The 57671-nt window shown below is 67.6% G+C and carries 58 protein-coding genes (2 of these 58 only partly in view); 6 read left to right on the forward strand and 52 right to left on the reverse strand.

Annotation, left to right across the window (positions count from 1 at the left end; genetic code table 11):
- The 4 genes in view from MSB02_RS03560 to MSB02_RS03575 are tightly spaced (at most 9 nt apart) and all read right to left on the reverse strand, a layout consistent with a single transcriptional unit that may run on beyond the window.
- Positions 1–357, reverse strand: the start of a protein-coding gene (locus tag MSB02_RS03560) for a glycosyltransferase (protein WP_267193826.1). The gene continues 894 nt to the left of window position 1, outside the view; 357 of the gene's 1251 nt are visible here — the first part of the coding sequence; the start codon lies at positions 355–357; its stop codon lies off the left edge, out of view.
- Positions 358–366: 9 nt separating this feature from the next.
- Positions 367–1107: a hypothetical protein gene (locus tag MSB02_RS03565; RefSeq protein WP_267193827.1), complete on the reverse strand. Its 741-nt coding sequence runs from the start codon at positions 1105–1107 to the stop codon at positions 367–369.
- Entirely contained in the window at positions 1100–2554 is a 1455-nt protein-coding gene (locus MSB02_RS03570) for an O-antigen ligase family protein (protein WP_267193828.1), read from the reverse strand. The genes MSB02_RS03565 and MSB02_RS03570 overlap by 8 nt, the downstream gene beginning before the upstream one ends.
- On the reverse strand, positions 2551–3876 hold the full coding sequence (locus MSB02_RS03575) for a glycosyltransferase (RefSeq protein WP_267193829.1): 1326 nt from the start codon (positions 3874–3876) through the stop codon (positions 2551–2553). The genes MSB02_RS03570 and MSB02_RS03575 overlap by 4 nt, the downstream gene beginning before the upstream one ends.
- A 97-nt stretch (positions 3877–3973) precedes the next feature.
- On the opposite strand from MSB02_RS03575, the gene MSB02_RS03580 reads away from it, so the two are divergent.
- Positions 3974–5143, forward strand: a complete 1170-nt coding sequence (locus tag MSB02_RS03580; RefSeq protein ID WP_267193830.1) for a glycosyltransferase family 4 protein — start codon at positions 3974–3976, stop codon at positions 5141–5143.
- 6 nt (positions 5144–5149) lie between these two features.
- Here the strand turns inward: MSB02_RS03580 and MSB02_RS03585 are convergent, their stop codons facing one another.
- Positions 5150–7495 carry a cell wall-binding repeat-containing protein gene (locus MSB02_RS03585; protein WP_267193831.1) on the reverse strand — a complete coding sequence of 782 codons (2346 nt, stop codon included), beginning with the start codon at positions 7493–7495 and terminating at the stop codon, positions 5150–5152.
- 158 nt (positions 7496–7653) lie between these two features.
- Here MSB02_RS03585 and MSB02_RS03590 point away from each other — a divergent pair, with 158 nt between their 5' ends.
- From MSB02_RS03590 to MSB02_RS03605, 4 genes are all read left to right on the forward strand, one after another.
- Positions 7654–9153 carry an oligosaccharide flippase family protein gene (locus MSB02_RS03590; protein WP_267193832.1) on the forward strand — a complete coding sequence of 500 codons (1500 nt, stop codon included), beginning with the start codon at positions 7654–7656 and terminating at the stop codon, positions 9151–9153.
- Positions 9150–10367, forward strand: coding sequence for a glycosyltransferase family 4 protein (locus MSB02_RS03595; protein ID WP_267193833.1), 1218 nt, complete (start codon positions 9150–9152; stop codon positions 10365–10367). The genes MSB02_RS03590 and MSB02_RS03595 overlap by 4 nt, the downstream gene beginning before the upstream one ends.
- A gap of 153 nt (positions 10368–10520) precedes the next feature.
- Complete coding sequence (locus MSB02_RS03600) at positions 10521–11834, forward strand: UDP-glucose dehydrogenase family protein (protein ID WP_267193834.1); 1314 nt, start codon at positions 10521–10523, stop codon at positions 11832–11834.
- A 4-nt stretch (positions 11835–11838) separates the two neighbouring features.
- Complete coding sequence (locus MSB02_RS03605; protein WP_267193835.1) at positions 11839–13056, forward strand: glycosyltransferase family 4 protein; 1218 nt, start codon at positions 11839–11841, stop codon at positions 13054–13056.
- A 5-nt stretch (positions 13057–13061) separates the two neighbouring features.
- Here the strand turns inward: MSB02_RS03605 and MSB02_RS03610 are convergent, their stop codons facing one another.
- From MSB02_RS03610 to argS, 37 genes are all read right to left on the reverse strand, one after another.
- The gene (locus tag MSB02_RS03610) at positions 13062–14456 is read right to left on the reverse strand and encodes an LCP family protein (RefSeq protein WP_267193836.1); all 1395 of its coding nucleotides are present in this window, start codon (positions 14454–14456) and stop codon (positions 13062–13064) included.
- A 272-nt stretch (positions 14457–14728) separates the two neighbouring features.
- The gene (locus MSB02_RS03615) at positions 14729–15850 is read right to left on the reverse strand and encodes a DegT/DnrJ/EryC1/StrS family aminotransferase (protein WP_267193837.1); all 1122 of its coding nucleotides are present in this window, start codon (positions 15848–15850) and stop codon (positions 14729–14731) included.
- A gap of 99 nt (positions 15851–15949) precedes the next feature.
- Positions 15950–16690, reverse strand: coding sequence for an acyltransferase (locus MSB02_RS03620; protein WP_267193838.1), 741 nt, complete (start codon positions 16688–16690; stop codon positions 15950–15952).
- The gene (locus tag MSB02_RS03625; protein WP_267193839.1) at positions 16687–17721 is read right to left on the reverse strand and encodes a Gfo/Idh/MocA family protein; all 1035 of its coding nucleotides are present in this window, start codon (positions 17719–17721) and stop codon (positions 16687–16689) included. The genes MSB02_RS03620 and MSB02_RS03625 overlap by 4 nt, the downstream gene beginning before the upstream one ends.
- Positions 17718–19013 (reverse strand): nucleotide sugar dehydrogenase, encoded by a 1296-nt coding sequence (locus tag MSB02_RS03630; protein ID WP_267193840.1) that lies wholly within the window; start codon positions 19011–19013, stop codon positions 17718–17720. Before MSB02_RS03630 ends, MSB02_RS03625 begins: the two co-directional genes overlap by 4 nt.
- 51 nt (positions 19014–19064) lie before the next feature.
- Positions 19065–19490: a 3-hydroxyacyl-ACP dehydratase FabZ gene (gene fabZ, locus MSB02_RS03635; protein WP_267193841.1), complete on the reverse strand. Its 426-nt coding sequence runs from the start codon at positions 19488–19490 to the stop codon at positions 19065–19067.
- Between the two features lie 9 nt (positions 19491–19499).
- Positions 19500–20756 carry a UDP-N-acetylglucosamine 1-carboxyvinyltransferase gene (murA, locus tag MSB02_RS03640; protein WP_267193842.1) on the reverse strand — a complete coding sequence of 419 codons (1257 nt, stop codon included), beginning with the start codon at positions 20754–20756 and terminating at the stop codon, positions 19500–19502.
- A gap of 154 nt (positions 20757–20910) precedes the next feature.
- Positions 20911–21345 carry an ATP synthase F1 subunit epsilon gene (gene atpC / locus MSB02_RS03645; protein ID WP_267193843.1) on the reverse strand — a complete coding sequence of 145 codons (435 nt, stop codon included), beginning with the start codon at positions 21343–21345 and terminating at the stop codon, positions 20911–20913.
- A gap of 2 nt (positions 21346–21347) precedes the next feature.
- Positions 21348–22781: a F0F1 ATP synthase subunit beta gene (gene atpD, locus MSB02_RS03650; protein WP_407653139.1), complete on the reverse strand. Its 1434-nt coding sequence runs from the start codon at positions 22779–22781 to the stop codon at positions 21348–21350.
- A 4-nt stretch (positions 22782–22785) separates the two neighbouring features.
- Entirely contained in the window at positions 22786–23685 is a 900-nt protein-coding gene (atpG, locus tag MSB02_RS03655) for an ATP synthase F1 subunit gamma (protein WP_267193845.1), read from the reverse strand.
- Position 23686: 1 nt separating this feature from the next.
- The gene (atpA, locus tag MSB02_RS03660; RefSeq protein ID WP_267193846.1) at positions 23687–25258 is read right to left on the reverse strand and encodes a F0F1 ATP synthase subunit alpha; all 1572 of its coding nucleotides are present in this window, start codon (positions 25256–25258) and stop codon (positions 23687–23689) included.
- Complete coding sequence (atpH, locus tag MSB02_RS03665) at positions 25259–25816, reverse strand: ATP synthase F1 subunit delta (RefSeq protein ID WP_267193847.1); 558 nt, start codon at positions 25814–25816, stop codon at positions 25259–25261.
- Positions 25806–26306, reverse strand: coding sequence for a F0F1 ATP synthase subunit B (gene atpF, locus MSB02_RS03670; protein WP_267193848.1), 501 nt, complete (start codon positions 26304–26306; stop codon positions 25806–25808). Before atpF ends, atpH begins: the two co-directional genes overlap by 11 nt.
- A 31-nt stretch (positions 26307–26337) precedes the next feature.
- Entirely contained in the window at positions 26338–26550 is a 213-nt protein-coding gene (atpE, locus tag MSB02_RS03675; RefSeq protein WP_267193849.1) for a F0F1 ATP synthase subunit C, read from the reverse strand.
- A 154-nt stretch (positions 26551–26704) separates the two neighbouring features.
- Entirely contained in the window at positions 26705–27490 is a 786-nt protein-coding gene (atpB, locus tag MSB02_RS03680) for a F0F1 ATP synthase subunit A (RefSeq protein WP_267193850.1), read from the reverse strand.
- A gap of 17 nt (positions 27491–27507) precedes the next feature.
- On the reverse strand, positions 27508–27786 hold the full coding sequence (locus tag MSB02_RS03685; RefSeq protein ID WP_267193851.1) for a hypothetical protein: 279 nt from the start codon (positions 27784–27786) through the stop codon (positions 27508–27510).
- A gap of 292 nt (positions 27787–28078) precedes the next feature.
- Complete coding sequence (locus tag MSB02_RS03690) at positions 28079–29158, reverse strand: MraY family glycosyltransferase (protein ID WP_267193852.1); 1080 nt, start codon at positions 29156–29158, stop codon at positions 28079–28081.
- Entirely contained in the window at positions 29155–29613 is a 459-nt protein-coding gene (locus tag MSB02_RS03695; protein WP_267193853.1) for a deoxycytidylate deaminase, read from the reverse strand. The genes MSB02_RS03690 and MSB02_RS03695 overlap by 4 nt, the downstream gene beginning before the upstream one ends.
- 12 nt (positions 29614–29625) lie before the next feature.
- Positions 29626–30273: a uracil phosphoribosyltransferase gene (upp, locus tag MSB02_RS03700; RefSeq protein ID WP_267193854.1), complete on the reverse strand. Its 648-nt coding sequence runs from the start codon at positions 30271–30273 to the stop codon at positions 29626–29628.
- Positions 30274–30288: 15 nt separating this feature from the next.
- Entirely contained in the window at positions 30289–31533 is a 1245-nt protein-coding gene (locus MSB02_RS03705; RefSeq protein ID WP_267193855.1) for a serine hydroxymethyltransferase, read from the reverse strand.
- A gap of 15 nt (positions 31534–31548) precedes the next feature.
- The gene (gene rpiB, locus MSB02_RS03710; protein ID WP_267193856.1) at positions 31549–31995 is read right to left on the reverse strand and encodes a ribose 5-phosphate isomerase B; all 447 of its coding nucleotides are present in this window, start codon (positions 31993–31995) and stop codon (positions 31549–31551) included.
- 107 nt (positions 31996–32102) lie between these two features.
- Positions 32103–32747 carry an L-threonylcarbamoyladenylate synthase gene (locus tag MSB02_RS03715; RefSeq protein WP_267193857.1) on the reverse strand — a complete coding sequence of 215 codons (645 nt, stop codon included), beginning with the start codon at positions 32745–32747 and terminating at the stop codon, positions 32103–32105.
- Positions 32744–33625 carry a peptide chain release factor N(5)-glutamine methyltransferase gene (prmC, locus tag MSB02_RS03720; RefSeq protein WP_267193858.1) on the reverse strand — a complete coding sequence of 294 codons (882 nt, stop codon included), beginning with the start codon at positions 33623–33625 and terminating at the stop codon, positions 32744–32746. Before prmC ends, MSB02_RS03715 begins: the two co-directional genes overlap by 4 nt.
- On the reverse strand, positions 33626–34693 hold the full coding sequence (gene prfA / locus MSB02_RS03725) for a peptide chain release factor 1 (RefSeq protein ID WP_267193859.1): 1068 nt from the start codon (positions 34691–34693) through the stop codon (positions 33626–33628).
- 78 nt (positions 34694–34771) lie between these two features.
- The gene (locus tag MSB02_RS03730; RefSeq protein ID WP_267193860.1) at positions 34772–35761 is read right to left on the reverse strand and encodes a DUF1385 domain-containing protein; all 990 of its coding nucleotides are present in this window, start codon (positions 35759–35761) and stop codon (positions 34772–34774) included.
- Between the two features lie 2 nt (positions 35762–35763).
- The gene (gene thyX / locus MSB02_RS03735) at positions 35764–36447 is read right to left on the reverse strand and encodes an FAD-dependent thymidylate synthase (protein WP_267193861.1); all 684 of its coding nucleotides are present in this window, start codon (positions 36445–36447) and stop codon (positions 35764–35766) included.
- A gap of 76 nt (positions 36448–36523) precedes the next feature.
- Entirely contained in the window at positions 36524–36925 is a 402-nt protein-coding gene (gene rpmE, locus MSB02_RS10580; protein ID WP_267193862.1) for a 50S ribosomal protein L31, read from the reverse strand.
- Positions 36926–37152: 227 nt separating this feature from the next.
- A complete protein-coding gene (gene rho, locus MSB02_RS03745) occupies positions 37153–38502 on the reverse strand; it encodes a transcription termination factor Rho (RefSeq protein ID WP_407653140.1) in 1350 nt (449 codons plus the stop codon).
- The gene (gene fsa / locus MSB02_RS03750) at positions 38499–39161 is read right to left on the reverse strand and encodes a fructose-6-phosphate aldolase (protein WP_267193863.1); all 663 of its coding nucleotides are present in this window, start codon (positions 39159–39161) and stop codon (positions 38499–38501) included. Before fsa ends, rho begins: the two co-directional genes overlap by 4 nt.
- The gene (locus MSB02_RS03755) at positions 39162–40115 is read right to left on the reverse strand and encodes a hypothetical protein (RefSeq protein WP_267193864.1); all 954 of its coding nucleotides are present in this window, start codon (positions 40113–40115) and stop codon (positions 39162–39164) included.
- Positions 40115–41458, reverse strand: a complete 1344-nt coding sequence (locus MSB02_RS03760) for a 2,3-diphosphoglycerate synthetase (RefSeq protein WP_267193865.1) — start codon at positions 41456–41458, stop codon at positions 40115–40117. Before MSB02_RS03760 ends, MSB02_RS03755 begins: the two co-directional genes overlap by 1 nt.
- Positions 41455–42285 carry a metallophosphoesterase family protein gene (locus MSB02_RS03765; protein ID WP_267193866.1) on the reverse strand — a complete coding sequence of 277 codons (831 nt, stop codon included), beginning with the start codon at positions 42283–42285 and terminating at the stop codon, positions 41455–41457. The genes MSB02_RS03760 and MSB02_RS03765 overlap by 4 nt, the downstream gene beginning before the upstream one ends.
- 101 nt (positions 42286–42386) lie before the next feature.
- Positions 42387–43292, reverse strand: coding sequence for a homoserine kinase (gene thrB / locus MSB02_RS03770; protein WP_267193867.1), 906 nt, complete (start codon positions 43290–43292; stop codon positions 42387–42389).
- A gap of 3 nt (positions 43293–43295) precedes the next feature.
- Positions 43296–44582 (reverse strand): homoserine dehydrogenase, encoded by a 1287-nt coding sequence (locus tag MSB02_RS03775; protein ID WP_267193868.1) that lies wholly within the window; start codon positions 44580–44582, stop codon positions 43296–43298.
- Positions 44583–44672: 90 nt separating this feature from the next.
- Positions 44673–45101, reverse strand: a complete 429-nt coding sequence (locus MSB02_RS03780; protein WP_267193869.1) for a YbaN family protein — start codon at positions 45099–45101, stop codon at positions 44673–44675.
- 39 nt (positions 45102–45140) lie between these two features.
- A complete protein-coding gene (gene lysA, locus MSB02_RS03785; RefSeq protein ID WP_267193870.1) occupies positions 45141–46502 on the reverse strand; it encodes a diaminopimelate decarboxylase in 1362 nt (453 codons plus the stop codon).
- A gap of 81 nt (positions 46503–46583) precedes the next feature.
- The gene (argS, locus tag MSB02_RS03790) at positions 46584–48314 is read right to left on the reverse strand and encodes an arginine--tRNA ligase (RefSeq protein WP_267193871.1); all 1731 of its coding nucleotides are present in this window, start codon (positions 48312–48314) and stop codon (positions 46584–46586) included.
- Positions 48315–48419: 105 nt separating this feature from the next.
- On the opposite strand from argS, the gene MSB02_RS03795 reads away from it, so the two are divergent.
- Positions 48420–48653, forward strand: coding sequence for a hypothetical protein (locus tag MSB02_RS03795; RefSeq protein ID WP_267193872.1), 234 nt, complete (start codon positions 48420–48422; stop codon positions 48651–48653).
- 45 nt (positions 48654–48698) lie between these two features.
- On the opposite strand, the gene MSB02_RS03800 is transcribed toward MSB02_RS03795, so the two are convergent.
- The 10 genes in view from MSB02_RS03800 to nuoH are tightly spaced (at most 48 nt apart) and all read right to left on the reverse strand, a layout consistent with a single transcriptional unit that may run on beyond the window.
- Positions 48699–49109, reverse strand: coding sequence for a hypothetical protein (locus tag MSB02_RS03800; RefSeq protein WP_267193873.1), 411 nt, complete (start codon positions 49107–49109; stop codon positions 48699–48701).
- 4 nt (positions 49110–49113) lie between these two features.
- The gene (locus MSB02_RS03805) at positions 49114–49578 is read right to left on the reverse strand and encodes a 23S rRNA (pseudouridine(1915)-N(3))-methyltransferase RlmH (protein WP_267193874.1); all 465 of its coding nucleotides are present in this window, start codon (positions 49576–49578) and stop codon (positions 49114–49116) included.
- Positions 49578–50777, reverse strand: a complete 1200-nt coding sequence (locus MSB02_RS03810) for a S1C family serine protease (protein WP_267193875.1) — start codon at positions 50775–50777, stop codon at positions 49578–49580. The genes MSB02_RS03805 and MSB02_RS03810 overlap by 1 nt, the downstream gene beginning before the upstream one ends.
- Before the next feature lie 48 nt (positions 50778–50825).
- Positions 50826–52193, reverse strand: coding sequence for an NADH-quinone oxidoreductase subunit N (locus MSB02_RS03815; RefSeq protein WP_267193876.1), 1368 nt, complete (start codon positions 52191–52193; stop codon positions 50826–50828).
- A 1-nt stretch (position 52194) separates the two neighbouring features.
- Positions 52195–53658, reverse strand: a complete 1464-nt coding sequence (locus MSB02_RS03820; RefSeq protein WP_267193877.1) for a complex I subunit 4 family protein — start codon at positions 53656–53658, stop codon at positions 52195–52197.
- A gap of 3 nt (positions 53659–53661) precedes the next feature.
- Entirely contained in the window at positions 53662–55563 is a 1902-nt protein-coding gene (gene nuoL, locus MSB02_RS03825) for an NADH-quinone oxidoreductase subunit L (protein ID WP_267193878.1), read from the reverse strand.
- A 2-nt stretch (positions 55564–55565) separates the two neighbouring features.
- Positions 55566–55877, reverse strand: a complete 312-nt coding sequence (gene nuoK, locus MSB02_RS03830) for an NADH-quinone oxidoreductase subunit NuoK (protein WP_267193879.1) — start codon at positions 55875–55877, stop codon at positions 55566–55568.
- Entirely contained in the window at positions 55874–56374 is a 501-nt protein-coding gene (locus MSB02_RS03835) for an NADH-quinone oxidoreductase subunit J family protein (RefSeq protein WP_267193880.1), read from the reverse strand. Before MSB02_RS03835 ends, nuoK begins: the two co-directional genes overlap by 4 nt.
- Complete coding sequence (locus MSB02_RS03840; protein ID WP_267193881.1) at positions 56371–56856, reverse strand: 4Fe-4S dicluster domain-containing protein; 486 nt, start codon at positions 56854–56856, stop codon at positions 56371–56373. The genes MSB02_RS03835 and MSB02_RS03840 overlap by 4 nt, the downstream gene beginning before the upstream one ends.
- A gap of 2 nt (positions 56857–56858) precedes the next feature.
- A protein-coding gene (gene nuoH, locus MSB02_RS03845) for an NADH-quinone oxidoreductase subunit NuoH (protein WP_267193882.1) crosses the window boundary here: on the reverse strand, positions 56859–57671 show its 3' portion. 222 nt of this gene lie beyond the right edge of the window; only the last 813 of its 1035 coding nucleotides appear in the window; the start codon falls outside the window, past its right edge; the stop codon is at positions 56859–56861.

Genomic DNA, 57671 nt, shown 5'->3' on the forward strand with positions numbered 1-57671 from the left:
AACATGCACGAACGACGGACGCTCGTGCTCTACCACCGCGGCGAAATCGTCCTCCGAGGCCGCCGCCATCGACCGGCCTACATGCGTGTACCGCAGCCGGCGCGGCAGCACATGATACGCGGGATGACGCACCTCGAGGCCACCGAAAGCCGAGCGCGGCGGCACGAACGGACGCGGCAGGAGCCGCGCGAGGAACCGCGAGGTGCGCGGCACAGGCGCGATCACCGACCACGACACCGCGTCAGAGGTGGCCCGCACCTGCTCGGCCACGAACAAGCCGCGTGCGGGCTCCGCGGGATTCGGGAACTGCTTGGAATACGTGAGCCCGACGAGCGGACCGTGCTCCCGGTCGTCCACTGAGACCCGCTACCCCTCGTGCCGTATCGCCTGCGGCCGCTCGCGCAGCAGCACGACCAGAGCCGCCAGGGCGAGTCCCGCCAGTGCAGCGCCGAGGGCAGTCCTGCGACGCCCCGACTCCACGTCCTGCTGCGTCACGATGGGCTCGCCGTCGTAGGCGAGAGCGCCCTCCTGCTGCTGCAGCAGCGCCTCGTCAACGATGAGCGTGGTGCGCACCGAGTACAGACGGTAGCGGGTGTCGACCCGCTGCGACGAGGTGAGCTCCGGGTCCTCCAGCGCCTCTTCCAGCACGCTGACCATGTCACGCTCCTCGGCGACCCTGAGTCTTGTACGGTTCAGTTCGGGCTCGCTCATCTCGAGGTACTCGGCAACCACCGCCTCGGCGGCCACGTCGGCAACCGTGCCGGCGGTCTCCTCGGAAGGCCCGATGTATCGTGCGTGGAACTCCGTCTGCGGGTTGCCGGTCGTGTAGAAGGACAGGCTGCCCTCGGCCGTCCCGGCCTCCTGCAACACGGCGTCTTTGAAGTCGGCCGACTGCACCTCGGCCAGCACGCGCTCGGGCACCGGAAGGCCCGGGTACCGCGAGACGGTGGCGTTGTCGATCCGCAGCGTGGCCTCCCCCACCCACATAGGGTCGCCCGGATCTGCCACGAGATACGCGGTCGCTCCGGCGATGAGCGCCACAGCCCCGAGGATCCACCACGCCCGCAGCAGCGCGTGCACGAGACGACGAACGTTCGACTCAGACATCCTGGACCTCCGAAGACTGCGCACGACGCGCGATGGTCGATCCGGCAAGAAGCGCCACTCCAAACCACAGGTACTCGATATAGAGGAAGTACTGGAACAACGAGCCCACCGCATACGAGACGATGATAGCAAGCCCCGCCTTCTGCCCGAGGGTGAGCCGGTCGCCTGCCTCGGCGAGCAGGTCCACGATCCCGTGCGGGGTGACAGACGGCCCCTGTATGCGGATCGACGTCCAGGCCATCCTCAGCACGGCGAAGGTGAGCGTGATCTCGGCGACCAGGCCCGCGATCCCCATCTCGGCCCACATGGCGAGCGGCAACTGGTGAGGCCTGATCACCGAGAACGACGATCCCGCGATGCGATACGCGGGATAGGCCATGTCGAACGCGCCCAGGCCGGTGCCCATCGCCCAGTGGTCGCGGATGATCTCGAGCGTGGACGTGATCATGTAGTACCGCGTGGCCGCCGACTGGTCCGAGTCCACGTCGGTGAGAGCGGTGAACCGCCCGATGACCGCCTCGGGGTTCGCCGCCACGATGCCCGCGACCGCGAGCACGCCCGCAAGGAACACCCATCGTTTGCGGCCCGACGGCGCCAGCGCCCACACGACCACCAACCCCACCGCGAGCGCGAGCAGGCCGGTGCGCGAGTAGGTGACGTACACGCCGAGGGCGGATACCCCCGCGGCCACAAGCCACGGGATCGCCTGCCGCAACGAGCGGGCGTGAACGACCTTGATCGCGGCCACCACCACGGCCGCAGCCAGCATCGCAGCGAGGTAGTTGGGGTCGTCGAAGAACGCGGACCCGCGGAGGGGTGATGTCGGGCCGCCCACCCGCACGGCAGTGTTGCCGATCGACGCACCGCGCACCTGCGCGAGCGCTATCAGCGCCTGCAGTACGCCCGCGCCCACGAACGCAGCCGTAGAGACATCAACGACCCACTGCTTGCGGAGAAAGGTGGACGTGAGCTGGTAGAACAGGTAGATGAAGACCAGCCGCGCGATTGCCATGACCGTGTCGCCCTTGTCGAGCGAGAACGGGAGCGACCACAACGCCGCCCCGAGCAGGAGCAGGAGTCCCGCATCGATGAGCGTGAACCGGGGCTTGGCCGACTCGTCACCGCCCAGGAGGCGCAGCGCCCACGACGCGAGCCCGATGAGAAGCACCGCCTGATACGCCGTGAGCGGCATCGGCTCGGAGATGATGCGCCCGCCCAGGTCGAACGACGCGGCCACGAGCATGAGCGGCACGCTCCACTCGGCCTTCCACAGCAGGAGCGCAACGACGCCCACGCCGGCGAGGGCGAGCGTGGCGAGCAGCGCGCCGCTCCGTGTTCCCGGGTCGCCGAGCAGCAGGCCCACGATCACCGCAGCAAGCAGCAGCGCCGTCACGAGGCGTATGTCGAACCCGCCTAGCGCAGGTGTATCGCTCTTCGTCGCGCTCACGTCTCATCCCCGAGCGTCTCGTCAAGGAGTGTGGCGAGGGCCTCGGCCAGTCTCGCGCGCTCGAACCGCGCCACCTGCCCCCAGTCGGGTGTGGCCAGCGCTTCGCCTCGCACCTTCAGGGCGAGCATCTCGCGCAGCGTGTCGGTAAGCGCGGCCGTGTCGCCGTACGACACCACCCGTCCCGCCGAGACATCCCGAACGAGTTGTGCGGCGGCGCCGTCTGCGGGCCCCACCAGCAGGACGGGCAGGCCCATGCCAAGGTACTCGAACAGCTTCCCCGTGTACACGGCACGCGATCCCGGCACGTCGGCTATCACCACAACACCCACGTCCGCTGCGGCAACGACCTCGAGCGCGGAGCGGTGCGGCAGATACCCGTGGAAGCGCACGACCTCCTCGAGACCCGCGGCTCGCACGGCTTCCGTCACCGCAGGCGAGCGGTCGCCCACCACGTCGAAGCGGATGCTCTCCGGGCCCTCCTCGGCGATCACTGTCCGCATGGCCTCGAGGAGCGGTGCGGGGTCGGTGAGCCCGTAGAAGCGGCCCATGAACGCGAGCGCAAGCGGTAATCCGGTAGCGCCCGTGAGCGGGGGCATCTCGGCGGCGTCGTAGCCGTTGGGAAGCACCACGGCGCGGGAGGCTCCAAAGCGCTCCGCCTCGCGGGCGATGTCGGGCGACACGGCGGCCACCACTGCCGCGGATCCGTACACACGACGCTGCGCACGCCGCGCAAGCGCACGGTGGAGCGGCGTTGGGCGGAGGAAGTGCGGGTTGGTGGCCCAAGCGTCACGCATGTCGGCGATCAGCGGCACGCCGAGCGCCTCGGCACACCTGCGGCCCGCGATGAGCGTGGAGTGCGGCGGGCCTGACGCGAGCACCGCATCGTACCGCTCGCCTGAACGCCGCACGTGCCGCACCACCGAGGCCGCCCACCGGCGCGCCTCGTCGGGGACGCATACCCAGCGGACGACACGCGTACTGAGCGGCGTTCCGATGGAGGGCGCCCCGCCTGCGCCGACACCCGCGGCCGTACCGCCGGGGCCGGCGGTACGCAGGACACGCTTCACCTGCGCGATGGGGCGGGCGACCGCGCGCACGGCGTTCCGATGCGGCAGGCGCGTCACCGGGATGCCGGCCACATCCGCCAGCAGGCTTGGGTCCTCGGGACGGCCGGGCACGTGCTCCGCGGTGACGACGTGGGGCTCCCAGCCGAGGTGCCGGAGGTCTCTGCAGAACTTCGCGATGCGCTGTACGCCGCCTCCGCCGCTCGGCGGAAACTCGTAGGACAGCACGAGCAGACGTTTGGGTGTGGGTTCGGTCACATGCCGTATAATACCGGCAACACCCAGGGGCCGGAACCGCGCCGTTGACCAGCCGACACCGCCCCGCCCACCCGCCATCGACGATTGGGGTCGCCCCGTGCGCGTAGGCATGGTGCTCGCCAACCAGCCGTTCCCTCCGGACATCCGCGTTGAGAAGGAGGCCGACGTCCTCGCCGGCGCGGGGCACGAGGTGCTGCTGTTGTGCCGCCGGGGACACGGCCAGGTTGCCGAGGAGAGCGTCGGCAACGTGCGGGCGATCAGGCATAGGGTGTACCCGGGCTCTCCGCTCCGCAGGCGGCTCGACTCGCTTCTGTTCCTGCTCACGCTCGACTCGCCTTCGTGGCGGGGCGCCATCGAGCGCCTGGTGACCGAACACGGCGCACAAGCGCTGCACTGCCACGATCTCCCCTACGCTCGCTCTACCCTCAAGGCGGGACGGAAGACCGGGGTTCCCGTGGTGCTCGACTTCCACGAGAACTACCCGGCGGCGCTCCGGCTGTGGCGTCGGCGATGGATCGACCGGGTCCTGTTCTCCGGAGCCCGGGCGTCGCGATTCGAGCGCCAGGTGGTGCGCGAGGCGGACCGCGTTGTCGTGGTGGTGGAGGAAGCGAAGGACCGCCTCGTGCGCCTGGGCGCGGACCCGGCGCGTGTGGTGGTGTTCGGTAACGCCGAGCCCGCTGCACTGGTGTCAGCGGATGCTCCCGCGCTGCCCGACCGGCTCCATCTGGTGTATGTGGGCGGAATCGCTCCGCACCGCGGTCTCGAGACCGCCGTTGAGGCCATGCCCTCGATACTCGGCAAACGGCCCGATGCGCATCTCACCATCGTCGGCGACGGCGTGAGCCTCGAGGAGCTCGAAGCGCTGGCGAGGCGCCTCGGCCTGAACGATGCGGTCACGTTCACGGGGCGGCTGCCCAAGGACGAGGCCATGCGCTACGTGGAGCAGGCCACGATAGGACTCGTGCCGCACCTGAAGAGTCCGCACACGGAGGCGACCGTGCCCCACAAGCTCTTCCAGTACATGGCGTACGGGCGCCCCGTGCTGGTGAGCGACTGCGCTCCGCTCGCGCGCATCGTGCGGGAGACGGGCGCGGGAGCGGTGTTCACCGCCGGGGACGCGGGCTCGTTCGCGGAGACGGCCCTTGCACTCGGATCGGATCCTGCCCGGCTCAGGGAGACGTCACGGGCGGGCCGAAGCGCGGCCGCCACCACGTGGAGCATGGAGTCCGACTCGGCCGATCTGCTGGAGCTCTACAACGCGCTCTGAGCCCGCCTAGTAGGTATCGCCGACCACGCGGATCTGGAGATCGTTCACGACCGACTCATCGATCGCCGCAGCGCCGCCCATCACGTAGACGTCGAGCACGCGGTCCGCATACCGGTCGATCAGATAGCGCGTGGGATCGGAAAGCGAGCCCGACGAACGCGTGAGCAACAACGGACCGTTCACCCGCGCCGCCAACACCCCGCCGGTCATAGCGTCAGGGAACGTCTCTCCCGAGGCGACCACGAACCGCTGCATGCCGAAGACCTGCTCGCGCCCGAGTCCTCGCTCAACGATGAGCTGCGCGGTCTCGTACCGGTTGGCGCCCGCCGCCCGCCGCACAACGTAGCCACGGGTCTCCAGCACGTCCTCCACGTCCCCGGAGACGGCCGCCTCCCCGCCAACGATGTACACGTCGCTCGCACCCGAGGCCCGCAGCGCATCGTACGTTGCCTGCGTGAGGCTGTCGGGCCGCGTGAGGAGGATCGGCTCGCCCGTGCGCGCGGCGTACGGTGACGCGGCCAACGCGTCGGGGAAGTCAGCGCCCGAGGCGAGCACCACCTCGCTGGGACTGCCCTTGAGCTGGCGCAGCCGCTCGGCGATCAAAGCGGATGTGTCGTAGCGGTCGGTTCCGGGGAAGCGCTCGATCGTGGGTTTGGTGACGCCGGCTTCGTAGAGCGCGCTCTGGACCTCCACCACGGTGGTGGTGGAGATGCTCGCCGTGCCGCCGAGCACCAGCACCCGCGACGGGCGCAGACGCTGGATCTCGGCCCGGGTCTCGGCGTCCAGCTTCTCGGTGCTCACGAGCAAGATCGGGGCGCGGTAGGCGTGCGCGAGCGGCGCCCCGCACAGTGCGTCGGGGAACGCGTCCTTGCGGGCGAGCACGACCGCAGGCGAGACCACGGGGTACGCCTTCTTCGCGGCCTCCACCGCCGTTCCCACCCGGTTGAGGCCCGCGAGCCGTGTGATCTCCGGCGTCACCTCACGCCCGAAGAGGCCGTCCTCGCCCCACAAGAAGACCTTCTGGAAGTACGCGCTCGCGTCGTTGTTCCACTCGCAGAAAAGCACGCGCGGCAACGACGAGACCGGCGCCCCTCGCACCACCTGCGGATCGTTGTAGCGCGCGTTGGGCCCGTCCTGCTGCTTCACCCAAACCTGATCGGACCATGTTCCGCCAAGATCACCTGAGGTGAAGCGGGCCAGGTCTCCGCCCCGGGCGGCATGTGGATCGCCCACAAGAGCCTGGCTATCCGGCCGTCCGCCTGTGGTCACGTATGCATGCAGGTACGTCCAGCCGCCACGGTCGTCAACCTCGAGATCGGCGGCGTCGAAGAAGTGGTCGGTCTCGGCGATGATGACGGGCTCGGTCCACTCCGTGCCAGTGAACCGCGTGAACCGCCACGAGTAGATCTGCTCCTCTGCCGCAGTGTCTCCTTGCAGGTAGAGGATGCACGGGTTCCCGTCCGGCAGTTCCCGGACCACCACCTGGTTGATCTCGTCCGTCTCAGGGATATCCACCACCGTGCACGTGCCGAGGATGGTCTCCTCGGGCACTGCCGGGCCGGGAAGGACGGTACCGGTGGCGTCGGTCCAGACGCCCTCGGCCTCGGACCGCACGTAGTAGAGGCCCTGCCGCACGAACGGGTCGGCGTTGCCCCAGTAGCTGGTCCTCGGAGCGCGGGTGAACGCGATGTGGGTGGCGTGGTCGCCGGTGAACACGGAGTCGTACCAGAGGGAGTCGCCGGTGGACTCGATGACGGTCTCGCCCCTCGCCCAGGTGACGCCGTTGGTGGTGACGATGCTTGCGATGTCGCCACGGATCGGATTGGCCTCGCCCCGGCGCATCCACACCCGCAGCCCGGTCCCGTCTGCGTGCTCGTAGAGCTCGGGAACGGGATACGTGCACGTCACGCTGGAGCCGTCGACCGTGACGCTCTTGAGCTTCCAGCTGCCCGGGACTCCGGGGGTGGCGCTCACCGCGTGGTAGAGCCTCGTGTTGTGCGCGCCCCAGAAGACGTGGAACACGCCGTCGACATCCTGGATGATCGACGGCCCGCCATGGGTGTCCATCCTGCCCGCCAGGTAGGCGTTGGAGCCCACGCGCACCGGTTCAGACCATCGGCCGGTGTCGTGGTCGAGCACGCAGACGTAGGGGTCGAGGTTCGCGCCCTGGTAAGCCACGACAGTGGCGTTGGACCCGGCATCGTAGACCGCCGACGGGGTGATGGCCATCGCCTCGTACGTTGCGTTGCCTGATGCGTCGGCATCCAGGAAGTCGCCCAACCAGGTGCCCCATGCGCCGCCGGTCGCGAGAAGGACGCCGAACACCGCAGCAAGAGCGACGGATGCCCCCATCCGCCACATGCGCCTGCTAGGTCTATGCTGAGGGCTCCCGGAAGCGGAACCGCATACCGCTCGATTACGTTTCACGAACCGTGATGCTACCTGTGCAACGGCGTTTCCTCAAGTCCGATACAATCCGACCGACGCCTACCGGACCGAGATGGACCCTGATGCTGAAGGACATACTCAAGGGGGCCGGGTCGGACACGCTGAAGTACTTCCCCGTGCGACTCGTACCCGCGCTCACCTCGCTCATCACCGTGCCGGTGTTCACCCGCATGGTGGAGCGTGCCGACTACGGCAACTTCTACCTCATCTCCTCGGCCACCTCGCTTGCGGCCGCTGTGGCCACCGCGTGGATCACCAACTCCGTGGTGCGCTTCTACTGGACCTACCGGGGCGAGGACCGGCAAGACGATTACGTGAGCACGTCGGTGTGGTCCACGGTGATGTCGGTCCTCGTCGTGGCGGCCGTGATCCTTCTCGCCGTATGGCTGGCGCGCGACTCCCTTTCCCCGGGACTCGTGGGCCTCGTGCCGATCGGCGTGGCGTCGTTGTGCATCACCTACTTCGGAACCGTGCTCCTCCAGGTGCTCCGGGCGGCCAACAAGGCCACGCCGTTCGCCATCATCTCGATCGGGGTGACCCTGCTGGGAACGGCCGCGTCGGTCTATCTGGTGGCGGTGCCGCGGCTCGGCTCGTACGGCATCCTGCTCGGTATGGTGATCGGCAACGTGCTGATGCTCCCCTTCAGTCTGCGGATGGTGGCGCGTGAAGGCTCGCTCTCTCCAAGGCGCTTCAGCCCCGACATCCTCAGGCAGTACCTGTCGTTCGGCATGCCGCTCGTGCCGGCCGCCATCTCCTCGTGGCTTCTCGTGCTGGCCGACCGCTACATCATCGAGTTCACCCGCACCACTGCCGAGGTGGGCCTGTACTCGGTGGCGTACGGACTCGGCGAGAAGATCATGCAGCTGATCACGCTCCCGCTCATCATCGCCATGGGGCCGGTGATGATCCAGACGTTCGAACGGCAGGGACAGGCGCTTGCGCAGCGCGTGCAGACGCAGATGACGCGCTACTTCGCCCTGCTCACGTTCCCGCTGCTGTTCGGGCTGGCGGCCACCTCGCGGCACTTCATGCAGGTGTTCACGGGCCCCGACTACCGGGCGGCGTTCCCGATCCTGGCCATCGTGGCGGCGGGGTCGCTCTCCTACGGACTCGTGCAGATCGCGGGCAACGGCATCGCCCTTCACAAGAAATCCACCATCACCATGACCAACACGATGACCGCAGGCGTCTTCAACATCGTCACGAACATCGTCTTCGTCCCCCGCTTCGGCTATATGGCGGCGGCGTACACCACGCTCGCCTCGTACGCGCTGCTGCTCGCGCTCACGTGGTACCGGAGCAGGCCGTACATGGAGTGGGTCATCCCGTGGGCCGACCTCGCCCGGATCGCGGCCGTATGCGGCGCGATGTGGGCGGCGATCGCCCTCACGCTCGGACGCGTACCGGGGAACATCGGCGTGCTGTTGGCCGAGGTGGCGCTCGGCGCGGCCGTCTACATCGCCGGCATCTTCATCACAGGCGCCGTGCGGGCCGACGAGAGAGCCTACGTGCGTGATCTCGCCGCCCGCGTATGGCGCCGGCTGACGGGACGCACACGATGAGCCTTGCTGTCGCCATCCTCGGCCCCACGGTGAGGCAGGACAGGTCTGCGTCGGTGGGAGGCGTGGCGGTGCACACCGCTGCGCTTGCCGGGGCGCTACGCCAGGCGGGAGCGCGCGTGGCGGTCCTCTCGGACAGCGAGTACGTCGAGGCAAGCGGATCCGGCACGTACGGCGTCAGGGGCGCCTCGGCTGTGTGGCTGCTGCGCACGGCGGCGGCCCATCCGCTCACAGCCGCGGGCGTGCTGTGGCGCTCCGCCACCTCGGCCGAGAGGCGCCGGCTCGGACTGCCGCTCAGGCGCACGTTCTCGCGCGCGCTGCTGATCCGCAGGGCGCTCGATGCGGAGCGGCCGGACGTGGTGCATGTGCAGCAGGCCGACTTCAGGCCGCTCTACCTGCGGCTGGCCGGCGCAACGGCCCCGGTGGTGACTGTGGTGCACGGCCTGGGCGGCCTTGAGACCGGCGAGTACCCGGCGATGCGCACGCTCGTGCCCGAGCATCTCGCCGCAGCCGACGCGGTTACCGCTCCGTCGCAGGCGCTGCTCGATGAAGTCCGCGACCTGCAGCCCCACATACGTCGCGCACAGGTGATACCCAACGCCGTGGACCATGAGCGGTTCGGTCCGCGTGACGCCGCCGAGGAGCGCATGGCTGTCGGACTCGGCGATCACACGGGGCCTGTACTGCTCTACGCGGGACGGATCACGGAGCACAAGGGGGCGGGCGATCTGCTCGAGGCCTTCGAGACGATCAGGCGCGAGCGCCCCGACACCTTGCTCGTGATGGTGGGCCCGTGGGGCCTCGATGCGCCGATGCCGGGACCGCACTCGGGCGTGATGGTCGTTGACGCCGTACCCCCCGACATTATGCCGCTGTGGTTCAGCGCCGCCACACTCACCGTGGTCCCCTCCCGCTACGAGGGCTTCGGCCTGGTCGCGCTCGAGTCGCTGGCGTGCGGCACGCCCGTGCTCGCCGCCGACACCGGCGGATTGCCCGAGGTGGTGGATCCCCGCGCGGGAGCGCTGGCGCCTTCCCGCTCGCCCGAAGCGCTTGCGCAGGCAGCGCTCGAGCTCCTGGCCGACCCCCGCCGGCTCGAACGGATGTCGGCCGCGGGCCTCGAGGCTGCAGCGCGCTACTCGTGGAGCGCCACCGCTGCCGCCTACCTGAGCCTGTACGCCGAGGTCGTCGGACCGCACGCGCTCGGCCGTGAGTGCTGACGTACCGGTAACGCCACCATCCGGCGAGGCCACCGTCGCGCGCGGCTATGCTACGCTTCGAGCCGGACACAGGCCACCCGGACCGCGCCTTCTCACCGCGCGCCCCGCGCCTCTCGCGTGTGTGGCCCCGCACTGCTGCCGAAGGGAACACCAATGGCTGACGTTACCGTCATCGGTACCGGATACGTAGGTCTCATCCAGGGCGTGTGCCTCGCCGACGTGGGCCACGACGTGACGTGCGTCGACATCGACGAGGCGAAGATCGAGATGCTCCGCACGGGCACAAGCCCGATCTTCGAGCCCGGCCTGGAGGAGCTCCTCGCGAAGACGATCGCGTCGGGCCGCATAACGTTCGCCACACCTGACGACGGTTGGGCCGATCTCCTCGGCGACATCGTCTTCGTGGCCGTGGGCACCCCGCAGGCAGACAACGGCGCGGCCGACCTGCGCTTCGTGCGTTCGGTCACCTCGGCCATCGCCGCCGAGGCCACCCACCCGTTCACGCTCGTGATGAAGTCCACGGTGCCCCCGGGGACGGGCCACGCACTGATCCGGCGCACACTCGCCGATGCGCCTGTGGACATCGCTTACGTGTCGAACCCCGAGTTCCTGCGCGAGGGCAAGGCGCTCGAAGACTGGTACCGCACCGACCGCATCGTGATCGGCTCGGACACGCCGGACGCCGCCGAGGCGGTCTCGGCGCTGTACGAGGCGGTCGACGCCCCGCGTGTGATCACCGACATAGCGAGCGCCGAGACGATCAAGTACGCGTCCAATGCGTTCCTCTCCACCAAGATCTCGTTCATCAACGAGATCGCCAATCTGTGCGACGTCATCGGTGCCGACATCGACGCGGTCTCACACGGCATCGGGATGGACACGCGCATCGGGCCCGATTTCCTGCGCGCCGGCATCGGTTACGGCGGTTCGTGCTTCCCCAAGGACACCCGCGCGCTCGACTTCATCGCCACCATCAACGGCTACGAGTTCTCGCTGCTGAAGTCCGTCATCGAGGTGAACAACCGCCAGCGTCTGCTGCCGGTGATCGCCCTGGTGCGGGCGCTTCCCCACCTCCACGAGCGCACGATCGCGGTGCTGGGACTGGCGTTCAAGCCCGACACCGACGACGTGCGCGAATCACCGGCTGTGGACATCGTGCCCCTGCTCGTGGAAGAGGGCTGCTCGGTAAAGGTCTACGACCCGATCGCCGCCGAGGTTGAGATTCCCGGCGCCACGCGTTGCGCCACGGTGTGGGAGGCGCTGGATGGCGTCTCCGCAGCGGTGGTCATCACCGAGTGGGGCGAGTTCGCCACGCTCGACTGGGAGCGTGCAGCCGGCATGATGACGTCGCCCGCCGTGGTGTTCGACGGCAGGAACTGTCTCGATCCCTCCAAGGTGGAGGCGGCGGGGCTCTCCTATATGGCCGTGGGCCGTCCGGGCGCCCACAGGACGGGCAGGAGCGGCTAGACCCGTGCGGATCCTGTACATCCATCAGTTCTTCGCAACGCGCGGCTCGTCACTCGGCCTGATCCGTTCGTACGAGTTCTCCCGCAGATGGGTGGAGCAGGGACACAAGGTCACGGTGATCACCAGCTCCTCCCGGCTGCCCGACGAGTACCAGCGGGCGCGCTACGTGGACGGCACGATCGACGGCATCTCGATCCGCTCGGTGCGCGTCGGCTACTCCAACTACATGAGCTACGCCCGGCGGATGTGGTCGTTCCTGGCGTTCACCTTCGGTGCCACGCGCCGGGCGGCGACCGCCGGGAAGCACGATGTGGTGTTCGCCACCTCCACCCCGCTCACTGTGGGGGTCCCCGGCTGGGTGGCGGCCCGGATCACCCGGACACCGTTCGTGTTCGAGGTGCGCGACCTCTGGCCGGAGGCGGCCATCCAGATGGGCGCGCTCAAGCGCAGCGGCCTCCTCGCACGTATCGCGAAGCGCCTGGAGCGCTTCCTGTACCGTCACGCCGAGCACGTAATCGCCCTCTCCCCCGGCATGGCCGAGGGCGTGATCGCCGAGGGCGTGGATCCGGATCGAGTTCACGTGATCCCCAACTGCTCGGACCTCGACCTCTTCCATCCCGGAGAGAAGGATCCGGAGATCGTCGATCGGTTCGGCCTCTCGGGGCGGCTCGTGGTCGGCTACACCGGCGCGATCGGCCCGTCCAACGGCCTCCACGACCAGATCCCCGAGGCTGCGCGGATCCTTGAGGAGCGCGGCCGGAGCGACATCGTCTTCCTGATCGCGGGAGACGGCAAGAGCCTGCCCGCGCTTCGCGAGCGCACTGCCGGCCGCGCCAACGTGCTTCTCGTGGGATCGATGCCCAAGCAGGACGTGCCCGCCATTACGCGAACGGCGGACATACTGCTCACCCTCTTTGCCGACGTGCCGATCCTTGCCACCAACTCGCCCAACAAGTTCTTCGACGCGCTGGCCTCGGGACGTCCGGTCATCGTGAACCAGCCCGGCTGGACGCGCTCACTCGTGCTCGACAACGAGGCGGGGCTCGCGGTGAAGGCGGCCGACGGGGCCGCGCTGGCAGAAGCGATCATCGCCCTCGCCGACGACCCGGAGCGACGCGAGCGCATGGGCTGCAACGCGCGAATGCTGGCAGAGCGGGAGTTCAGCCGAGACGAACAGGCCGACACGCTGCTGCGCGTTCTGGAAGACGCAGCAGGCCGGTAGGCGCGCTACTGCGGCGTTGCCGTGGCGGTATCCCAGGTGGCGTAGTCGTCGCCGACCACCACCAGGATGTCCGTGGAGAACGCGTACATGCCGCGGCTCTCCACGACCTTCGCCTTGGGCAGGTCGCTGGCAACCTGTACCGCCGCCGCATGGTCGGTGGAGTAGACCACCAACGTCTCCTCGTACACGAACTGATTGGCGTTGCCCACCTCGGTGATCGTGTAGCCGAGCGCGGCCAGGATGTCGCTCGTGGTACCGGCGCTGCCCTCGATGCCGGCGCCGTTCCGGACCGTGACGCTGATGGTTGCCCGATCGATCTCCTCGGGCTCTTCCACTGCCGACTCATCGAAGCGGCGGCCCTCGAGCATGGCGCTGACGAGCAGCTCCTTCTTCTCCTCGTCCAGCCACACGTAGGGAGAACGCCACTCGCCCTCGAGCGTTGCCGTCTCGACGTTCGCACCGCCGATGTCCGCAAGGTCGATGGCCGACTCCACGAGCCGGGCAACGGTCATGTCGGTGGTAAGGTACCCCGCCACGTCTTTCACCATCGACGGGATCTTGAACACGCTGTCGATCTGGGTAGCCTGGTCGGCCAACGCCTTGAAGAAGGTCTGCTGGTGCCTCATGCGCGTGAAGTCAGCGTCGGGGAAGTCGCGGCTGCGCACGTACGTGAGGGCCTGCGGGCCGTTGAGTCGCTGGTACCCGGGTTCTATATGCGGTTCCCGGTCGGCGAGCGGGAGGCCGCTGGCGGCTTTCCAGTCGTCGATCTCCACATCCACGTCGACCCATACCCCGCCGAGGGCATCCACCATCGCGGCGAAGCCCCGGAAGTCGATCTCCGCGTAATGGTTGATCGGCACGCCCGTGAGGGCTGTCACCGTCTCGGCCATGAGCTTGGGGCCGCCGTAGAAATGCGCGGCGTTGATCTTGTCCACGCCATATCCGGGGATCTCCACGCGGGTGTCGCGGGGGATGGAGAGCATCCATACCATGCCTTCCTCTGGATCGACCCGCGCGAGGATGATGGTGTCGGCTCGCGCCGCCTCTTCACCATCACGGAAATCGGTACCGAGGAGGAGGATCGTGTAGGGCTTCTTGGGCTCGCGCTCGGTAAGCGACTCGCCCATGTCGGCCGACTGGAGCGCATTCTCCTCCATGATCCGGCCTGCAGCAGCGAACTGCGAGTACACGTATGCGGCGCCGCAGCCCACGAGCACCAGTATGAGCAGCGCGAGACTGGCGACCGCCCGCTTGATCGCCCGGTTGCGCCGCTCGTGGTGGACACGCATCCGCGGCGCCGCCTCGACAGCATCCCCCGCCCGGCGCGATGTGCCGGGCTTGGGCGTGTCGAGCCGGCTACGCGTGTAGACGCGGCCCCGTTTGCGTGAGTGTCTTCCCACTCGGTATGACTCCCTGTAGCTCAGTCTTCGTATCGTTGCTCGAACATCCGCCCGACGGCTGCGACCGTACAGCTGCCATCGTGACGCCTCGAGCAGTGTCCCGGCGTACTTGCGGATAGACGATCCGGATACCTGTATCGTTCACCGGCACCCGAACCGACGTACGGCGTGTCCGATGACCGTCTCCATGCGCATTGGGTAGCACGCATGATAGCACTCGCTCCCCGCGCGCCTACGGCCGTGAGCGCAGCCGTAGCCGGCGGGCGCACCTCTTACGCGCCAGCAAGCGCCCTTCTTACGACCGCCACGACCTCTTCCTGCTGCTCCCGTGTGATGCCCGGGAAGCATGGCAACGCGAACGTGCGCGCATCGCATGACTCGGCCATCGGAAGCGATGGGCGCACGAAGCCGTCCACGTGATCGAACGCCTCCTGCTCGTGCAGGGCGAGCGGGTAGTAAAGCGCGGTACCGATACCCGCCTCCTTGAGCGCGCCCATGACCGTCTCGGCGGCCTCCGCGCTCTCCGTCTTCACGATGTAGAGGTGATAGACGGCGTCGCCGAAGTCACGCGCAACGGGAAGCTCCAAACCGTCCACGCCCGCAAGAAGCTCGCCGTAGACCGCTGCCGCCGCGCGACGCTCGCCATTCCAGCGATCGAGGTGCGGCAGCTTCACCAGCAGGATCGCCGCCTGGAGCGCATCGAGGCGCGAGTTGGTGCCGAACGCGTCGTGGAAGTACTTCTTGCTGGTGCCATGGCTCGCGAGCTTGCGGGCACGGGCTGCCAGATCGGCGTCATCGGTGGTGATCATCCCGCCGTCACCGGCCGCGCCGAGGTTCTTGCTCGGGAAGAAGGAGAACGCGGCGGCGTGCGCGAGCGATCCGGCGCGCTTGCCCTTGTAGGTTGCGCCGATCGCCTGGCAGGCGTCCTCGATCACGGCGATACCGTGACGCTCCGCGATCTCGAGCAGCGGGTCCATGTCAACGCACTGGCCGAAGATGTGTACCGGCAGGATGGCCTTGGTGCGCGGGGTGATAGCCGCCTCGATCTGCGAGACGTCCATGTTGTAGGTGCCGGGCTCGATGTCCACGAAGACCGGTGTTGCGCCCACATGGCGGATGCACTCGACCGTGGCCCAGAAGGTGAACGGCGTGGTGATGACCTCGTCGCCCTTGCCGATGCCCATCGCCGCCATGATCAGGAACAGGGCGTCGGTGCCGTTGCCGCACGCCACCGCATACGTGGTGCCGCAGTACCCGGCGACAGCCTCCTCGAACCCCTTGACCTTGGGGCCGCCGATGAACGCCGCGTTGGCCATCACGTCACCGATGGCGGCATCGAGTTCCGCCTGAAGCTCGCGGTACTGGGCCTTGAGATCGAGCAGGGGGACACCCATCGCACACTCCTTCATGACACGTCGTCTACCGGGATCCATCCGATTGTGACACGAGCTGCAGCCTGCGGGGCGCCCGGAGCCCATCCGTAACGCTGCCGTTCACTGGTTGCCGAGAAGCTCCTCAGCTGCCACATCGCGCACCGCGCGCGCCGGCACACCCATCACCACGGTGCGCGGTGGCACATCGCGGGTGACGACGGATCCGGTGGCCACGAACCCTTCCTCGCCTATCTCGATGCCGGGCAGGATGTGCGAGCCGCCTCCCACACGCGCGCCACGGCGGATCGTACAGCCGCGCATCTCCTTGAGGCGCTTCTCGGTGCGCCCCATGTAGTTGTCGTTGGTGGTGACCACCATCGGAGCGATGAACACGTCCTCCTCGATGGTCACGTACGCGGTGATGTACGCGCCGGTCTGGATGCGCGTGCGGCTGCCGATCGTGGTGTCGTTCTCTACCGTCACGTTGCGGCCGATCACGACACGATCGCCCACCGTACACCGCTCACGCACACCGGCGCCGTCGGCGATCACGCAGTCGCTGCCGAACGTGGAGCCGGCCATCAGGACCGCGTTGTTCCCTACGACACACCCGCTGCCGAGCACAAGCCCGTCGAGGTCGCCACCCTTGGCGGTGGACGACTTGGCGAGTTTGGGCGGCTTGCCCACCATCGCACCGTCACTGATGGTCACACCGTCACCGATCACGGCGCCGGGGAACACGTGGACGAACGAGCCGATGGTGACTTCGTTACCGATGACCACGTTCTCATCGATCACGCAGAACGGCGACGGCGAGAAGCCGCCTCCGACCTGTACCGAGGGATGCACATATGCGGTCATGAGACCTCCAGGGCCGTGGCGACCGGCGCTCCGCCAGCGGCGATCGATTCGCTCACAGCCTCGAGCACACGCACGACCTCGAGGCCGTCCCTGCCGCTCGACCGGGGCCGCTCTCCGCTCCTGCAGCAGTCGATGAAATGCTGCACTTCGAGCGAGAGCGGCTCGGCCATCTTGATGTACGGCACCGTGATATCGCCGAAGCGAAGCGTCAGGTCTTCCCGATATCCGAGCGCGTCGGCGGGTGCGCCGACGCCCTTGTCGTAGATCCAGATCTTCTCGGTGGCCTCCATGTCGTCGAACACGAGCATCTTCTTCGTGCCGACGATGGTGAACTTGCGCGTCTTGTGCGGATCGAGCCAGCTCACGTGGATGTTGGCCATCCGGCCCGACGCGAAGTGGAGGTTGGCGAACACGGTGTCCTCCACACCCGGGTTGAGGTACGCCGCCCCGGTTGCCGAGACGCTCTCGGGCGCCTCGCCGAGCAGGTAATTCACGATCGACACATCATGCGGAGCCAGCGACCAGAACGCGTTCTCCTCGGTACGCACCTTGCCCAGATTGAGACGTTGGGCGTACAGGTACATCACGTCGCCGAGTTCGCCCGAGTCGATCACGTCTTTGATGTGGTTCACCGCCGAGTGATAGACCATGAGGTGACCGACCATCAGGATCAGGTCACGTTCGTCGGCAAGCTTCACGAGATCGGCGGCATCTTCGCTGGTGAGCGTGAGCGGCTTCTCCACGAAGCAATGCTTGCCCGCCTCCAGAACGGCCCTGGCCACCGCGTGGTGGCTCGGCGCTGACGTGGCCACGACCACGGCGTCCACCTCGTGTGTGGCGAGCATCTCGTCGAGACTCGCGCACACGGGGACATCAGGATACGCCGATGAAAACTTGGCGAGGTTCGCCGGTGCGGCGTCGCAGACCGACACAAGATCCGAGTCCGCGAGCTTGTGGACGTTGCGCACCAGGTTGGGGCCCCAGTAGCCGAAGCCGACGACGCCGATCCTCAACGGTGTCTGCTCGCTCACAGCCGCACCACGTTCCCACCGTCGTACTGCTCGAGCGCGTTACGCGTGTCGAGCACGAGTGACGCCTCGCGCGCCACGAGGGCGTAGTCCACATCGCTGTGCGCGGTGATGATCAGCACCACGTCGGCTGCCGCGACCGTCTCGGCGGTCAGGTCGACCGCGGGGATATCCGTCCCCGACACGGCGAAGCTCGGCACGAACGGGTCGTGGTACACCACGTCGGCTTCCTTCTCCAGGAGCAACTCGGCGATGCGGATGGCCGGCGACTCGCGCATGTCGTCGATGTCGGCCTTGTACGCCACGCCGAGCACGAGCACCTTCGAATCGGCGAGCGGCTTACGCTGCGCGTTCAGGGCATCCATGAGCCGATCGATCACGTAGTACGGCATGTTCTCGTTGATGCGGCCCGAGAGGTCGATGAACTCGGTGCGGAAGTCGAACTGCTTCGCCTTCCAGGAGAGGTAGAAGGGGTCGATCGGGATGCAGTGCCCGCCGAGTCCGGGACCGGGATAGAAGGCCATGTAGCCGAACGGCTTGGTCTTGGCCGCCTTGATGACCTCCCACAGGCTGATGCCCATGCGCTCGCAGAGCATCAGCAGCTCGTTCATCAGCGCGATGTTCACACCGCGGAAGGTGTTCTCGAGGAGCTTGGTCATCTCGGCCACGCGGGTGGAGCTCACCGGCACCACCGTATCGATGTAGCGGGCGTAGAGCGCCACTGCATTCTCGGTGCAGGCCGGCGTGACGCCGCCGATGACCTTGGGGGTGTTGCGGGTCTGGTAGACGGGGTTGCCGGGATCGACCCGCTCCGGCGAGAACGCCAGGTAGATGTCGGTTCCCACCTTGAGACCGCCCGACTCCAGGATGGGCTGGATGATCTCCTCGGTGGTGCCCGGATACGTGGTGGACTCCAGGGTGATCAGCATCTCGGGATGCAGGTACGGGGTGACCGAGCGCGCCGCGGACTCCATGTACGAGGTGTCCGGCTCCTTCATGTCATTGAGCGGCGTGGGGACGCAGATGGCGATCGCGTCCACCTCACCGGCGCGTGAGAAATCGGTGGTCGCCGAGATGAGCCCGGCCTCCACGAGCGGGGCGAACTCCTCCTGCGGCACATCGGGGATGTAGCTCGTTCCCGCATTGACGAGGTCGGCCTTCTCGGCAGAGACCTCGAAGCCCACGACCTTGTGCCCGGCCTTGGCCATCTCCAGGGCAAGCGGCAGGCCCACATAGCCCAGCCCTACGACCCCGAGGACCGCTTCTCCGCTCTCGATCCGCTCCTTGAGTCCCATCTCATCCCTCTCGTGTATCGTGCCAGCCGCGCGACTCGCCGCCGGGCAACCCTATGATTCTATCGCGAACATCAGCGTGCCGGAGCATGCCAGCGCCTCGCCCACCAGAGCGCGCGCCTCGCCGAACCCGATCCTGCCGCGCGCCTTGGTGATGTCCACACGCATGGTGAGCGTGTCTCCGGGCACGACCTGACGCTTGAACCGCACCTGGTCGATCCCGGCGAAGAACGCGATCTTGCCCTGGCTCTCCGGGCGCGAGAGCAGCGCAACCGCCCCCACCTGCGCCATCGCCTCCACGATGAGCACGCCCGGCATCACCGGGTGCGACGGGAAGTGCCCGGGCACCCAGAACGCGTCGGAGCGCACGTCGAGCTCACCTGTGGCGCTCACCCCCGGCTCCAGCTCGAGCACGCGATCTACGAGCAGGAACGGATGCCTGTGGGGGATGATCTTCTCGATCGCCTCTCGGTCGAGCATCGCTGTCTCCTATTCCTCGCTCATACGCACATCGGCGCCCAAGGACGCCAGCTTGCCGGTGAAGTCTTCGTAGCCCCGCTCGATGTGATGGACCCCGGTGACGACCGTCTGCCCCTCGGCCACAAGCCCGGCGAGCACCAGCGCCGCGCCACCGCGGAGGTCCGGCGAACAGACAGGGGCGCCCTCGAGGCGGTCCACGCCGCGCACGAGAGCACGATGCCCCTCGATGTCGATGTCGGCGCCCATGCGCTTGATCTCGTCGGCGAACATGAAGCGGTTCTCGAACACGTTCTCCGTGATCACTGAATCACCCTGCGCGAGCGCCATGAGCGCCATGAACTGCGCCTGCATGTCGGTGGGGAACCCCGGATGCGGCAGCGTCGCGATATCCACCGGCACGACCGGCTCGGTACGCGAGATCGTGACCGACTCACCAGCCACAACCATCTCGCACCCCGCAGCGCCGAGCTTGTTGAGCAGCATCTCCAGGTGTGAGGGATCGAAGCCCGTGACCGTGACGGGGCCGCCGGCGAGCGCCCCTGCCACCAGGAACGTCCCCGCCTCGATGCGATCGCCGATCGTGGTGTGCTCGGCTGGTGTCAGCGTTCGCACGCCCTCGATCTCAAGCGTCGAGGAGCCGCGTCCCGAGATGCGGGCGCCCATCGACGTGAGCATGTCCACCAGGTCGCCGATCTCGGGCTCCCGGGCGGCGTTGTCGATCACGGTCACACCCTCGGCCAGGACCGAAGCCATGAGCAGGTTCTCCGTGGCGCCTACGCTGGGGAAGTCGAGTATCACCTGCGCGCCCCGGAGGCCTTCCGGCGCCGCGGCGTCGATGAACCCGTGTTCGAACGACACGTCCACGCCGAGGTGCTCGAGACCGTGGACGTGCATGTCGATCTTCCGCGACCCGATGTTGCAGCCGCCCGGCATCGCCACGCGCGCATGCCCGAAGCGGGCGACGAGCGGGCCGAGCACGACGATCGAGGCCCGCATCTGGGCCACGAGCTCGTACGGGGTCTCCACCGAGGTGACGTCCGACGCATCGACGCGGACGGTGTGGTCTTCACGGGTCACGCGCGCACCGAGGCCTTCGAGCACGCGCGCCATCACGTCCACGTCGCTGATGGCCGGGACGTTGTGTATGACCGATTCCCCGGGCGCGAGCAACGCCGCCGCCATGAGCTTGAGCGCCGAATTCTTCGCGCCACCCGCACGGACCGACCCCGAGAGCGGGCGGCCGCCGGTGACGATGATTGACGGCATCGGTGCGGATCCTTTCGATGGGTTCGTGCTTAGCAGGGTAACGGACGAGCCATGACAGCGCCAACGCGCCGGCGCTGCTGTTGCCGACCCGTGACGCGCTGCGTGGCGGGTCCGTCATCGGACCCGCCACGCGTGAACTCGATCGAAAGCCGCGTCACGACCGCCGCTCGGCCACCTGCAGCTGGATCTCGCACCACTTCAGGTCGGCCTCGCACTCGTCGATCGCGGAGGGCTCGCGCTCCATGAGCGGCTTGGCCTTCATCTCGGCCATACGCTGCTCGGCGAGTTCCTTGGCGCGAGTTGCGCGCTCCACATCCACGCGTGACGCGTGCTCGGCGGCGTCGGCCAGCACGATCACCTTGTCCTGGTGCACCTGCAGGTACCCGCCGGAGACCGCGAACCACTCCACGTCCTTGTTGTCGTTGTAGCGGACACGCAACTCGCCCGGCCGCAGAACGGTCACGAGCGGCGCGTGGAGCGGCATGATGCCGACCTCGCCGTCGAGCGTGGGAGCGATGACCATCTCCACCTCGTTGGTGTAGACGATCTTCTCCGGCGTGACGATCTCGCAGAGGAGGGTACGGGCCATGGCTACGCCGTCGCCTTCATCTTCTCGGCGGCCTCAAGCGCTTCCTCGATGGTGCCCACATAGCGGAAGGCGCCTTCGGGGATGTCGTCGTGCTTGCCCTCGATGATCTCGGCGAAGCCGCGGATCGTGTCCTCGAGCTTGACGTACTTGCCAGCCATACCGGTGAACTGCTCGGCCACGTGGAACGGCTGCGACAGGAACTGCTGGATCTTGCGTGCGCGCGACACGATGAGCTTCTGTTCCTCGGACAACTCGTCCATGCCGAGGATGGCGATGATGTCCTGGAGGTCCTTGTAGGTCTGGAGGACCTCCTGCACGCCACGGGCCACGCGGTAGTGCTCCTCGCCCACGACCTCGGGGTCGAGCGCGCGCGACGAGGACTCGAGCGGGTCGACGGCCGGGTAGATGCCCAGCTCGGCGATCGAACGCGAGAGCACCGTGGTGGCGTCGAGGTGCGTGAACGCCGTGGCCGGCGCGGGGTCGGTCAGGTCGTCGGCCGGCACGTAGATCGCCTGCACCGACGTGATCGAACCCTTCTTGGTGGACGTGATGCGCTCCTGCAGCTCGCCCATCTCGGTGGCCAGCGTGGGCTGGTAACCCACGGCGCTCGGCATACGGCCGAGGAGCGCCGACACCTCGGAGCCCGCCTGGGTGAAGCGGAAGATGTTGTCGATGAACAGGAGCACGTCCTGGCCCTGGTCACGGAAGTACTCGGCCGAGGTCAGACCGGCAAGACCCACGCGCAGGCGGGCTCCCGGAGGCTCGTTCATCTGGCCGTAGATCAGCGCCGTCTTCTCGATGACGCCGGACTCGGTCATCTCGTTATACAGATCGGTGCCCTCACGGGTGCGCTCGCCCACGCCGGTGAACACGGAGGTACCGCCGTGCTGCATGGCGAGGTTGTTGATGAGCTCCATGATGATGACGGTCTTACCCACGCCGGCGCCGCCGAACAGACCTGTCTTACCGCCCTTGATGTAGGGCTCGAGCAGGTCGACGACCTTGATGCCGGTCTCGAAGATCTCGGTCGTAGGCACGAGGTCCTCGTACTCGGGGGCCTCGCGGTGGATCGGGTAGAACGCCTCGACCTCCGGCATCGGCTTGCCATCGACCGGCTGGCCGACGACGTTCCAGATGCGGCCGAGCGTTGACGGCCCTACCGGCATCTGGATCGGCGCACCGGTGTCAACGGCGTCCATACCGCGCGTTATGCCGTCGGTGGAGGACATGGCCACGGCGCGCACGAGGTTGCCGGGCAGGTGCTGCTGAATCTCGGCGACCAGGTGGACTTCACCGATCGCGGTCTCGCCGTCGACGGTGAGCGCGGTGTGGATCGCAGGGATCGCGTCGGGCGCGAACTCCACGTCGATAACCGGGCCGACGACGCGCACGATACGTCCGACGTTCATGGGCGACCTCTCCTTGTTCTCTGCCATGCCGCTACGCCTCCTCGAGTGCCGCGGCGCCGCCGACGATCTCCGCGATCTCGGTGGTGATGGCGGCCTGCCGCGCTCGGTTGTAGCTGCGTGTCAGCGTGGTGATCATCTCGCTCGCGTTGTCCGTGGCCGACTTCATGGCCGTCCGGCGCGCGCCCTGTTCGGCGGCGGCCGACTCCATGAGCGCCCGGTACACGAGTGTCTCTACATACGTTGGAAGCAGGTGCTCCAGGACCTCGCCAGCGGACGGCTCGAAGAGGTACTCGGGCGTCAGTTGAAGTGTGCTCAACGGATCACCGGACTCCTCGGCCTCCATGACCTTGTGCTCGATGGGGAGCAGCTGGTAGGTCTCCGGCTTCTGCTCGGCGACGTTCTTGAAGCGGTTGAAGACGATATAGGCCGCATCGAGCTCGCCGGCCGCGTACCGCGGGATGATGTGCGCCGCTATCGAACGCGCATCCGCGAACGTGGGCTTGTCCGACATGTCACGATATGCGAGCACCGGATCGATGCCCCGGTAGCGAAGATAGCCGATGGCCTTCTTGCCCACCGCGATGACGTCGGTCTCCACCCCGTTGCCGTGCTCGGCGCGGATGCGGTCCTCGGTGATGCGGAGGATATTGCTGTTGAACGCGCCGCAGAGCCCTCTGTCCGAGGTTATCGTGACGACCAGGACACGCTTGCGCTCCTCATGCTCCTCGAGCAAGGGGTGCGACGCATCCTCCACGAACCGTGCGACGTTCTGCAGGACCTCCATCATCGCGAACGCATAGGGGCGCGCGGACTCGATCTTCTCCTGCGCCTTCTTGATCTTCGCGGTCGCGACCATCTCCATGGTACGCGTGATCTGGCGCGTGGACTGCACGCTGCCGATCCGCTGCTTGATGTCGCGAAGGTTCGCCATGCTATGCCTGACCCTCGGCGTCGAATCCTGCCTTGTACTCCTCGATCGCCTTGCCCAGCGCCTCGGCGGTCTCATCGGTGAGCTTGAGATCGCTCAGGATGGCGCGCCCGATCTCGGGGTGGGCGTTCTCGAGGAACTCGAGCAGACCGTCGCGGAAGCGCTGCACCGCATCGACCGGAAGATCGTCGATGTAGCCCTTGGTCCCGGCGTAGATCGCCATGACCTGATGCTCCACCGGATACGGCGCGTACTGGCCCTGCTTGAGCAGCTCGACAAGCCGCGCACCACGGTTGAGCGTGGCCTGAGTGGCTTTGTCGAGGTCGCTGCCGAACTGAGCGAACGCGGCGAGCTCGCGGTAGCGGGCGAGGTCGAGGCGCAGGCTGCCGGCGACCTGCTTCATCGCCTTGATCTGCGCGTCGCCCCCCACGCGGGAGACCGAGATACCCACGTTGATGGCGGGCCGGACACCCTGGAAGAAGAGGTCCGACTGCAGGAAGATCTGCCCGTCGGTGATCGAGATGACGTTGGTGGGGATGTACGCCGACACGTCACCGGCCTGGGTCTCGATGACCGGGAGCGCCGTGAGCGAACCGGCGCCGTTATCATCGCTGAGCTTGACCGCGCGCTCCAGCAGGCGGCTGTGCAGGTAGAAGACGTCACCGGGGTACGCCTCGCGGCCCGGCGGGCGGCGCAGCGTGAGCGACATCTGGCGGTAGGCGACGGCCTGCTTGGACAGGTCGTCGTAGACGCACAGGACGTGACGGCCCGGGTTGTCCGCGGATGCCGGCTCGCCGTTGGCGCCGTTGTACATGAAGTGCTCGCCCATCGCACATCCGGCCATCGGCGCCAGATACTGCAGCGGGGCCGGATCGGAGGCGTTGGCTGCCACGACGATGGTGTAGTCCATCGCACCGTACTGCTCAAGAGTCTCGACCACGCCGGCCACGGTGGACGCCTTCTGTCCGATGGCCACGTACACGCAGATGAGGTCCTTGCCCTTCTGGTTGATGATCGCGTCGATCGCCACGGCGGTCTTACCCGTCTGACGGTCGCCGATGATCAGCTCGCGCTGACCACGGCCGATCGGGATCATGGCGTCGATGGCCATGAGACCGGTCTGCACCGGCTCGTGCACGCCCTTGCGCTCGATGACGCCGGGCGCACGGAACTCGACGGGGCGGTAGCCCTCTGCGGTGATGGGCCCCTTGCCGTCGATCGGCTGACCGAGCGGGTCCACGACGCGGCCGAGCATGCCGGCGCCCGAGGGCACCTCCACGATGCGACCGGTCGTCCGCACGGAGTCGTTCTCCTTGATGAGCGACGTGCCGCCCAGGAGCACCGCGCCGACTTCGTTCTCATCGAGGTTCAGGGCCATGCCGTAGACGACCTCGCCGTCACCGGCCACGAACTCGAGGAGCTCGCCGGCCATGGCTCCGCGCAGCCCCTCGACACGTGCGATACCGTCACCGATCTGGATGACGGTGCCGACCTCACGTACGTCAACGGAGGCCTGATACGACTCGAGCTGCGTTCGCAGCACGTCGCCGATCCTGCTTGCGGTGATCTCTGCCACTTACGCCTCACCTCCCTGACGTGTGGTAGTCAGCGCCTGGCGCACGCCATCGAGCTGGGACGTGATGGTCCCGTCGAGCACGCGGCCGGCTACATTGATCCGGATGCCGCCGAGGATCGTCTCGTCCACCCGCTCGCGCAGGGTGACGGGACGCCCGAGGGCGGTGGAAATCTGCTTCACGAGCTTCGCCCGCAACGCATCGTCGAGCTCGATGGCCGTGGTGACCTCGGCCACCACGATCCCACGCTCCGCCTCAGCGGTCTCAGTGAAAGCCCGGGCGAGATCGCCGAGGTTGTCAGTCATGCGTCGCTCGACCATGAGGGTCACGATCGCCAGGGTCTCGGGCGCCACCGACTCGCCGAAGATCTCGCGCAGGATGTCGCGCTTCTTCTCGGCGGGCAGGCTCGTGTCCGTGAGCGCCTGATGCAGGTCCACATGGCCGCGCACAGCCTTGACCACCGACGCGAGGTCGGCGTCGACGGCATCGACGGCATCGCTCAACGTGGCGAGCTCGAAGAGCACCCGGGCAAGGGTCTCGATCGTCTCGCTAGTTCTCATTCAAGCTCCCCACTTCCGCGAGGTACTTGTCGATCAGCGCCTCGTGATCGGCCTTGGAGAGGCTCGAGCCGATGATCTTGCCAGCCACGGCAACGGAGAGGTCAGCGACCTCGCCCTTGAGCTCTGCCATGGCCGACTCCTTCTCCGCGGTGATGGCAGCCACTGCCTTGGCCTTCTCAGCCTCGGCCTCCTCGCGCGCCTTGGCGAGGATCTCGGCCTTCATCGACTCGGCCACCTTGCGGCCCTGCTCGATGACCTGCGCCGCTTCAGCACGCGCGTCGGCCATCTGCGTCTTGTACTCGTCCAGGAGCCGCTCGGCCTCGACACGCGTGTCTTCGGCCTTCTCGAGAGACTCTCTGATCTTGGTCGCACGCTCATCGAGCATCTTCGTGATCGGCGGGAACGCGAATTTCGCCAGGACGAAGAAGACGACGACGAACGCGACGATGTTCACCCACATCTCTGTGGTGTTAGGGATGATGATGTCCACGCTTGTCGCTCCTCCCGCTTTCGGTGGCCGCCTAGCCCGCGTTCAGAACGAAGGCGAGAACGAAACCGAGGAGACCGAGCGCCTCGATCATGCCAAGGGCGATGAACATGGTGGTCTGCAGGCGACCGGCCATCTCAGGCTGGCGAGCCATAGACTCGATCGTCTTGGCGCCGACGATGGCCAGACCGATGGCGGCGCCGATGCCTCCGAGACCGAACGCGAGCGCAGCACCCAGAGCTTCCATAACTTCCTCCTTGTGGTTCCCACCCGTGGGTCCGTCCCCGGACGGGTGGCGCTTTCAATTCCCTTTACGCCGCCATCGCGGCGCTCAAAACCTTCTCACGCGCCGCATCGCGGCGCTCCGTGCCGGGCTGCCCGGTGCGGCCGCCCGTGCCGCCCTAGTGCTCGCCCGCGTGCAGCGCGCCGTTGATATAGACGGCCGTCAGGATCGCGAAGATGTACGCCTGCAGTACCGCGACGAACAGCTCGAACGCCCTCAGGATGACCTGCATCAGGAACGAGAGGGGCAGCACGAGGGCGCTGGACACGGTGACGTGCTCGATCGCCAGCGCCATGAAGATCGCGAACACGCCGAGCATGATGTGGCCGGCGTACATGTTGGCGAAGAGTCGGATGCCCAGCGTGAACGGCCGCAGGAAGTGCGAGATGACCTCGATCACGAAGATCAGCGGCGCGAGCCAGAAGGGCGTACCGGAGGGCACGAAGCTCTTGATGTACTTGAAGAAGCCCCCGACCGCCTTCACGCCGATGGCGTTGTAGAAGATGAAGACGACGATCGCCCAGGTGAAGGTGGTGCCCACTGTCCCCGTGCCCGGAAGGGCAGGCGGGATATTACCGATGAGATTGTTGAAGAGCACGAAGAAGAACATCGTGCCGATGAACGGGAAGTACTTCTTGCCCTCGGGTCCCATGATGTCGACACAGACCCCGTTACGGACGAAGTCGACGCCCGCCTCGGCGAGGTTGCCGATGCCGCTCGGCACGAGCTTGGTCTTGCGGGACGCGACCACGAAGAACAGCAGCAACACCACACATCCCACGATGAGCCAGAAGGTGTAGTTGGTCAGGCTGAAACCGGCCGCTTCGTGACCGTGTCCTCCGGACAGCGGCAGTACCGAGAGCTCGTGCAGAAGCTCTTCGATCTTGTGAGGCATCTGATCCATACTTCGAGCCTTCCTCCTTAGGCGGACGGGTGCGTCGTGTTGAGACGTGATGCTCTACCGGCCTCTACCGCGAGACCAGCGATGAACGAGAGTCCAAGCGCGAGACCGAAGGGCGCAAGCCCGCCGGGAGCGAAGACGAAGTACGCCGCGAGGGCGGCGAGGGCGGCGATCATGCGCGCACCGGTGGCAAGAGCGACGACGGCGAAGCCGCGTGAGGGATTCTCAGGGGTCACGAACGATGCCGCTCTCTCCGCAACGAGCGTGAGAACGACGCCGAGCAGCGCTCCAAGCGCCACGGCGACCACCGGGTGGCCCAACACGGAAGATGCGGTGGAAATCTCGCAGTCCCTTCACGCGATGCCCTCATAGCAGGCGAGGTCACTCGACCGGGACAGGAGCGAACGCAGCAGGCGCGATGGGCGCGCTGTGCACGGGATCCGGGGCCCCGGGGGTGGCCTCGAAAGCGTGCCCACTATACAACAACGACCTGGCCGCAACAACACGGAAATCCGAGGGAGACCCCTGCATGACGAGCGCTTCCAGCCGGGGCGCACGACCGGGGCGCACGGGCCGCTCCGGAACCCTCCGCTACGAATCCTGGTCGTCGTGATGCGCGGCCTGGAACAGCCCCAACCAGGAGGCCATCAGCCCCGAGAGCACGGCAAGCACGAGAAAGGTCAGCGACTTGTACAGCGTGGGCACCCAGCGCATCGCGTAGCCGCCGACAGCCAGGGCGGCGGACCACACGTAGATGATCAGCACTGTCTGCCGCTGACTGAACCCGCGCGCGAGAAGCCGGTGGTGGATGTGCCCCTTGTCGGCCCGTTGGATCGGCCGGCCGTGCCGCTTACGACGGATGATCGCCGAGAGGGTGTCGAACACCGGCACCCCGACGATGAGGATCGGCACCACGAGGGCGATCGCGGCGGTGGACTTCATCACGCCGGTAAGCGATATGCAGCCGAGGGAGAACCCGAGCAAGAGGGCGCCTGAGTCTCCCATGAACACCGAGGCAGGGTGGAAGTTGTAGCGCAGGAAACCGATACACATCCCGACGATAGCGACAGCGAGGAAAGCCGCCAGCGGCTGGTTCGACTCCAGGGCCAGAACGAACAGGCTCACCGCGGCGATAGCGGTGACCCCGGCCGCCAGGCCGTCCAGGCCGTCGATGAGGTTCACGATGTTCGCGAAGCTCACCAGCCATATGAGCGTGATCGGGATGGCCAGCACACCCAGCATGATGATGCCGCCGCTGAACGGATCGCCCACGAATTCGATGCGGACCCCGCCCGCCACGGTGAGTCCGGCGGCGAGGATCTGACCGAGCATCTTACGGCCCGGGGGAAGATCCACGATGTCGTCCAGCAATCCGATGGCGAACACCAGCCCGATGCCGCCGAGCACAGCGAGCGCGGCCCCGTCCGAAGCGGTGAGGATCTGCTGCCAGTCCCACTGGCGCTCGCCGATCCACCGCACCGCAACCGCGGCGATGAGCCCGGCGAACATGCCCGCGCCGCCGATACGAGGAACCGTTCCGGTGTGGACGTGCCGCCCTCCCGCGCGGGCAACGATCCCCCACCGCGCGCCCACAAGGCGGGCGACCGGCGTTATGAGGAGCGTGACACCGGCTGCGACCGCCAGGACGATCGCGTGCTCGACCCAGTTCACACGCTGTCACCGCCAGCGTAGCGCACGACCTCCACGCCGGCCTCGTCGAGCATCTCGGCGGCGAGCGCGTCCGGGTACGACTCCCGGAACACGATGCGCAGAACGCCGGCGTTGATCAGGATCTTCGCGCAGAGCACGCACGGCTGGTGCGTGCAGTAGACTGTGGCTCCGTCGATCGCGGTGCCGTGCCGCGCCGCCTGGATGACCGCGTTCTGCTCGGCATGGATGCCCCGGCAGAGCTCATGCTGCGTGCCCGACGGGATCGCGCGCTGCTCGCGCAGGCATCCCACCACGTCGCAGTGAGGGAGTCCCGACGGCGCGCCGTTATACCCGGTTGCCAGGATGCGCTTGTCCTTCACGAGCACGGCGCCGATCTTCCGACGGGTACAGGTGGCCCGCTCGGCCACCTGGTCGGTGATCGCCATGAAGTACTCGTCCCACGACGGTCTCGGCATGAAGGGCCCCGCTTACTTGGTGCCGAAGAGACGGTCGCCCGCATCACCCAGGCCCGGCACGATGTAGCCGTGGTCGTTGAGGTGGCTGTCGATCGCGCACGTGTAGATCGTGACGTCACGGCACAGCCGGTTGACCTCCTCGATCCCTTCGGGTGCGGCAAGGAGCACCAGCAGGTTGATCTCCCGGGCGCCACGGTCGCGCAGGAACTGCACGGCAGCCGCCGCGGAGCCTCCCGTGGCCAACATCGGGTCGACGATCAGAACGTCGCGCTCGCCGATGTCCTCGGGAAGCTTGCAGTAGTACTCCACGGGCTGCAGCGTCTCCGGATCACGGTACAGGCCGATGTGGCCCACCTTGGCCGCGGGAATGAGCTCGATGATGCCCTCCACCATGCCGAGGCCGGCCCGCAGGATCGGGATGACCGCCACCTTCTTGCCCGCGAGCACGAAGGTCGTGGTCTGCGTGATCGGCGTTCGGACCACGGTCTCCAGCAGCTGGAAACTGCGGGTGGCCTCGTACGCCTCGAGCATCGCGAGCTCCTTGACCAGCTCACGGAACTCCTTCGCGCCCGTCCCCACGTCGCGGAGGATCGAGAGCTTGTGCTGTACGAGCGGATGGTCGATCACGACCACGTTGTCCCAGCGCGGATCCTTCGCCATCACAGTCCTCCTCGCCTAGAGTTCCGGGTACAGCGGGTGAGCCTCGAGCAGAGCGGCCACCTGTGACTTGATCGCCTCCACGCGGGTGGGGTCATCGCGGTGGAAGATGGTCTCGGCGATCAACCGTCCCACCGTGTGCGCCTCCTCCTCATCGAACCCGCGCGTGGTCATGGCAGCCGAGCCCACGCGGATGCCGCTCGTGACGAACGGGCTCTCGGGATCGTTGGGGATCGCGTTCTTGTTCACGGTCATACCCACGTGCTCGAGGACCTTCTCGGCGTCCTTGCCGGTCACACCGGCCGGACGGAGGTCCACCAGGAGGAGGTGGTTGTCCGTGCCTCCCGAGACCAGCCGGAGCCCGCCTTCCACCATCGCCTCGCCCATCACCCGGGCGTTCGTGACCACCTGGTCGATGTAGGCCGAGAACTCAGGCTGCATCGCCTCGCGGAACGCAACCGCCTTGGCGGCGATGATGTGCTCGAGCGGACCGCCCTGCAGGCCGGGGAACACGGCCTTGTCGATGGCGACCCGGTGTTCCTCCTTGCAGAGGATCAGGCCGCTGCGCGGGCCGCGGAGCGTCTTGTGCGTGGTCGACGTGACCACGTCGGCGTGCGGCACCGGCGACGGATGCGCACCGGTGGCGACGAGGCCGGCGATGTGCGCCATGTCCACCATCAGCTTCGCGTCCACCTCGGCGGCGATCGCCGCGAACCGCTCGAAGTCGATGATGCGCGGATATGCCGAGGCGCCCGCGATGATCATCTTGGGACGGTGCTCCTTGGCGAGCCGCTCTACCTCGTCGTAGTCGATACGCTCGTCATCACCGAGACCGTACGGGACGACGTTGAACCACTTGCCCGAGAAGTTGACCGGTGAACCGTGCGTGAGGTGACCGCCCATGGCGAGGTTCATCCCGAGGTACGTGTCGCCCGGATCGAGGAAGGCGTAGTAGACCGCCAGGTTGGCGGGGGCGCCGGCGTGCGGCTGCACATTGGCGTGCTCGGCGCCGAAGAGCGCTTTGGCGCGCTCGCGCGCGAGATCCTCGACGATGTCGACCTTCTCGCATCCGCCGTAGTAGCGCTTGCCCGGAAGCCCCTCGGCGTACTTGTTGGTGAGCACGCTGCCGGCAGCCTCCAACACCGCCATTGACACGAAGTTCTCCGAGGCGATGAGCTCGATCGACTCACGCTGCCGCGTGAGTTCGGCGTCCATCGCCGCCGCGAGCTCCGGATCCGACGCGGACACGTGACGCAACGTCATGAAAGGTCCTCTCTCCTACTCGTTGGACTGTTCGATCCGCCCGATCTTGTCGACCCGGCGCTGGTGGCGTCCTCCTTCGAAGGGCGTCTCGAGGAACGTCGAGAGCACCTCCGCCGCGCGATCGCGGTCGATGTAGCGCCCGGGAAGCGTGAGGATGTTGGCGTTATTGTGCAGGCGCGCCATGCGCGCCATCTCCGGATCGCTCGCCTGCACCGCGCGGATGCCCGGGACCTTGTTGGCCGCGATCTCCATCCCCAGCCCGGTTCCGCAGATCAGCACCCCGAACGGGGCCTTCCCCGCCGCGACCGCGCGAGCGACGATCTCCGCATAATCGGGGTAGTCGACCGAGTCCTCGGATGCGGTGCCAACGTCCACGACCTCGTGACCGAACCCCTCAAGAACCTCACGGACCTGCTCTTTGAGCTCGAATCCAGCGTGGTCCGAGCCGAGGTAGATGCGCATAGCCTCCCCTTCAGCGTGGCCGGAGGCGACCCGCATGGGCCGCCTCCGGCAGATTGTACCGTATGCCGGGCGTGACAACGCTCCGGATACCGCGAAGCGCAACCCCGTCAGTTGTCCTGACCCGCGGCGACCGCCCGGATCTCTTCCTCAGGAACCGGGCCCACGCGTGTGACCACCGGCTCAGGGCCGGTACAGTCCACCACGGTCGAGGCCATCCGGTGGGGTGTCTCCCCGCCGTCCAGGACCACGTCGGCCGCGGCGACGATCCGGTCCTCAAGCTCCTCGAACGAGCTCGCGGGCGGCTTGCCCGACGTGTTGGCCGAGGTGGTCACCACGGCCGCGCCGTTGGAGCGGATCAGTTCCTGGACGAGCCGGTGGTCGGGAGAGCGGAGCGCCACCGTGCCACGGTCGTCGCGGAACTCCTTGGCAACGACGTCCGCGGCCTTGACGACGATCGTGATCGGCCCGGGCCAGAACGCCCGCGCCAGCCGGTGTGCGTACTCGGGAACGTCCACGCCGTACGTATCGAGCGCCCCCTCGCCGTCCACGAGCCACGGCAGGGGCTTGTTCTTAGGTCTCATCTTGATGTCGATGATCTCCTGGGAGCCGATGCATGACGTAGCGGAAGCGCCGATCCCGTACACCGTCTCAGTGGGGAACACGATGATGCCCCCGTCTCTGAGCATGGTGGCGGCGAGATTGACCACTTCCGCCGAGGGGTTTTCCGGGTCGACGTGTATCACCTTGTTCATCGCTGCATCGACCTACCTTTCTGCGCATAGACGATACGCTCACGGCCGGCGAGATCACGCCGGACCGTCACTCCCTCGAACCGACCTTCCAGGACACCCGCCGCATCCGACACCCTGCCGCTGTCGAGTTCCACCGCGAGACCTCCGCCGGGAGCGAGCCACGCCCCGGCCGCATCGGCGATACGCCGGAACACATCGAGGCCATCGCGCCCTCCATCGAGCGCCGTGTGCGGCTCGAACCCGAGGATCTCGGCGGGGAGGTCGGGCAGGTCCCGGGACGGGATGTACGGTGGGTTGGACACGATGAGATCGACCGTACCGGCGAGTTCGTGCGGCAGTGGATCGAAGAGGTCTCCATACAGTACTTGTACCCTGTCTTCGACGTTTGCGTGAAGACTGTTCCGACCAGCGGTCGAGATCGCGCGCTCATTGATGTCGGTGGCCCACACACGCGCCCCCGGATGCTCGCTTGCGATGGCCACCGCCACGCACCCTGAGCCGGTGCACAGGTCCACGACCACGGGTCGATCGAGGTCGCCGATGTGCTCAAGAGCGACGTCGACAAGGACCTCGGTCTCGGGCCTGGGGATGAAGACGCCGGGCTCCACATGGACCACTAGATGGCGGAAGGGCATCTCGCCCGTGACGTACTGCAGCGGCATTCCGTCGGCGCGACGCGCCACCAGCTCACGATACCGCGCGCGCTCCTCCGGCGAGAGCGGACGGTCGTGGTACGCATAGAGCTCCACACGCGAGAGGCCCGTAGCGGAAGAGAGCAGCCACTCGGCGGAGCGGCGCGGATGATCGTCGCCCTTGCCGCCCAGATACTCACACGTCCACTCGAGCGCGTCCTTCACTGTCCAGACGCGCTCGGCCACCTACACCACCGCCGCCAGACGCTCGGCCCGGTCGGCGGCGGCCAGCGCCTCCAATATCGGGCCGATGTCTCCCATGAGCACCCCCGGCAGGTTGTGCACCGTGAGCCCGATCCTGTGGTCGGTGATGCGGTCCTGGGGCACGTTGTAGGTGCGGATCTTCTCCGAGCGGTCGCCCGAGCCGATCTGGCTCTTGCGCGCCGCGCCCAACTCGGCCTGCTGGCGCTCCATCTCGGCCTCGTACAGGCGGGCGCGGAGCACGCGGAGGGCCGCTTCCTTGTTCTGCAGCTGCGATTTCTGGTTCTGCGACTGCACCACCACGCCCGTGGGCAGGTGCGTGATACGCACCGCCGAGTCGGTGGTGTTCACGCTCTGGCCTCCCGGACCGCTCGAGCGGTACACATCGATGCGCAGATCCGACGGGTTGACCTCGATCTCCACGTCCTCTGCCTCGGGCAGCACGGCGACGGTGGCGGTGGAGGTGTGGATGCGCCCCTGGCTCTCGGTGGCCGGCACGCGCTGGACGCGATGGACGCCGCTCTCGAACTTCATCTTGGAGTAGACGCCCTTCCCCTTGATGAGGAACGACACGTCCTTGTATCCGCCCACCTCGTTCTCCGAGGCGTCGATCTCCTCGACCTTCCAGCGCTGCGACTCGGCGTATCGCGTGTACATGCGGTACAGGTCGGCCGCGAACAGTCCCGCCTCGTCGCCGCCGGCGCCCGCTCGGATCTCCACGATGACGTTCTTGTCGTCGTTGGGGTCGGCGGGGAGCATCATGACCTTCAGTTCGTCCTCGAGCGGCTCCACGCGCTCCTCGAGCGCTTCGAGCTCGTCTTTCGCCAGGTCCTTCATCTCGGCGTCGGACTCGGTCTTGAGCATCTCCCTGGCGTCGGCGATCCCGTCGAGCACCATCGTGTACTCGCGGATCTTGTTGACGAGCGGCGTCATGGCCGAGTGCTCCTTGGCCAGACGCGCGTACTCCTTCTGGTCGCTCAGGACCGATTGGTCGGAGAGCTTCGCGGTGATCTCGTCGTACGACGAGAGGATCGACTGCAGTTTCTCACGCATGCCGTGTACGTCCTCCACAACAGGTAGTCACAGCGTAGCACGCTGGAAGGTCCGCGCAGGCGCCGGACCGGTGGTCATTCAGTCGAGCTCCGGCAACGGGGCGGGCTCGCACACGGCCTCGCCGCGCGCCGCGGCTTCCGCCTCCTCGCGCGCCACCACCAGGCTCATCGCCGCCACGGCGATCTCGATCATCGAGTCGTCGGGCTCCGCAGTGGTCATGCGCTGCAGCTGCAGTCCCGGCCAGAGCAGCACCTTCACGAGCGGGTTGTCGGGGCGCGAGCCCGCCCACTTCACCGTGATCTCGTAGGCGAGACCGGCGATGAGCGGCAGCAGCAGCAGCCGGATGCCGATGTTGAAGAGCAGGACCCAGATCTTGGCGTCCACGCCCCACGCCGCGAGGATCGCCTTCCCGGGGACGAGCGAGAACACCACGATCGCCACGACCATCACCATGAGCAGGAACGACGTGCCGCAGCGCACGTGCAGCGTCGTGTACCGCTGGATCACATCGGGCTCGAGCGGGAGCCGCCGCTCGTACGCGTGGATGGTCTTGTGTTCGGCGCCGTGGTACTCGAACACCCGGTGGATCTCCCGCATCCTGCTGATCGCCCAGATGTACACGAAGAACGCGCCGAGCCGCAGTACGCCGTCCACCACGTTCCACACCAGGGGCCGGTCGATCGAGCTGCCCACGAGCAGGTTGGTGACCACCGCGGGCAGGACGATGAAGAGGCCAACCGCCAGCAGCAGCCCGCCCACCATCGCCAGGGCGATCTCCTTGCCCTCGAGCTGCTCCTCCTCCGTTTCGCCGGAGTGCTCGGCGGAGATGGTGAACGCCTTGATCGCGAGCGCCATCGTCTCGTAGAAGCCCCACATCCCGCGGATGATGGGCCACCTGAGCCAGGCGTGCTTGTCCTTGGCCGAGACGAGGTCGTGTTCCTCGGTGTAGATCGCGCCGGACGGCTCGCGCACGGCGACCGCCCAGTTGTACCTGCCGCGCATCATGATGCCCTCAAGGAGAGCCTGCCCACCGATATGGGTGGGGTGGATCGTGCAGTCGTCGGACATCGTCACTCCCGTTTCGGGGCTTTGGGGTACGGGTCGCCGCACGTCATCTTCCCCTCGCGGCACGGGCCGCGACGGCAGGACGCGCCGGCGTCCATGAAGATGTACGGTGCGGTGGGCTCGGCGAGCGCCAGCATGGCCAGCGCGAGCTCGCGGATCTCCCACTGAGCGCGCTTGCAGCACCGGAGTTCGAAGAAGTGCAGCAGCTCGCGGATGTTCATGGTGATGACGATCTTGGTCTCCATCGCGTTGGGCAGGAGATACCGCGCGTCCTCGGCCGGTATGCCGGCGTCCACGAGGGCGCGGTACGCGTCGAACGCCGCCCTGGTGGCGAGCGCGAACACCTCGGAGGCCGCAGGGTCGTCGGCCACTGACGGCGGGGTCACGAACGCCGGGGTCTGCGCGTACGTGACGTACCGCTGCGACTGCTGGTTGTAGCTCGCCAGGCGGTGCCGGACGAGCTGGTGCGTCATCGCGCGGCTCACGCCGTCCACGGCGAACGTGTAGCTCGCGTGTTCCAGCGCCGAGGTATGGCCCGAGGTGATGATCGTCTTCAGCACGCGCCGGACGGCCTCATCCGACATCGTCTCGGTGAGCTCGGCGGCGCCCACCGGGGCATAGCACAGCCGCGCGGCGGCGGCGATGGCGCGCTCCGGATCGGGCGTGTGGTTGAGCAGCCTGACGTCCACGATGTGCCTCCGATAACACAGGAAGGCGGGTACTCCCCGCCTTCCCGATGATAACGCTTTGCGGCCCCGCGGGCGGCTACTCGCCCTCGGGAGCCTCTTCCACCACGTCGGCCACGGCCTCGCCGCTGTCGACGGCCTCGGCGACCTCGACCTTGGCGGCGCGCTCGGCCTTGACGGAGTCCTTCTTGGCCTTCTCCTCACGAGCGGCGATCGCGGCCTCTTCGGCGGCCTTCTGGCGCGCCTCGCGGGCCGCCGCTTCCTTCTCGGCCACCGCAGCGGCGGCGTTGCCGAACTTATTGGAGAAGCGCTGCACGCGTCCGCCGGTGTCGACCAGCTTCTGCGTACCGGTGTAGAACGGATGGCACTTGGAGCAGAGCTCCACGCGCAACTCGGGCTTGGTGGAGCGCGTCACGAAGGTCTCACCGCATGAACAGGTGACCTTCGATTCGACGTACTCGGGATGGATGCCACTACGCACTTTGGAGACCTCCGTATGTATGCACCTGGTTTCCGACCAGGCGCGCGGACAGCCCGCGAATCATAGCACGGGGCGGGCCGAGCGGCAACGGGCCGGGACCGGTGCGGCGGGTAGTCCACGCTTGCCGTCCTCGCCGCACAGGACGCGGCTGCGGAGGCTGCGCTCAGGACTCCCGCCACACCGTCTTGTCGTTATCCGCGCGCCCGTCGATGACCACGGCGGTGGAACTAGATATCGATGCCGTTGGTGGCGCGCTTGTCGCTCGCGCTCTTGGCCATCTTGGTGAGGAACTCCTGGTTCGACTTGGTCTGCTTGAGCCCCTTGATGAGCATCTCCATGGCGCGCTCCGTGGAGTCCACGCCGTGCAGCACGCGGCGCAGGCCCCAGACGAATGGCGCCTCCATCTGCGTGAGGATGAGCTCCTCCTTGCGGGTGCCCGACGTGATGACGTCGATCGCCGGGAAGATACGCCGGTCGGCGAGCTTGCGGTCGAGCCTGAGCTCCATGTTGCCGGTGCCCTTGAACTCCTCGAAGATGACCTCGTCCATCTTGGAGCCCGTGTCCACGAGCGCGGTGGCGAGGATGGTGAGCGAGCCGCCGTTCTCGATGTTGCGGGCCGCGCCGAAGAACTTCTTGGGCGGATAGAGCGCCGTGGAGTCCACGCCGCCGGAGAGGATCCGGCCGCTCGCCGGAGTGGCGAGGTTGTACGCACGCGCAAGACGCGTGATCGAGTCGAGCAGGATCACCACGTCGAAGCCGCTCTCCACGAGCCGCTTCGCGCGCTCCATCACCAGCTCCGCTACGGCGATGTGGTTCTCGCTGGGCATGTCGAAGGTGGACGAGACGACCTCGCCCTTGATGGAACGCTCCATGTCGGTGACTTCCTCTGGCCGCTCGTCCACGAGCAGGCACATGAGGTACACCTCGGGGTTGTTCTCGCTGAGCGAGGCGGCGATGTCCTTGAGGACCGTCGTCTTGCCCGCCTTGGGCGGTGAGACGATGAGCCCGCGCTGGCCCTTGCCGATGGGGGCCACCAGGTCGATCACCCGCGCCGTGATCGTCTTCTCCCCGTGCTCGAGCCGTAGGCGCTCGTCGGGGTAGACCGGCACGAGGTCGCGGAAGTTCTTGCGTCCGCGCGACTCCTCCACGTTCTGCCCGTTGACCGACGTCAGCTTGGTGAGCGCCGGGTACTTCTCTGACTCCTTGGGCGGGCGCACCTGGCCCCTGAGCATGTCGCCCCGGCGGAGGTCGGACCTCCGGATCAGCGACATCGAGCAGTAGACGTCGTTGTCACCCGGCAGGTACCCGCTCGTGCGGATGAAGCCGTAGCCCTCGGGCAGGATGTCGAGGATGCCCTCGATCTCCACGAACCCTTCGGCCTTCACCTTCGCCTCGTACACGGCCGCGACGATCTCGTCCTTCTTCTTGAGCGCCTTGACGTCGAGCTCCAGCTCGGACGCCATCGTCCGCAGCTCGGCGACGGTCTTGGCGGCAAGTTCTTCGCGGGTCACCGAGGGCTGGACCTCTTTGGGCTGACCGCCTCCGCGACGGCCTCTCTTACGCGGTCGTGCACTCACGCGTTCTTCACCTTCTCCCAGTCGGCCAGGAACGCTTCCAGGCCGCGATCGGTCAGGGGATGCTTCACGAGCTTCTGCAGCACCGCGAACGGCACCGTGGCGATGTCGGCGCCCATCAGCGCGGCCGCGACGACGTGCTGGTTGTGCCGCACGGAGGCGGCGATGACCTCCACCGGGTGGTGGAAGTCGTAGTTGTTCAGGGCGGCGATCATGTTGCCGAGGTGCTCAAGGCCGTCCTCGGAGATGTCATCGAACCTGCCGATGAACGGACTCACGTACCGCGCGCCGGCGCGTGCCGCCATGAGCGCCTGAGGAACGGTGAAGCAGAGCGTCATGTTCACGTGGATGTTGCGCTCGGCGAGCGCCTTGGTGGCGGCGAGACCCTCCGGCATCACCGGAACCTTGACCACGACGTTGGGCGCGAGCTCGGCGAGCGTCTCCCCTTCGGCCACGATCTCATCGCGCGTGAGGCTCACCGTCTCGGCCGACACGGGTCCGTCGCAGATCTCACAGATGCGCTGGATATGCGCGTGGAAGTCGGCGAGCGAGCCGCCTTCGCGGGCGTACAGCGACGGGTTGGTGGTGACACCCGCCAGCACTCCCCACGAAGCCGCCTCCTCGATCTCGGAAAGGTTCGCGGTGTCCAGGAAGAACTTCATCTAGCGTGCATCCTCTCGTCCGGCGGGACGGTCATCCTCCCGCTCCTGCTCCTCGTCCTCACGGATCACCGCGTCGACGATCCGCTCCAGCACCTCGGCCACCGTGCGGTCGAGCTGATGGCTGTGAACCACTGGCACGTCGTGCTCACGCGCCAGGTCTTCAACGTAGTGTCCGAGCAGCCGGATGTTGTCGAAGTTGGCACGGTACCGCTCAAAGGGCCGCATCCCCTCGGTCTGCACCTCGCGGATGTAGAAATGGCTCCGATGGGCTTCCTCGTCGTCAACGCTGATGAGGAGCTGCACCACCGATGCGTCCTTGAACTGGGAAGGGTCTATATACCCTGGCGCCACATGGATGCCCTCGAGCACCATGCTCACGCCCTCCACCACCGCGCGTTCGATCAGCGACTTCACACCGGTGGCAACCACGGCCGCTTGCTCACGGAAACCCACGATCACAGGAGAAGCGCCTCGGGGAGCCGGGACCCGCAGCCCGCGCCATGCGTTGAACGAACTCTCGTAGATGGCTGGCATGAGGTCCCGTGAGAAGATACCACGCATCACCTCCCGAATGCTATCCGTTGAGACGATGCGGGTTATGCCGAGCCGGTGGGCGACCTCGGTGGCGATGGTGGACTTGCCTACGCCGGTGGTGCCGCCGATGAGCACGATCAGCGGCCGCTCGAGCCGCGAGATCTCGTTCAGGCGCCGGTAGCGCTTGGCCACAGAGCCGTCGTCCTCCTCGGCGAGGATGCGGTACGACGCGTCGCGCACCTCGGCGAGCGTCACCTCCAGCTGACCCGCGTCGCGGAACCCGTCCTGTACGCGCTGGGCCGCCGTGTACGCGCGTGAAGGGCTCAGCCCCGCGGCCATGTAGGTCTGTGCGAGCAGACCCTTGCTCATCGGCAGTCCGTGCTTCTGATCCTTGATGATGACGGGGGGATTGCTGGGCATCAGGGCCTCCCGGATCGGTGACGTTCGAGCGCAAGGGCATACAGACGGTCGATCATCGCGTCGAGGCCGTCCCCGGAAAGCGAGACGGGCACGTTGTCGCAGAGCACGGTAGGCACGCCGGCCTCGGCCCCGGCGGCTGCCACCACGTCGATCGCCGCCGCCTTCAGCTCGGTGAGCAGCACATCGAAGCGACCCGCGTGCGCACGCAGGTCGGCTCTCAGCGCGCCGCGGTCCGAAAGCGCGGTGCTCACCGCAACCACATCGCACCCGTGCTCGGACTCGAGATGGGCGCGCAGGCGGTCCACGAGGACGGGCGGGGCGGTTGTGGCGAACAGCACGCGCGCGCCGGAGACATCGGCAAGCGGCGTGGGACGGAACGTGGTGACCGCCACCGGCACGTCCTCCCGGACGCGCCGGATCGCGGCGACCAGCTCGCCAAGCGACGCCTGTGTGGCGAGTGGGGCCTCGGCGCCGGCGATCACCACACCGTCGGCGCGAGCGAGGCGGTAGGGGCCGAAGTAGTCGCTCACGTACGACGAGCCCTGGGCGGCGCCCACCACGAGGAGCGTGGCGTCGGCACGTACCGGCGGGATCGCGGCGCCCGAACCCTCGAGCATCACCAGGTCGCGACCGAGCGAGTCCGCGAGGCGAGCCCCCTCGGGCACGTTGCTGAAGAACGTCTCCCCCGCCAGCCCCCCGCCGCACCGGCGGCAGCCCACGGTGGGCACCCTGCTCATCACGGCGTCCTCGTAGTTGTCCGAGGCGGCATGCACGCCGCGCTCCGCAAGCGCCAGCAGGTCCTCGGTGGTGAGCGCCACCTCGTCCCCCCGGATCAGCTCCGGCTCGGCGGGTCCTCCGCGACCCATCGCAAGCACGACCACGCGGTGGCCCCGAGCGTCGAGATGGCGCGCCACGTAAGCGGAGATCGACGTCTTGCCCACGCGCTTGCCCGTTCCGATGATCGCGAGCGCGGGCGTGTCGAGCGCCACCCTGGCGGCGGGAGGATCGAAGGCGAAATCGGCGCCCACGTAGCCCACGCCCAGCGCAAGCGCCTCGCTGGCGAGCCTGAAACGGTCTGCTGCCGAGACGATCGGCTCGTCGGAGAGGTCGATCATGGTATCGGGTCTGAACCGCTCGATCGCGCTGCGCAGCGCATCGGAGGCGTTCGAGCCGCGTACCACGGGCAGGCCGTAGACATCCTCGCCGCCCGCGGCGTCGACCTTCTCGGTGCCGCCGATGAACGCTGCCGCGACCACCTCGTGCGTGCGCCGCAGCTCGTCGAGCGCGAACCGCACCACGGGCGGGTAGTGCTCCCCGTCGATGAGCGCGACGACCCTGCTCATCGCGAGCACTTCCCCGACGGCGGTTCGGCCGATGTGTCGGCGCCTTGATCGGTGTCGCTCGGCTGCCACACGCAGACCTTCCGCAAGTCGCGCGCGTAGTCGGCCACCGTCTCGGGCTCGGCGAACGGGTGCTTGAGGATGACCCGTACACGCTCGTCGGTCACCTCGAGGATGTTGTAGCTCGCCCGCGTCATGCCGCGGAGACGATGCGAGCACGCGGTACCGGCGTTGACCACGATCATGTCTTCGAGCCGCCATACGTGAGGGACGTGCTTGTGGCCGCAGAGGACCATGTCGCAGCCGCTGCCGGCGAGCACACGGAGCAGGTCGCCCGCGTCGTAGACGATGTTGCGCTCGCGCCCCGTGCCGGGAACCGGCAGCAGGTGGTGATGCAGCGCGACGATCTTGAACTCGTCGGGATCCGAGAAGCGCTCCTCGATCCACCGGTAGCGGTTCCGGCCGATGCGTCCAGCATCCAGGTCCGGCTCGGAGGAGTCGAGCCCCAGCACGCGCACGCCACGGAACCTCAACTCGGTGGAGCGCGAGCCGAAGAGCTCCTCGAAGTGCAGGTCGCCCACGTTGCGGGCATCGTGATTGCCCGGCAGGACCAGAACGTTCTCCACCTCCATGCGGGAGATCAGCCGGTGCGCGACCTTGAACTCCTGGCGGAAACCCATGTCGGTGAGGTCGCCCGTGACGATGAGCGCGTCGGGCGCGAGCTCGTTGATCTCATCGACGACCCGGGTCGCCAGGCTCGGGATATGGTACTGCGAGCCGCAGTGCAGGTCGGAGATCTGCGCGATGACGACGGGCTTCTTATCGCTCATGGGCGCTCCGGTCTCGATGGGGACAGCGGCCTGCGGACATACGAGTGGACCACGGGGATGTCTGGTTCATTCCCATTCCCGAAGCCTGCGCATCAGTGCCGTCAGACGATCCGCGCACCGTGGCGGTCCACGGGCACCGCCATGACCTGGCCTCTGCCGACCTCACCGAGCGCCGTACGGGCAACCTCGGCAAGATGGCGCGCCCGCTCAAGAGCACGCTCGTCGTTCTCGGCCTGCACCAGCGCAAGCATGCTCGGTCCGGCGCCGGAAAGCACCGCGGGACCGGCCCCGATGGCCTCGAACAGCTCACGGACCGTGACCATGTCGGGCACGAGCAACGCACGGTAGCGCTCGTGGATCGCGTCGAACATGCCTGCGGCGACGCACCCCGGCTGGCCGGTGGCGATGCCCACCGCGAGCAGCGCCGCGTGCGCCGCATTGGCGGCCGCGTCGCTGTGCGGGACGAACCCGGGCAGGACCGACCGCGCCTGGTGGGTGGAGAGCTCGCGTTCGCCCAGAACGACGATCGCCGCGATCCCACCCGCGGGATCGATGTGCGTGCACGCCGGGCCATCGGACGTGATGACGAACCCTCCGTAGAGAGCGGCGGCGACGTTGTCTGCGTGACCCTCCAGGGCCGCCGCCATCTCGAAGATCGCGCGACGGTCGAGATGCGAGCCCGCCAGCGCATCGGCGAGGACCAGGCCGCCCACGATCGCCGACGAGGACGAGCCCAGACCGCGACCCACCGGGATGCCGTTGTGGCACACGACCTCGGCCCTGAGGTCCGGCCGTCCGGTTCGCTCGAAGAGGTGGGCCATGGCACGCAACACGTGGTTATCGGCATCGGCGCTCAGACTCCCCGCGCCCTCACCGCTCACCTCGACACCCCACGCCGCGGCAAGCTCGCCCTCGAACTCGTTGTGGATCCCGAGCGCGAGCCCGAACGCGTCGTAGCCCGGACCGATGTTGGCCGAGGATGCCGGCACCACGACGCGGACGCCCACCGGTTACAGCTCCTCGACCCTGAGGACCGTTCCGATGCCGCGCGCGGCCTCAAGCGAGTCGATCGTGGCCAGCGCGGCCCGCACGTCCCGCTCGGCGGCCCGGTGGGTGATCCACACGATCTCCGCGCCGCTGTCGTCGGTCTGGCGCTGGATGACCGAGGCGAGCGACACGCCGTTGGTGGCGAACACCCCCGCTATGGCGGCAAGCACGCCGGGCTCGTCCGCCGCCGTGAGGCGGATGTAGTACGAGGTCTCCAGGTCGGCGATGTCGCAGATGGGAAGGCTCTCGCTGCACGTGCAGCCCACGAGCCCGGCGCAGCCGCGCTCGATGTGCCGTGCGGCCTCGATGATGTCGCCCACCACTGCCGAGGCCGCGGGCAGCGAGCCCGCGCCTTCACCGAAGAACATCGTCTCGCCCACGGCGTCCCCGATCACGTAGATCGCGTTGTAGACGCCGTTGACGTTGGCGAGCGGGTGGCTCGCGCGGATCATCGTGGGCTGGACGCGCACGTCCACTCCGGTGGCGGCGCGCTTGGCGACCGCCACCAGCTTGATCTCGTAGCCGGTCTCGCGCGCGTACGCGATGTCGCCCGGCGTGATGGACTGGATGCCCTCAGCGGGCACATCGGCGAAGGTGACGCGAGAGTTGAAGGCGATCGACGCGAGGATGGCGATCTTGGCCGCCGCATCCAGACCGTCCACGTCGGCGGTGGGGTCCGCCTCGGCGAATCCGCGCTCCTGCGCTTCAGCCAGCGCGCTCGCGTAGTCGAGACCATCCTCGGCCATGCGGGTGAGCATGTAGTTGGTGGTGCCGTTGACGATGCCGTAGACCGCCTGGATCTCGTTGCTCACGAGGCTGTGCTTGAGCGGGTTGATGATGGGGATGCCGCCGCCCACGCTCGCCTCGAACAGGATGTCGACACCCTGATCGGCGGCCGCGTCCATCACCTCACGGCCGTGCGTGGCCATGAGCGCCTTGTTCGCGGTGACCACCGCCTTGCCGGCGCCGAGCGCGTCGAGCACGACCTCGCGCGCCACGCCCGTACCGCCGATGAGCTCCACTACGATGTCGATGTCCGGATCCCGGATGATGTCCGCGGCCTCGATGGTGAAGCGCTCCGGCGCCAGGCCGAGATCCGCGGCGCGCGCTGGGTTGCGGTCGGCGCACTTCACGAGCGCGATGTCCACGCCGGTACGCGAACGGAACTGCTCGGCGTGGCGCTCGAAGATCTCCACGACGCCGCTGCCGACAGTCCCCAGGCCGATCAGGCCGACGTTGATGGTGCGCATGAGTCCTCCGCATCGCTCGAGTATGCGGTCATTGTAGCCGAGTGACGCCCGCCGATGGCGCCCCGTCACGGCCGGGGCGCGGCGATGCCGTCAGCCCTCTGCCTCCGGCAGCTCTTCAGAGCAGGCTTCGCGTGTGGGGATGTGGTAGCCGATGTAGTAGTGCACGGCGATGGCGACCACGAAGAGCAGGACGGCGTACCCCACGGTCCACCCCCTCACGCCCACGTGAGCCATGATGACCATCCACGACGCCTGCGACGTGACCCACATGGTGCCGAGCGCCACCACCTTGGCCCTGCGCGGTATCCCGCGGCCCGACATGTAGTCGCGGACGTAGCAGCCGAGGCGCTCGTGCTCGATGAGCCACGTGTACAGCCGCTCGGAGCTGCGCACGAAGCAAGCCGCCGCGAGCAGCAGGAACGGCGTGGTGGGCCACATCGGCAGGAACATGCCGATGACGCCGAGTACCAGCGACACGGCGCCGACGACGAGACAGATGTATCTGACCGCTCTCTTCATGCCCGTTTCGCAGCAAACCCGGTGCCCCGGATGCGCCCCTCAGCCTTCGTCGGTCCGCAGAAGATCCTCGTACGTCTCCCGGCGCACGGCCCAGCGCCACTGTCCATCTCGCACGAACACAACGCCGGGGCGCACCTGCTTGTTGTAGTTGCTGCTCATCGACTGGCAGTACGCGCCGGTAGCGGCCACGCACACCACATCGCCCGGCTCGGGACACTGCAACGGCGCGTCGCGTACCACGATGTCTCCGCTCTCACAGTGCTTGCCCGCGATGGTGCCCACCATCTCGCGCGGCTGTTCCGCCTTGTTGGCGATGAGCGCCTCGTAGTGGGCGTCGTAGAGCGAGGTGCGGATGTTGTCGGACATGCCGCCGTCGACGGCCACGTACGTGCGGATGCCCGGGATCTCCTTGACCGAGCCCACGGTGTAGAGCGTCACGCCGGCGCGCGCAACGATCGAACGCCCGGGCTCCACGGCCATACGCGGGACCGCGATGCCGTGACGCTCGCACTCCTCCTTGATGCCGTCGACCACGACCTTGCCGAAGTCCTTCACCGTGGAGGGTTCGTCCGGCGCGCCGTAGGCCACGCCGAGGCCTCCGCCCACGTCGAGCATACGTACGGCGTGTCCCGTCTCGCTCTCGATCTCCCGCATGAAGGCGACCATCACCTCGATCGCCCGGGCGTAGCTGTGGAGCGCGAAGATCTGGCTGCCGATGTGCATGTGCAGACCATCGAACTCAAGGCCCGGCAGCGCGACGGCGCGCTTCACGGCCTCCATCGCGAGGCCCTGGTTCAGGCCGAAGCCGAACTTGGAGTCCTCGGCGCCGGTCATGATGAAGTCGTGCGTGTCGGCCTCCACACCCGGCGTCACGCGCACGAGCACCTTCTGAGTGACGCCGCGCTCCGCAGCCAGTGCCGAGAGACGCTCCATCTCCTCGAAGTTGTCCACCACCACGCGCCCGATGCCGGCATCGAGGCACTCGGCGAGCTCGGCCGGCGTCTTGTTGTTGCCGTGCATCTGCACGCGCTCCATCGGGAAGCCCGCACGCACGGCGTAGGCGAGTTCGCCGCCGGACGCGCAGAGCAGGCAGCAGTCCTCCTCCTCGACGATCCGCACCATGGCGAGCGAGAGGAACGCCTTGCCCGCGTAGACGACGTCCACGTCCTTCCAGTGGTAGCGCGTCCACTTCACGTACTCGGAGAGCTGGTGACGGATGGTCGTCTCGTCCATCACGTAGAGCGCCGTGCCGGCCTCGCGGGCCAGCTCCACCGTGTCCACACCGCCGATCCAGAGACGGCCGTCCTTGATCTCGGCGGTCATCGGAAGGACGGGCAACAGGTCGTGTCCGGTGCGCTGATCGGGCTGTGCCGGCGGACGAGGAGTCGAAGGCCGTGCCATGGTGGTGTTCCTCCCCTTGGGGCGTCATCAGGTACGGGAGAGGATACACGACCCGGGACACGGAGGCGAAGCGACCCGTCGCTACATGCGCTGTGGAGCAGACACCCCGAGCAGGCCGAGGGCGCGGGCCAGCACGATGCGCGACGCGTCGGCGAGTGCCAGCCGGGCGCTCCTGAGCCGCGCGTCGTCGACCACGACCTGGCAGTGCGTATAGAACTGGTGGAACGCTGACGCGAGGTCTTCAGCGTAGGTGGTGAGCTTGTGCGGAGCTCGCTGGCGCGCCGTAAGCGCGACGATCTCCGGGAACTCGGCCAGTTTGCGGAGCAACCCGAGCTCAGCGTCACCGGCGAGGGTGTCGGGCTCGGAGCCGAGCAGGGCGAGCTCATCCGTGCCCGCCACTATGCCGGCGGCCACAGCCGCCACATCCACGCTCTCATCGGCGGTGTCGGCGCCTGATGCCTTGCGCAGGATGCTGCAGATCCGCGCGTGCGCGTACTGCACGTAGTACACGGGGTTGTCGGCGGAGCGCTCCTTGGCGAGCGCGATGTCGAAGTCCACCGGCTGGTCGGTGGAGCGCCGCAGGAAGAAGTAGCGAGCGGCGTCGGTGCCGACCTCGTCGAGCAGGTCCTCGAAGGTGACCATCTCGCCGGTGCGCTTGCTCATCCGCACGACCTCGCCGTTGCGGAAGAGGTTCACCAGCTGCCCGATGATGACCTCGAGCTTGCCCGGGCGGCCGAGTGCGGCCACCGCCGACTCCATACGTTTCACGTAGCCGTGGTGGTCGGCCCCCCAGATATCGATCACGAGGTCGAAGCCACGGTCGAATTTGTCCGCGTGATAAGCGATGTCGGCGGCGAAGTAGGTGTAGGATCCGTCGGCCTTCTTGAGCACACGGTCCTTGTCGTCGCCGAAGTCCGTTGAGCGGAACCAGAGCGCGCCGTCCTGTTCGTACAGATAGCCCGCCTCGCGCAACCGCCCGATCCCCCGCTCGATGGCGCTGACGCCGTCATCCCCGGATGCGTGCAGGGTGCGCTCCGAGAACCACACGTCGAAGTCCACGCCCATCCCGTGCAGGACCCGCTCGAGGTGCGCGAGGACGGCCGTGTACGCCTGCTCCCTGAAGTGCGTCTCGCGCTCGACGGCAGGCGCATCGGCCCAGCGCTCTCCCTCGGCCTCGAGGATCTCGCGCGCGATCTCGACGATGTACGCTCCGCGGTACCCGTCCTCGGGGAACTCGACCTGGCGGCCGCACAGTTCCAGATAGCGAGCGGAGACGCTCACGGCGAAGATGTCCATCTGGACGCCGGCGTCATTCACGTAGAACTCGCGCTGCACCTCGTCGCCCGCGAACGCCAGGATGCGGGCGATGCTGTCGCCAAGCGCGGCCCACCGGCCATGGCCCACGTGCATCGGACCCACGGGATTGGCCGAGACGAACTCCACCTGCACGCGCCGTCCCGTCGCCTCTCCGGCCCCGAACGCGTCGCCCTCCTCGCGGACACGCGTGACCACATCGGCCACCACGTCGCGCGCGAGACGGATGTTGATGAACCCGGGGCCGGCGATCTCGACCGCTTCGGCCACACCCGCAAGCCGTGCGCGCAGCTCGCCCGCGATGACCTCGGCGATCTCGCGCGGCGACATGCCCGCCGCCTTCGCCGAGACAAGCGCGACGTTCGTGGCCCAGTCGCCGTGGGACGGGTCACGGGGGCGCTCGACGTGCACGGCAGGCGGCTCGGCGAGCGGCAGACGCCCGTCGGCGATCGCAGCGGAAACGGCCTCGGAGATGATGGCGTTCACGGTATCACGCACGATAGCGGCTCCCGGATCTGTGGGTATCGGGCAATCAGGATACACTATGAGTGGAGGCGCCCCACTCATGCGAGGCAGACACGCAACCGGCAAAGGAGATCAGACATGGGCATCCTCGACAGCTCCAACATCCCTACGGACGGCAGGAAGGTGGTACGCGTGCGCTGCGACCGCATCGGCAGCGCGGGCGGGCGGGAGCTCTGGTGGGTGGCGCTCGCCTTCGCGGACGACACCACCAAGCCGGCGGGCATGTTCGGCACGCTCACCGAGGCGCGCGAGCTTGCCGATGCGCTTGCCGCCGAGTGGGGTGTGGGGGTAGCGGTCACCGAAGTGGCCTGACGCCCGGGGCCCGCCGGGGCGCCACGCGGGCCCGCCTGTCAGTGTTCAGCACGTACCGGAGCGGTAGCGTCGCAGCCGCGAGCGCGTGACGCGCTCGATCCTCGTCCTCACGCCCCGGGGAGCCGCGTCCCACGAATCCGGCTCGCGTCGCAGTCCCGCGTACGCCAGCAGATGACCCTCGCCGAGTGTGCCGTGTGAGACGGCATCCTGCGCGCAGTGGATCGCATAGCCGAGCCTCTCGAGGTCGCGGAAGCGACAGGCGAGCGTGAGGTAGCGTCGCGACCACAGCCAGGCGGTCGGGGCGAAATGGCGGGTGATGTTGGCCAGCGAGGCGCGAGCGGGGAACCGCGCGTCGAACGAGTAGTCGGCCTCGGCGATCGCCTCGGCCTCATCCTGCGGGTATCCCTCTTCTAGGCACCAGGCCCGCGTAAGGGTGAGATGCACCGTGGGACCCATGGCGCTACCTGTGGTACGGCTCGCCGCGGCTGATCCGGAACGCGCGATACAGCTGCTCGAGGAGCACCACGCGCGCCATCTGATGCGGAAGCGTCATCGGGCCGAGCGAGAGCCGCTCGTCGACCTTCGCGTACACGTCGCCGTGGAGTCCGGCCGCGCCGCCGATGATGAACGAGACGTGGCTCTGCCCGCTCACGGCGCGGGCGTCAAGCCAGGAGGCGAATCTCTCGGAGGAGCGCGCCGTGCCGTCCACGTCGAGCGCGACGACCACAGCGCTTTCCGGTAGGGCGCGCAGGACGTCGGCCGCCTCGGCGGCGAGCGCCCGGCCTTCATCGGCGCTCACATCACGATCCGCGATGTCCACGACGCGCACTCGCGCGTACGGCGTGAGCCTCTTGAGGTATTCGTCCGCCGCATCCCGCCAGTGACGCTCTTTGAGCCGACCCACGCAGATCAGGTCCACACGCATCACCGCGCGCCGTCCGAGCCGAGCGTCACGTCGAGCGTGAGCGTCTCCTCGCCGCGAACGATACCCACCGTCACGTCATCGCCGATCTGGTGGGAGCGGATCGCGAGGAACATGTCCTCCATGCTCGCGACCTGGCCGTCACCGATCCGCACGATGATGTCGCCTGCCTGGACGCCCGCCCGCTCGGCCGGCGAGCCCGGCGCCACCGAGTCGACCAACACCCCGGCATCGACAGGCAGCTCGTACCACGCCGCGATCTGCTCGCTGATCGTCATGCTCGACACACCCAGATAAGGATGCTCCGCCCTTCCGGTCTCGATCAGGTCGTCAGCCACGCTGATCGCGTAGTCCACGGGGATGGCGAACCCCACTCCCGCCGACTGCGCCACGTACTCCGAACCCGTCTGGATCAGGGTGTTGATCCCGATCAGGCGACCCTCGGCATCGGTGAGCGCACCACCCGAGTTACCGGGATTGATTGCCGCATCGGTCTGGATGAGGCTGGTGTACGCGGTCAGCTGGGCCTCGGCGCTCTCCATGTAGCTGGTACGTCCGAGTGCAGACACCACACCCGTTGTCAGCGACTGATCGAGTCCGAAGGGGCTGCCGATCGCCACCACCGGCTGACCGACACGCAGGTCGGCCGAGGAGCCGATCTCGATAGCCGGCAGTCCGGTGCGGTCGACCTTGAGAACGGCGAGATCGGAGGACGGATCGCGGCCCACGACCGTTGCCGGAAGCGTGTCGACCCCTATGGTCACGCTGATCGCGTCGGCGCCCGCCACGACATGGTCGTTGGTGACGATATAGCCGTCCGCGCGGATGATCACACCGCTCCCGTTGCCGACGACCTGGGTGGTGGTCCCACCCGTGAACGGGTCGTACACGGACTGCTCGATGGCCACGCTCACCACCGACGGCATCGCCTTCACGGCGACCGCCTCGGCGTATGACAGGTCGGCGTCGGGCACGTCGATGGTGACGCCCGGCTGTGGCGTCTGTGTCGCCGTGCCTGCCGGGGTATCCGCGTCCGTGTCGGAGAACGGCTGCCATATCACCGCCAGCACCGCCGCAGTGACGACAGCGCCGATCAGACCGCCGATCACACCGGCGGCGAGTGCGGCAAGACACGAGCCGCCGCCACTGCGACGTGCCGACGCCGCGGGTGCCGGTCTGGGATCGGGAGGGGTTTCATGCATGGTTGATCACTTCCCTTCCGGGTGTCCTATACCCGGTCGGCGGCGATCCTAGAACCGCAGGCCGAACACGTCCATCACGCCGGATGCGAACACACCGAGCGCAAGGGTGGCCACGGTGAGCGCGCCGAACGCGATCGCCACGGCCGGCTTGCCCGCCACCGTGCCGGCATCCAGGCGCTCACCGAAGAACAAGGCCCGCAGCACACGGAAGTAGTATCCGGCCGAGACCACGCTCATCGCCACCGCAACGAGCACAAGCCAGAGCAAGCCGCCTTCGACCGCAGCGGTGAACATCGACAGCTTACCGAAGAAGCCGACCATGGGCGGGATGCCCACGAGCGACAGCAGCCACGCAACGGCCGCCCACGCGATCGCCGGACGCCTGGCTGCCAGGCCGCCCAGGTCGTCGAGCGCGGTACCCTCCTCGGCTCCGAGCAGCATCAGCGCCATCGACGGGACCGCGTACGCCACGGCGTAGAAGACCGCGGCGTGTCCGCCGGCTCCGCCAGCCGCGACGGCGAGCAGGATGTACCCGCTGTGCGCGACACCGGAGTAGGCCATGAGGCGACGCAGGTCGGTCTGCGGGTAGGCCGCCAGGTTCCCGATCGCCATCGAGAGCAGCGAGCCGGCCACGAGCACGCCCGTGACCGTGGCGCCGTTGGCGCCGAAGGCGGCGACGAGCTGCACGAGCGCCACGGTCCCGGCCACCTTGGGGACCGTTGAGACGTATGCCACCGACGATGCGGGAGCGCCGGCGTAGGCGTCGGGCGTCCAGTAATGGAACGGTGCGGCCGAGAGCTTGGCGAACAGCCCCACGAGCACGAACGCCACGGCCAGCTGGCCGAGCACGCCGCCGTCGAGCCGCCCCAGGTCGGCGTAGGACGTTGAGCCGGAGATGCCGTATGCGAAGGACAGGCCGTACAGCATCACAAGGCTCGTGAGCATCGAGAGCAGGAAGTACTTGAGGGCGCCCTCCAGCCCCCGCGCGTCAGCACGGCGGTAGCCCATGAGGATGTACGCGGGCATCGTGGAGAGCTCGAGCGAGATGTAGAATACGATCAGGTCCCTCGCCGAGACCATCAGCATGCCGCCTACGGCCGACAGCATCGCAAAGGCGACCGCCTCGGCCGGACGCTCCGCCCCTGTGCCTCTGCCGGACACCCATCGCAGCCACACGGCGAGCAGCAGCGCGATCGCAACGCGCGAGAAGAGCGAGACGCTGTCGAGCGCGATCATCCCGCCGAGTATGCCGCCCCTCGTGCCGATCACCAGAGCGACGGCCGCGGCCACGACCGCAAGCGGCGCCCCGATGTGGGCCGGGGCACTCGGCCGGTGCGTCACCCTGTCGGCGAACAGCGCGAACAGGGCGCCGGCCAGCACGATGATCTCGGGAGCGAGCAGCAGGAACTCGGACATGCTATGCGCCGCCCATCGTCACGAGGATGGCGCGCACCGCGGGATCGGTGAAGCGCAACAGCGAGTCCCAGTAGACGCCCACGATCAGCGTGAGCGCCACCAGCGGCACGAGCACAGCGATCTCACGCGCGCCGAGGTCGTCGATGCGGGCGACGGCGTCGCTGGGCGTTCCGAGAACGACCCGCTGCACGAGCCACAGCATGTACGCGGCCGCGAGGAGGACACCCACCGCCGAGACGATCACCCATCCGGCAGGGATCTCCGAGCCCCACGCGCCCACGAGGCTCAGGAACTCGCCGACGAACCCGGAGAGGCCCGGGAGCCCGAGCGAAGCGAACGAGGCGAACGCCATCAGTCCGGCCGCGACGGGCACCTTGGAAGAGAGGCCGGAGACCTCGGCGATCATGCGGGTGTGCGTGCGGTCGTAGACCATGCCCACCAGGAAGAAGAGCATGCCGGTGACCACACCGTGGCTGAACATGACGGCAACGGCGCCGTTGAGTCCCTCGGGGGTCATCGACGCGATACCGAGCATGACGAAGCCCATGTGCGACACGGACGAGTAGGCGACGAGCTTCTTCATGTCGGTCTGCGCGAAGGCGACCGCCGCGCCGTAGACGATCGAGACGGCCGCAAGCGCCGCGATGAAGGTGCTCCACTCGGCGGCGGCATCCGGAAGGATCGGCAGCGAGATGCGCAGGAAGCCGTACGAGCCCATCTTGAGCAGCACGCCGGCGAGCAACACCGAGGCGGCGGTGGGCGCCTCGACGTGCGCGTCGGGGAGCCACGTGTGGAGCGGGAAGACCGGCACCTTCACGGCGAAGCCCAGGAAGAACGCTGCGAACACCCACCACTGGAACGACGGATCGAGCCCGGCGCCCGCCATCTCCAGGATGCCGAACGTACCGGTCTGGAGATAGAGCGCGATGATGCCCACGAGCATGAAGACGCTGCCGAAGAGCGTGTACAGGAAGAACTTCACGGCCGCGTACTGACGGCGCGGCCCACCCCATGTGGCGATGAGGAAGTACATCGGCACGAGGACGAGCTCCCAGAAGACGTAGAAGAGCACGAAGTCCATCGCGAGGAACACGCCGTTCATCCCCACCTCGAGCAGGAGCAGCATCGAGAACCAGAGCGCCGGGTTCCTGTCGGTCTTCCACGAGGCGACGATCGCGAGCAGCGTGAGCAGCGCCGAGAGCGCCACCATCGCGAGCGACATGCCGTCCACCGCGAGGTGGTACGTGATGCCGGCCTGCGGGACCCACTCGGCAATCTCCGTGAACTGCATCCCGGCGGCGACGTCGAACCGCGCCGTGAGCCACGCGACGAGCCCCAGGTCCACGGCCGCGACGACTGCCGCGACCGCGCGGCCGGCGGATGCGCGCGCGTTGCCGAGCAGCGCGACCGCGGCCGCGCCCAGAAGCGGCAGGAAGACGATGAGCGTGAGCAGTGGGAAGTCCACGCGTCAGACCCCTTTCACGAAGATCCAGATCACCAGGAGCACCACGGCCCCGGCGACGAGCGTCTGATAACCGCGCACACTGCCGGTCTGGAGCGTGCGTACACGGGCCCCGGCGGCCTTCACGACAGCGGCCGTGCCGTTGACGGCGCCGTCGACCACGCGCTGGTCGAACGTCCAGCCGCCGCCCGCCAGGCGCCGCCACGCGGCGGCCGCGCCGTTGACGACCCCGTCCACGACGCGCTCGTCGAAGACCGCGAGCGCCCGGGTGAGGGCGTCGTAGCCGCCCACCACGAAGTACCCGTAGGTGAGGTCGAAGTAGTACTTGTTGGCCAGCACGCCGTACGCGTGCGGGAACCGCTGCTTGATCGCCTGGGTGTTGACCACCGAGGTCCGCCGGCCGTACACCCACCAGCCGAGCGCCACACCCGCGCCGGCTGCCACGATGGAGATCGCCGCGGTCGCCAGCTGCGGCCACGGGATCTCGTGACCCAGGAACCCGCCGAGCGTTGGCCCGAAGAAGCCGAGGACCGCGGTGACCGACGCGAGCACCACCATGGGGGCAAGCATCGAACGGTGCCCCTCATGCAGCTCGGCCTGCTGCGGCGGAGCCGTGAACACCCGGAACCACAGCCGTGACACGTAGAACGCGGTGACCAGCGCGGCGAGAAGCGCGATGCCGAAGGCCACGTACTGATGCTCGTGCAGCAGCACGGTGAGGATCTCGTCTTTCGACCAGAACCCCGAGAACGGCACGATGCCCGCGAGCGCCAGCGAGCCCGACGCGAACGCGAGCGACGTGACCGGCAGCTTACCTGCCAGCCCGCCCATCTCCCGCATGTCCTGCGTGTGCGCCGCATGGATGATCACCCCTGCGCCGAGGAAGAGCAGGCTCTTGAAATACGCGTGGGTCACGAGATGGTACAGGGCTGCGGTGGAACCGCCGGCGCCAAGCGCGATGAACATGAACCCGAGCTGCGAGATCGTGGAGTACGCGAGCACCTTCTTGATGTCGTGCTGCACCATCGCGAGCAGCCCCGCCAGGAGCGCGGTGACCAACCCCACCCACAGGGTGACCGTGAGCGCCACGCCGCTCGCCTCGAAGATCGGGAACGCGCGGACCACCAGGAACACACCCGCCGCCACCATCGTGGCCGCGTGGATGAGCGCGGAGGCCGGCGTAGGGCCGGCCATGGCGTCGGGCAGCCAGACGTGCAGCGGGAACTGCGCGCTCTTGCCCATCGCGCCGAAGAGCAGCAGCAGCGCCACCGGCGTGGCCGATGCCGCCGTCCACTCGTGACCGAGCACCGCATGGAAGTCGAACGCTCCCACCTCGGCGTAGATGACGGCGAGCGCAAGCATGAACCCGAGGTCGCCCACCTTGGTGGTGAGGAACGCCTTGATGCTCGCGAGCCTCGGCGGCTCCTGCTCGTGCCAGAAGCCGATGAGCAGGTACGAGCACAACCCCATGACCTCCCAGGCCATGAAGAGCCCAAGGAAGTTGTCCGAGAGCACGAGCGCCAGCATGGCGGCGGTGAAGAGCGACAGCGCGGCGTAGTACCAGCCGATCCGCTCCTCCCGATGCATGTAGCCGAGCGAATACACCTGCACGGCCGCGCCCACGAGGCTCACCACGAGCAGCATGACGGCCGACACGGGCTCAAGCTGGAGGCCGAGGGAGAACGCACGATCGCCGATGTTCGCGATGGTGACCGCGCCCTGCCACACCGGTTCTCCCGCGTGGCCGCCCGGCCAGACCGCCAGGAACGCGGCGATGGAGAGTGCAAGCGACCCGAGCACGGCGCCCACCGCGAGCGGCACCGCGCGCGTACGCGCCGGGCGGGACAGCGGAGCGAGGATCGCGAACGCAAGCGCCGGGAGGAGCGGTATGAGGACGACGTAGCCCATGCTCACCCCTTCAACTCCTGGACGGCGTCAAGCTCGACGCTCTTCTTCCGGCGATAGATGGCGAGCACAAGCGCGAGACCGATCCCGATCTCGGCGGCGGATACGACCATCGAGAAGACGGCGAAGAACTGACCGGTCATCGCCTCGGGGGTGACGAACCGCGAGAACGCGACGAGGTTGATGTTCACGGCGTTGGCCATGAGTTCGAGCGACATCATCACGTGCACGGCGTTCTTGCGCGAGAGCGCGCCGTAGAGCCCGATGCCGAAGAGCATCGCGGCGAGACCGAGCAGCTGCGGGAGACCCACCGTCACCGGTCGTCACCTCCCGTCCACCACACGGCGCCGATGAGAGCGACGAGCAGGACGAGGGAGGCGATCTCGAACGGCACCATCCAGGTGGTGAACATCTCGGTACCGAACGCCTCGATCCCCGGCGCTTCCGCGGGCATCGCCGGCGCCACGGCGCAGAACGCCCTGATCGCCAGGAGGACGGCGCCGGTGAACAGCGAGGCCAGCGCGAGCGAGCCCCACGCCGGCGGGAACGGGCGTACCGCATCCTCGCGACGGCGCAGTGTGAGCATCACCGTGAACAGCGTGAGCACCGCCACGGCGCCTGCGTAGACCAGCACCTGCACCAGCGCCAGGAACTCGGCGCCGAGGAGCAGGTAGATCCCCGCGGTCGCCAGCATCACCTCGAGGAGCCACACGGTGGCGTGCACCACGTTGCGCGTGGCCATCATGGAGACGGCGCCGCCGAGCGCCGCGAACGCGAGCAGGTAGAAGGCCACCGCCGGGATCGTCTCGCTCATGAGGCTTCACCGCCCCCGGCGGGCTCGTCGGCCGGGTGCGCCGCCAGCTTCTCCTTCTCGGCCTTGTGGCGGGCGCTGGTGGCGGCATCGGTGTTCTCAAGCAGGTTCTCCGAGAGAGCCGCCGGATCCGTCACGGCAAGCTCGTACTCGTGGCTCATCAGGATCGCGTCGAACGGGCACGCCTCCACGCACAGGCCGCACATCATGCACGCGCCCACCTCGTACCCGAAGGCCTCGATGTGCTTGGTCTTGTCCTCGCGCGTCTCCACGTCAAGGGAGAGGATGTGGTCGGGACACACGCGCACGCACGTCATGCACGCGGTGCACTTGGGAGAGCCGTCGTCGAAGAACTTGGGCCGCACCGCCCAGCGAGAGCGCTCGGGGATCTCGAGCTTCTCGTAGGGGTACTGCACCGTGATGGGACCGCGCATCGCGTTCTTGAGGCTCAGCCGCAGGCCGTTTATGAGTCCTTTGCCCCACATGCCTACCCCACCGTCCCGGTCACAAGCGGCACGATGAGCTTGTCCACCACGCCGGTGAGCACGATCATCACCAGCGCGGCGGGGATCAACCGCTTCCAGCCGAGGTCCATGAGCTGGTCGATCCGCACGCGCGGGTATGTGCCGCGGATCCACCACATGAACACGATCCCGAGATAGGTCTTGAGGATGAACACCGTGGGAGCGAGCACGGGCACCGCGTCGTACCAGGCCATCGGTATCCACGGCACCAGCCAGCCGCCGAAGAAGAGCGTCACGCCGATCGCCGAGACGATGAAGGTGTTGGAGAACTCGGAGAGGTAGATCAGACCGAACTTCATCGCCGTGTAGTCGGCGCCGAAGCCGGCCACGAGCTCCGACTCGGCCTCGGACATATCGAACGGCGTCTGGTTGACCTCGATGAGCGACGCGATGACGAAGATCACGAACGACGGCCACAGCAACGGGTTGGCGATGAACCATGCGGGGATGAACCCGAGGTGAAGGCCCGCCTGCGCCTCCACGATCCTGCCAAGGTCTGTGGTGCCCGCGAGCATCACCACCGGGAGGACCGAGAGCAGCAGCGGCACCTCGTAGGCGATCTGCATCGCCGCCGAGCGCATACCGCCCAACAGACCCCACTTGTTGCCCGACGACCAGCCGGCCAGCAGGATGCCGATGGGCACCACCGAGAGCGCCGCAAGCGTGAAGAGCAGTCCGGTCTCAAGCGAGGTGGCCTTCAGCGTGTCGGAGAACGGCAGCGCGAGGTACGCCATGAACGACGGCACGAACACGATCATCGGCGCCAGGTAGAAGAG

Origin of the sequence: Anaerosoma tenue, assembly GCF_023161965.1 — a bacterium.
Taxonomy (GTDB): domain Bacteria; phylum Actinomycetota; class Coriobacteriia; order Anaerosomatales; family Anaerosomataceae; genus Anaerosoma; species Anaerosoma tenue.

Excerpts from the sequence above, each read along its gene's own strand:
- MSB02_RS03565 (WP_267193827.1), bottom strand. The coding sequence starts at position 1,107 with ATGTCTGAGTCGAACGTTCGTCGTCTCGTGCACGCGCTGCTGCGGGCG.
- MSB02_RS03585 (WP_267193831.1), bottom strand. The coding sequence starts at position 7,495 with ATGGGGGCATCCGTCGCTCTTGCTGCGGTGTTCGGCGTCCTTCTCGCG.
- MSB02_RS03590 (WP_267193832.1), top strand. The coding sequence starts at position 7,654 with ATGCTGAAGGACATACTCAAGGGGGCCGGGTCGGACACGCTGAAGTAC.
- MSB02_RS03595 (WP_267193833.1), top strand. The coding sequence starts at position 9,150 with ATGAGCCTTGCTGTCGCCATCCTCGGCCCCACGGTGAGGCAGGACAGG.
- MSB02_RS03600 (WP_267193834.1), top strand. The coding sequence starts at position 10,521 with ATGGCTGACGTTACCGTCATCGGTACCGGATACGTAGGTCTCATCCAG.
- MSB02_RS03615 (WP_267193837.1), bottom strand. The coding sequence starts at position 15,850 with ATGGGTGTCCCCCTGCTCGATCTCAAGGCCCAGTACCGCGAGCTTCAG.
- MSB02_RS03620 (WP_267193838.1), bottom strand. The coding sequence starts at position 16,690 with ATGACCGCATATGTGCATCCCTCGGTACAGGTCGGAGGCGGCTTCTCG.
- MSB02_RS03630 (WP_267193840.1), bottom strand. The coding sequence starts at position 19,013 with ATGGGACTCAAGGAGCGGATCGAGAGCGGAGAAGCGGTCCTCGGGGTC.
- fabZ (WP_267193841.1), bottom strand. The coding sequence starts at position 19,490 with ATGCTCGACCGAGAGGCGATCGAGAAGATCATCCCCCACAGGCATCCG.
- murA (WP_267193842.1), bottom strand. The coding sequence starts at position 20,756 with ATGCCGTCAATCATCGTCACCGGCGGCCGCCCGCTCTCGGGGTCGGTC.
- atpC (WP_267193843.1), bottom strand. The coding sequence starts at position 21,345 with ATGGCCCGTACCCTCCTCTGCGAGATCGTCACGCCGGAGAAGATCGTC.
- atpD (WP_407653139.1), bottom strand. The coding sequence starts at position 22,781 with ATGGCAGAGAACAAGGAGAGGTCGCCCATGAACGTCGGACGTATCGTG.
- atpG (WP_267193845.1), bottom strand. The coding sequence starts at position 23,685 with ATGGCGAACCTTCGCGACATCAAGCAGCGGATCGGCAGCGTGCAGTCC.
- atpH (WP_267193847.1), bottom strand. The coding sequence starts at position 25,816 with ATGAGAACTAGCGAGACGATCGAGACCCTTGCCCGGGTGCTCTTCGAG.
- atpE (WP_267193849.1), bottom strand. The coding sequence starts at position 26,550 with ATGGAAGCTCTGGGTGCTGCGCTCGCGTTCGGTCTCGGAGGCATCGGC.
- atpB (WP_267193850.1), bottom strand. The coding sequence starts at position 27,490 with ATGGATCAGATGCCTCACAAGATCGAAGAGCTTCTGCACGAGCTCTCG.
- MSB02_RS03695 (WP_267193853.1), bottom strand. The coding sequence starts at position 29,613 with ATGCCGAGACCGTCGTGGGACGAGTACTTCATGGCGATCACCGACCAG.
- upp (WP_267193854.1), bottom strand. The coding sequence starts at position 30,273 with ATGGCGAAGGATCCGCGCTGGGACAACGTGGTCGTGATCGACCATCCG.
- MSB02_RS03705 (WP_267193855.1), bottom strand. The coding sequence starts at position 31,533 with ATGACGTTGCGTCACGTGTCCGCGTCGGATCCGGAGCTCGCGGCGGCG.
- rpiB (WP_267193856.1), bottom strand. The coding sequence starts at position 31,995 with ATGCGCATCTACCTCGGCTCGGACCACGCTGGATTCGAGCTCAAAGAG.
- MSB02_RS03715 (WP_267193857.1), bottom strand. The coding sequence starts at position 32,747 with ATGAACAAGGTGATACACGTCGACCCGGAAAACCCCTCGGCGGAAGTG.
- prfA (WP_267193859.1), bottom strand. The coding sequence starts at position 34,693 with ATGCGTGAGAAACTGCAGTCGATCCTCTCGTCGTACGACGAGATCACC.
- MSB02_RS03730 (WP_267193860.1), bottom strand. The coding sequence starts at position 35,761 with ATGTCCGACGACTGCACGATCCACCCCACCCATATCGGTGGGCAGGCT.
- fsa (WP_267193863.1), bottom strand. The coding sequence starts at position 39,161 with ATGAAGTTCTTCCTGGACACCGCGAACCTTTCCGAGATCGAGGAGGCG.
- MSB02_RS03755 (WP_267193864.1), bottom strand. The coding sequence starts at position 40,115 with ATGCCCAGCAATCCCCCCGTCATCATCAAGGATCAGAAGCACGGACTG.
- MSB02_RS03760 (WP_267193865.1), bottom strand. The coding sequence starts at position 41,458 with ATGAGCAGGGTCGTCGCGCTCATCGACGGGGAGCACTACCCGCCCGTG.
- MSB02_RS03765 (WP_267193866.1), bottom strand. The coding sequence starts at position 42,285 with ATGAGCGATAAGAAGCCCGTCGTCATCGCGCAGATCTCCGACCTGCAC.
- MSB02_RS03775 (WP_267193868.1), bottom strand. The coding sequence starts at position 44,582 with ATGCGCACCATCAACGTCGGCCTGATCGGCCTGGGGACTGTCGGCAGC.
- MSB02_RS03780 (WP_267193869.1), bottom strand. The coding sequence starts at position 45,101 with ATGAAGAGAGCGGTCAGATACATCTGTCTCGTCGTCGGCGCCGTGTCG.
- lysA (WP_267193870.1), bottom strand. The coding sequence starts at position 46,502 with ATGGCACGGCCTTCGACTCCTCGTCCGCCGGCACAGCCCGATCAGCGC.
- MSB02_RS03795 (WP_267193872.1), top strand. The coding sequence starts at position 48,420 with ATGGGCATCCTCGACAGCTCCAACATCCCTACGGACGGCAGGAAGGTG.
- MSB02_RS03800 (WP_267193873.1), bottom strand. The coding sequence starts at position 49,109 with ATGGGTCCCACGGTGCATCTCACCCTTACGCGGGCCTGGTGCCTAGAA.
- MSB02_RS03805 (WP_267193874.1), bottom strand. The coding sequence starts at position 49,578 with ATGCGTGTGGACCTGATCTGCGTGGGTCGGCTCAAAGAGCGTCACTGG.
- MSB02_RS03810 (WP_267193875.1), bottom strand. The coding sequence starts at position 50,777 with ATGCATGAAACCCCTCCCGATCCCAGACCGGCACCCGCGGCGTCGGCA.
- MSB02_RS03815 (WP_267193876.1), bottom strand. The coding sequence starts at position 52,193 with ATGTCCGAGTTCCTGCTGCTCGCTCCCGAGATCATCGTGCTGGCCGGC.
- nuoL (WP_267193878.1), bottom strand. The coding sequence starts at position 55,563 with ATGGGCTACGTCGTCCTCATACCGCTCCTCCCGGCGCTTGCGTTCGCG.
- MSB02_RS03835 (WP_267193880.1), bottom strand. The coding sequence starts at position 56,374 with ATGAGCGAGACGATCCCGGCGGTGGCCTTCTACCTGCTCGCGTTCGCG.
- MSB02_RS03840 (WP_267193881.1), bottom strand. The coding sequence starts at position 56,856 with ATGTGGGGCAAAGGACTCATAAACGGCCTGCGGCTGAGCCTCAAGAAC.